Source organism: Microbacterium sp. bgisy189, from assembly GCF_965345345.1.
Lineage (GTDB): Bacteria > Actinomycetota > Actinomycetes > Actinomycetales > Microbacteriaceae > Microbacterium.
Genome location: NZ_CBDRMZ010000003.1, coordinates 168,607 through 225,726, shown reverse-complemented (window position 1 = coordinate 225,726; position 57,120 = coordinate 168,607). Strand labels below are relative to the sequence as shown.

Below are 57,120 nucleotides of genomic sequence, written 5' to 3'. Positions count from 1 at the left end.
CGCGCTCTCGATCGACGCCGTCGGTGTCGCGCGCGATGACGAGGGCGTGCTCGCGCAGCACTCCGTCTACGGTGGCGCGTACAACACGACCAGCGCCCCCACCTTCGGCACGCCCGTCATCACGGTGCGCCAGGGCGCGGTCGATGCCCGCGCCGAGGCGCAGCCGGTCGCAGCCACCGCGCTCGAGGTCGCGGCATCCGGTGCCGCCGCCGCGACGATCGACGCGTTCGAAGCCGCCACGGTCAGCTCGACCCGCCCCGAACTTCGTGGCGCCGCCAAGGTCGTCTCGGGCGGTCGCGGACTCGGGTCCGAAGACAAGTTCGCCCTCGTCGAGCAGCTCGCCGACACCCTCGGTGCTGCGATCGGCGCTTCGCGTGCCGCCGTCGACGCCGGGTACGTGCCGTATTCGTATCAGGTCGGGCAGACCGGTGTCTCGGTCTCGCCGCAGCTGTACGTCGCGCTCGGCATCTCGGGCGCGATCCAGCACAAGGCGGGCATGCAGACGGCCAAGACGATCGTCGCGATCAACAAGGACGGCGACGCGCCGATCTTCGAGATCGCGGACTTCGGCGTCGTGGGCGATCTGTTCACGGTCGTGCCGCAGCTTATCGCCGCGCTCGAGGCGAAGAAGAAGGCCTGATGGCGACGCTTCGTCGTGGACTGCCCCGCACGCCCGGCGGTGACGCCTGGCCTGCGGCCGGCGAGGTCGCCGCGCCCGACGGTGCGGCCGACGTCGTTGATTCGCGCCCAACTGCTGACCCACCGGCGCCCGACGCGCAGTTGGGCGCGAACGAATCGGCAGCGCCCGCTGCGCCTCCCGCGGCCCTCGATACCGGCGAGGTCGTCGAGCCTGCCGCCGCCGCTGCCTCGGCGTCGCCCGCGGGCGTCGCGCTGCGACGCGGCCTGCCCCGTGCGCGGGGCGGCGAGCCCTGGCCGCCCGCCACGGCATCCGGTACCCCCGCCGTTCGTTCGCGCGAAACTGCTGTCTCCGAGGCGCCGAGAGAGCCGTTCGGCGCGAATGAAGCACCCACGCCCACCGTTGGTTCGCGCCGAACTGCTGCCTCAGAGGTGCAGACGGAACACTTCGGCGCGAACGAAGTCCTGGCAAGCCCTGCCGAAGGCGCCGAGCTGCGTCGGGGGCTACCCCGCACGGCCGGGGGCGACGGGTGGCCGCCGGCCGGCACGGTTGCGGCATCCGCCGTGCCAGCCGCCGCTCCTGCCACTCGCGTCACGGAGCCCGCCACTGAACCTGCTGCCGCGCAGGTGGATGCCGCCCCCGCAGCGCCGGCGCCCGCAGCCGCACCTGTTGCTGCACCGGCGGCGGAGGTCGCGAAGGTCGACGGCCCGCGTGCGCCGCTGACCCTGCCGCGCACCGTGTGGCCGGGGCGTGCGGCATCCGTCCGTCCGCAGCAGACCGAGCCGCAGCGCATCGGCCCGTTCACGAAGCTGCAGTGGGCCGGGGTGACCGTCGTCGGCGGCGCCGTGCTGCTGCTGCTCGCGGGCATGGCGGTCGCGGTCGTGCGGGTGGTGCTGAGCCTCGAGTTCATGCAGGACTTCATCGAGACATACCCGGGCGAGTACCACTTGCCCGAGACCGCACCCGTCGGCATTCCGGCGTGGCTGGGCTGGCAGCACTTCTTCAACGTGTTCCTGATGGTGCTCGTCATCAAGACCGGGCTCACGATCCGCGGAGAGAAGCGTCCGACCGCGTTCTGGGCGCCGAAGAACAACCCGCGCGGCAAGACGAGCCTCACGATCTGGACGCATCAGGCGCTCGACATCCTGTGGCTCGTCAACGGCGTCGTCTTCGTCGTGCTGCTGTTCGTCACGGGGCATTGGATGCGGATCGTGCCGACGAGCTGGGAGGTCTTCCCGAACGCGTTGTCGGCGGCCCTGCAGTACGTGTCGCTGGATTGGCCGACGGAGAACGGCTGGGTCAACTACAACTCGCTGCAGCAGCTCGCGTACTTCACGACCGTGTTCATCGCCGCCCCGCTGGCTGCGATCACCGGCTACCGCATGAGCGGGTTCTGGCCGAAGAACAACAAGCAGCTCAGCAAGGCGTACCCGATCGAGTGGGCCCGCAAGGTGCACTTCCCGGTGATGCTGTACTTCGTGGCGTTCATCATCGTGCACGTCGCGCTCGTGTTCGCCACCGGAGCGCTGCGCAACCTCAACCACATGTACGCGAGCCTCGGCTCGGAGGGCGGCATCCAGTACGCAGAGAACTGGACCGGCTTCTGGATCTTCTTCGCGTCGCTCGTCGTCATCGCCGGCGGCGTCGCGGTCGTGCGCCCCATGCTGGTCGCACCGGTCGCGCGCCTGTTCGGCACTGTCAGCGGGCGCTGACCGCAGCGCCTCGACCCACGAGAACGGCGCCGGACCCCATCGGGATCCGGCGCCGTTTCGTCGTCGCGTGCGGTCAGCGCACGAAGCGCACCTCGGTGAGCGTCTCGCCGAGGAACGGTTCGGTGTGCGTCGCCCCGTCGAGTGCGAAGCCGTTGCGCGTGTAGAAGCGGTGCGCGCGGGGGTTGTCTTCGGCGACCCACAGGTACGCGCCTTCGCCCTCTTCGATCGCCGCGTCGAAGAGGCGCTGGCCGATGCCGGTGCCGTGGAACGCGTCGAGCAGGTAGATGAAGTACAGCTCGCGGAAGCGCGGGGCGTCCTTGTCGCGGGCGGGACCCGAGCCGACGAAGCCGACGATCTCGCCGTCGGCGAGGGCGGCGAACATCTTGAAGTCCTCGCCCTGCACGGCCCAGTGGGTCCACAGTTCTGCGAGGCGCTTCGGCGACACGTTCTCGAGGGCGGCCCTGCTGATCAGGTGGTCGTAGGTCTCGTGCCAGCACGTCGCGTGCACGCGCCCGAGGGCCTCGGCATCCACGTCGCGAACGGGACGGACGACGATGTCGGTCTTGAGTTCGGCTTCCATGCGCCGACTCTACGCTCGGCTCGCCGACGCACGAAATCGAGGGAGGCCGTGACAATCCGGCCACCTCGGACTGTCGGCCTTCGACAAACGATTCCGCGAACAGCATGCGGTGATGGCTAGCATCGGCCCTCATGAACGTGTGGTGGCGGACCCTGCTGACGATCATGCGCGCCAAGGTGATGCTGCGCCGGCGCGGACCGATCGCGCCGCGCAGCGTGGGTCGCATCAAACTGCGGACCCTGCCGACCGACATCGACCTGCTGATGCACATGAACAACGGCCGGTACGCGTCGCTGTTCGACCTCGGCCGGTTCGATTTGCTCATCCGCACGGGCATCTGGGATGCCATGGCCGAGCGCGATTGGTACGCCGTCGTCGCGCACGAGACGGTGACGTTCCGCAAGTCGCTGCAGCTGTGGCAGCGGTTCACGGTCGAGTCCCGCCTTATCGGTCACGACGACAGGGCGGTCTACCAGATGCACCGCGCCGTCGTCGACGGCGAGGTCTACTGCGAGATGATCGTGCGGGCACGGTTCCTGCGCAAGGCCGGCGGTGTCGTCAACACCGAGGAGCTGTTCGAAGCGCTCGGTCGCCCCGACGATCTGCCGCCGCTGCCGGACTGGATCCAGACGTGGGTCGCCGGCGCGAGCCTGCCACCCACGAAGGCATCCGCCCCCAGCACCTGGGACTGACCTGCAGGGTGTTCGGGTGCTGATCGCGCTACGGTAGCCCCGTGCTGACCGTCATCGCCCACACTGCGCGCTTGTGGTTGCGGCATTGGCCAGCGTTGATGGCATGGATGCTCGGCGGCACGATCGCCAATTACCTCATCCTGCAGGGAGCGGCCCAAGTTGGCGCGCGCACGGCGCTCGGCGGGATCCTCCTGCTCCCGCTGGCGGCGCTCGCGCTGCTCGTGGCATACGTCGCCATGCTTCTCGTCCTGCGAGAGGGGATGCCGCGACTCGGCGAGCGCGCGCCGCTTCCCGAGACGGCCAAGGAGCGCCGGATCGCGTTCCTCGACGCCGTGCTGGGCGGCATCCTGCCCTTCGTGCTGTTCTATGCCGCCTGGGGGTTCATCGCGGAGGATGTGTCCGCGTATCTGAATCAGGCCTTTGAGCTGCAGTTCTTCTGGGGCATCGAAGCTGCGGTCAGTGGCGCCGAGTACGACACGGCCGGCACGCGAGATGACCTCGGTTTCAATCCGCTGACGGTCGGTGTGCTGGTGACGGCGTACCTCGCGCGCTGGGTGCTGAAGAAGTTCCAGTCGAAGCTGCCGAAGTGGACCGGAATCATCGCCGTCTACCTCGAGGCGCTCTGGGTGTACCTCGCTGCATACCTCGTCGCCGACGCGCTCGCGTTCGTCAACGAATGGGTGCAGTCGCGCGTCGCGATGGTGTGGCTCGCCGACATCCGCGAGAGCCTTGTCGGCGTGCTCGCGCCGTTGGGGTTCCTGTGGGACGGTATCGAATGGCTGCTGGGGGAGGCCGCTGGGATCATCCTCCTGCCGGTCGCGTGGCTGACGATCGCCGGTGTCATTTACGGCCAGGCGGTGAAAGCGGAGGCGCCGGAACTCTCCGGTCGCGTGCCGAAGCGTCTCCGGGGTCGCTACGCCCGTCTGCCGGAGCTGGTTCGCAAGCGGCTGAGCGACTGGGGTGCGAGCATCACCGCCAAGTTCCGCCCAATCGGTGCCGCGCTGCTCCTGATGTGGCGGGCAGGCCCTGTGCTCATCGGCGGGTACATCCTCGCGGTGACAGTGCTCACAGCGGGCGAGGAGTGGTTCATCGCCATCGTCGCGCGCGTCATCGGACCGTACGAGTACCGGATGCAGTTCATCATCGTGGCGGGCCTCGTCGTGGTCGCATCGGTGCTCGTCGAGCCGGTGCGGATCGCCGTCATCTCAGCTGTCTACGATCGCACGCTCGGGCGGCTGTCGTCGTCAGTCGTCGACCCCGAGCCGGATATCGGTGGCGCCATCGACGCCGGTCGTGAAGACGACGGCCTCGAGTCGATCCGCGTCAGCGGGGACGAAGACCATCGAGACGAGATCGACCGGCGCTCGTGACTCAGTCGGGCAGAGCGACGTCTCGCCCTCGCCCGGCATCCACGTGCCCGACGGCGACGAACGATAGGTCTTGCCGGTGTCGGCATCTCGCAGTGTGGGCGCGACGCAGCTGACCTTGTCCTTGCCGGGGTCCAGGCGCACGGAGATGATCATGAGCGTGCGGCCCGGTGGCACGTCGATCTCGTCGTCCTGATACGGGCGCACGGTCGCGGGGCCGAACTCCCAGTCGCCGTATTCGGTGACTTGTCCAGGCGCGACATCCCGTTCACCGTTGCGGACGGCGCCGACCTCGATCGAAGAGAACGATGCGATCGAGAACGGGATGAGCACCGCGAGCACCATGAGCGCCAGAAGGTTCGTCCGCCACCATCCCCGAGCCATCAGCGCACCCACTCCGTCGCGTCGAGCGTGAGGGTTTCGACACGGTCGACCTCGGCCAAGTCGACGGGGATCTCGATGACCGAGTCGCCGAGAAACAGCGTGTCGACGTCTGACGTGCCGTTGAGGCCGAGGCGCAGCGTGCCGCGCGCATCGGCCGCATCGGCTGGGAGCTCGAATGCGATCCTGCCACGTGTCGCCACGTCGATGAGCGGGAACGCTCCAAGCATCGAATCGCCGCGCTCGCTCGCTGTGAAGGTGCGGTCGCCAAGCTGCAACGCTGCGGCGTTGAAGGTCGCGCCGGGCTCGGACTCGATGGCCCAGACGTCGAGGTCGACGACGAGCCACGTCCCCTCCGCGGACCAGATGTCTGCTTCGACCCGCTCGGCCAGTGCGAGTGCATGGACCTCGATCCCCACGTTGCGGCCTTCGGCAGGTTCACCGACAGTGGCCGAAACTGAGAACGGCTCGCTCGCCAGGTCGGCGCCCTCAGGGGTCTGCCCGGATACGAACCAGGCGGCGACGATCATCGCTAGGCCGACCGCCCAAGCCACCGCTGGCTTCACTGGGCATCACCCGCCCCGGCGTCCTCGAGTTCGATCGTCGCGATCGCGGCTGGCACGGGTTGCCCGCGATACTCGCCCGAGAACAGGATCACACCGGTCTCGACTACAGGGTCGAGCAGCGTCACCTCGAGCGTGTCGCCCTCGGCATAGCGATCCGCGGGCACGGTCCACGTGAAGGCGAGCGGCACCGGCACGTCAGGCTGCAACGTCGGAGATGTCGTGAGGTCATCTTCGCGGACGATGGCAGCCGCCGCTCGCTCATCATCGACCAACCGGATGGTGTTCTTGATGTCGGAGACGATGCCCGTGCCGACGGGACGGTCCCACAGGTTCTCGACACGGGTGAGCAGGACGAGGAGGCGTTCGCCTTCCGCCGGCGTCGCGCCGCTGCCTCTGAGCTCGTCGATGAGCACAGCACGGTCTATTTGAAGTGACAGGTATTCGCTGACGTGCGCCTCGCCTGCGCCCACATCGGCGAGCGCGACCACCTCTTCGGGAGCCGATCCCAGTCCGCCGAATGCTGCGGTCGCCGCCAGAAACAACCCGGTTCCGATCGCCGCGAACCACTTCGTGGGGACGCGATCGCTCGCTTTGCGCAACCTGCTGAACCGCGACGTGCGCGCGGCCTTCGCCGCGGTGGCGGATTCGCCGGACGCCGGCTGTGCGGGGTCGGCGGGCGAGGTCACAGCCGCAGTCTAGGAGGATGCCGCGTTCGCCGGTGCGATCGGCAGACGAAACGGCTCGAGACCACCGTCGCTCGGGACACCCGCCGACGTAGTCTGAAGCCATGCCAGCCTCCTCCTCTGCGGCGCCACAAGCGCCCACGGGCGACCTGGGCCGTCGGGCGATCGAGCTCGCGCGCCGCTGGGTCGACGAATCCGCCGACACCGATGTCGATGCCTCCGCCGAACGCCTCGCGGGCGTGCTGAAAGACCCGAACGGGCTGCCGTTCACGATCGGGTTCGTCGACGGGGTGATGCGCCCCGAGAGCGCGGTGGCCGCGGCATCCCGGTTGCAGCGGGTCGCGCCGCTCGTGCCCGACTTTCTGCCCTGGTATCTGCGCGGTGCGGTGCGCGCCGGTGGTGCGATCGCGCCGGTGCTGCCGGTGCCGACGGTGCCGATCGCGCGGCGGGTGCTTCGCGAGATGGTCGGTCACCTGATCGTCGACGCCCGCCCCGACAAGCTCGGCGAGGCGATCGCCCGCATCCGTGCGTCCGGCGCCCGGCTCAACCTGAACCTGCTGGGTGAGGCGGTGCTGGGCGAGACCGAAGCGAAGCGTCGACTCGACGGCATCCACGACCTCGTCCGCCGCGACGACGTCGACTACGTGTCGGTGAAGGTGTCGGCGATCATCAGCCGCATCACGATGTGGGCGTTCGATCAGGTCGTCGACGACGTCGTCGAGCGGCTGCTGCCGCTGTATCTCAGCGCCGCCGAGGACGGCACCTTCATCAACCTCGATATGGAGGAGTACCGCGACCTCGACCTGACGATCGCGGTGTTCACCCGTCTGCTCGAAGACCCGCGCCTGCAGGGCCTCGAAGCCGGCATCGTGCTGCAGGCCTACCTGCCCGACGCTCTGCCCGCATTGCGCGAACTCACCGCCTGGGCGCAGGGTCGTGTCGCCGCCGGCGGCGCGCGCATCAAGGTGCGGCTCGTGAAGGGCGCGAACCTCGCGATGGAACGCGTGGATGCCGTCATGCACGACTGGCCGCTCGCCACCCACGCCAGCAAGCTCGACACCGACGCGAGCTACATCGCGTGCCTGCGCGAAGCGCTGCAGCCCGAGCACACGGCCGCCGTGCGCGTCGGCGTCGCGGGGCACAACCTGTTCGACGTCGCGTACGCCTGGGAGCTCGCGCGCGATCGCGGCGTCACCGACGACATCGAGTTCGAGATGCTGCTGGGCATGGCTCAGGGCCAGGTGCAGGCGGTCGCCCGCGAGGTCGGCCACGTGCTGCTGTATGTGCCGGTCGTTCGCCCCGACGAGTTCGACGTCGCCATCAGCTACCTCGTGCGCCGGCTGGAGGAGAACGCGTCGAGCGAGAACTTCCTCTCCGCCGCGTTCGACCTCGATGAAGATCCCGCCCTGTTCGACCGCGAGCGCGACCGGTTCATCGCATCGCTCGAGCGCGCCGACGATCCGTCGCTGCCGGTCGGCCCGAACCGCACACAGGACCGCACCGCGACCGCGTTCGCACCCGAGCCGGCCTCGCGTCGTCTCACGCGCGACGCCGATGACGACGCCGCGCTCACGCAGGCCGTGCTGGGCATCGCCCGCTCGCAGGCGGTCGATCCCGAAGAGACGCAGCCGCTCGAACCCGCCGCCGAGCAGCTGCTGTTCGGCGGCCAGCCCTACGTCGAGACCGCCGTGTTCGCGCCACGTGAGCGCGACGCGCACGCCAGCGGCGCACCCGGGTTCCGCAATGCCGCAGACTCCGACCCGGCGTTGCCCGCCAACCGCGACTGGGCCCACGGCATCCTCGCCCGCGTCGAGTCGTCGACAGCGGGGGATGCCACGATCGCAGCGGCCCGCATCGACGACGCCGAGGTGCTCGAAGAACGCATCCGCTGCGTGCGCGAAGCCGCCGACGCGTGGGGTTCGACCCCGGCGACCGACCGCGCCGCCGTGCTGATGGCCGCCGCCCGTGCGCTCGAAGCGCGGCGCGGCGAGCTGATCGAGGTCGCCGCGTCCGAGACGGGCAAGGTGTTCGCCGAGGCCGACGTCGAAGTGTCAGAAGCCGTCGACTTCGCCGCCTACTACGCCGCGACAGCGCGCGAACTCGACCGCGTGAGCGGCGCCGTGTTCGTGCCCGCCCGACTCACGCTCGTGACACCGCCGTGGAACTTTCCGGTCGCGATTCCGGCCGGCGGGGTGCTGGCAGCGCTCGCCGCAGGATCGGGCGTCGTCTTCAAGCCGGCCCCGCAAGCGCGCCGGTGCGCCGCCGTGGTGGCCGAGGCGCTGTGGACCGCGTTGGATGCCGCCGGCGTCTCGCGCGACCTGCTGACCCTCGTCGACATCGACGAGGGCGAGCTCGGGCAGCGTCTCGTCTCGCATCCAGACGTGGACCGCGTCATCCTCACCGGCGCGTGGGACACGGCCGCGCTGTTCCGGTCGTGGCGCACCGACCTGCCGCTGCTTGCCGAGACCAGCGGCAAGAACGCCATGATCATCACCCCGTCGGCCGACCTGGATCTCGCCGCGGCAGACCTCGTGCGCAGCGCCTTCGGACATGCGGGGCAGAAGTGCTCGGCGGCATCCATCGCGATCCTCGTCGGTTCGGTGAGCCGTTCGGAGCGGTTCTCGCGGCAGCTGCTCGATGCGGTCTCGTCGCTGCACGTGGGGCTGCCGACCGATCCGCGCACCGAGATGGGGCCGGTCGTCGAGCCGCCGCGCGGCAAGCTCGAGTGGGCACTCACGACCCTCGACGAGGGCGAACGCTGGCTCATCGAACCCCACCGCGTCGAGACGACGCCCGAGTACGAAGGGCGATTGTGGTCGCCCGGTGTGCGTGTGGGCGTGCAGCCGGGGTCGCGCACGCACCTCGAGGAGTTCTTCGGCCCGATGCTCGGCATCTTGCACGCGCCGAACCTGACCCGTGCGATCGAACTGCAGAACGCCGTCGCGTACGGGCTGACCGCGGGGCTCTACACGCAGAACCCCGACGAGCTGGCGCAATGGCTCGACGAGGTGCAGGCGGGCAACCTGTACGTCAATCGCGGCATCACCGGCGCGATCGTGCAGCGCCAGCCGTTCGGCGGCTGGAAGCGCTCGTCGGTCGGCCCCGGCACGAAGGCCGGGGGCCCGAACTACCTCGTCGGGCTCGGCTCGTGGCGGGCGTCGTCGGGTGCCGCGCCCTCGTCGACCCTGCATCTGCGCGGACTCGACACCCGCATCACGACCGTCATCGAGGCGGCGCAGCCGACCCTCGACTACGCCGCGTTCGACTGGCTGCGCCGCGGCGCCCTGTCGGACGCGCTCGTGTGGGATCGCGAGTTCGGCCAGGTGCGCGACGTCTCGCAGCTCGGGGTCGAGCGCAATCTGTTCCGGTACCGCCCGGTGCCCGTCGCGATCCGCGCGACGAAGGATGCCACGTGGCACGGTCTGCTGCGTGTCGTCGTCGCGGGTGTGCGCGCCGGAGCGCGGTTCACCCTCAGCACGCCGGTAGGGCTGCCGGCAGAGGTGCGGCATGCGCTCGGCGAGCTCGACGTGCCGGTGTTCCTCGAGTCCGACGACGAGTGGCTGCAGCGCATCAGTGGGCGCGCCACGCCTGTCGAGGGCGAGACGGCGGAGCCGCGTGCGACCCGCGTGCGGCTGGTCGGCTCGACCGAGTCGGTCGCCGAGACGCGGGCCCGCATCGCCGAGGCGACCTCGGGCGACCCCGACCTCGCCGTCTACGACAACGAGGTGACCACCGCCGGACGCCTCGAACTGCTGCCGTTCCTGCATGAGCAGTCGATCACGATCACCGCGCACCGCTTCGGCAACCGCGACGACTGGAGTGCCGAGGTCATCTGAACCACTCACCGGTGTAAAGAATACTTGACACGCAGCGAGCAGCGCGCGTACGCTCCGATGTAAAGAATCCTTGACATCGGAGGTGGGGCGTGAACATCGGATACGCCGAACGGATCACGTGGTCGCAGCTCATCGCGAGCCCGATCGCGATCACGGTCTACCTCGTGCTCGTGCTGCCGCAGCTCTCGCGCGGCATCGAGCGCGTCGACTGGGTGGCACCCATGCTGTGGGCGATCGGCGTCGGCATCGTCGTCTCGATCGCGCTCAGCATCGCCTGGGGCATCGTCGCCGGCATGCGTGACGCCGGTGAGCAGCACGTGATGGATCAGCGCGACCGTGAGATCGAGCGCTTCGGCGACCGCGTCGGGCAGGCGTTCCTGGTGCTCGGCGGGCTTGCCGGCCTGGCGCTCGCCATGCTCGACGCCGCGTCGTTCTGGATCGGCAACGCACTGTTCGCGGGCTTCTTCGTCTCGGCCTTCGTCGGCACGATCGCACGATTGGTCGCCTACCGCCGAGGGTTCCAGTGATGGTGCGCCCCACTCGCGTCACGAACATCATCCGTGCCCTTCGTGAGGATGCCGGCATGACCCAAGCCGACCTCGCGGGCCGGATCGGGGTCACCCGGCAAACCCTCATCGCACTCGAGCAGGGCAAGTACTCGCCGACGCTCGAACTCGCCTTCCAGATCTCGCACGCGCTCGGGCGCCCGCTCGACGCCGTCTTTCAGTACCCGGAGGAACCATGACCGACACGATGACCGCCTGGACGCAGGACGCCTACGGCGGCCCAGACGTCGTGCAGCCCCGCGAGGTCCCCGTGCCGACGCCGGGGGCCGGAGAGGTGCGTATCGACATCGCCGCGACGGCATTGAACTCGGCCGACGTGCGCATCATGCGCGGCGAGCCCCTGATCGTGCGCGCAGCCTTCGGCCTCACGCGTCCGAAGACCCCCGTCCCAGGTCGCGATGTCGCAGGTCGCGTCGCGGCACTCGGGCCCGACGTCACCGGCTTCCGGGTCGGTGACCGGGTCGTGGGGGAGTTGCCGGGCGGGGGACTGGCGGCATCCGTCGTCGCGCGCGCCGCGTCGCTCGTCGCGATACCCGACGGCGTCTCCGACGAGACGGCGGCCGCGCTCCCGCTCGCGGGCGGCACGGCCTGGCAAGCGCTCGAGAAGGCGGCGGTCGAACGCGGCGACCGGGTGCTCGTGCTCGGCGCGGGCGGCGGTGTCGGTCTCTATGTCGTGCGGCTCGCGGCGCTGCGCGGCGCGCACGTGCACGCGCTCACCCGGCCCGACGCGATGGATGCCGCGGCAGCACAGGGCGCCGCCGAAACCGGTGACCGCGATCAGAACCTCACGAACTGGCCGCGCGACGCGTGGGATGCGATTATCGTGCTCGGCGGTGACGCGCCACTGCCGGTGCTGCAGCGACTGCTCCGCGACGGCGGCACCATCGTCAGCGTCTCGGGTGGCACCGGTCGCGTGCTCGGACCGCTCGGGCGGATGCTGCACGGCGCGATCCGGTCGAACCGTCGCCGACGCATCCGCGCGCTCGCCGCGACCGCGAAACCCGAGGTCACCGAGCGGCTGCTGCACCTCGCAGCCGACGGGCAGCTCCGACCGCACATCTCGGCGACCTGGCCGCGCTCGCGTGCCGGAGCGGCGCTGCGCGCGATGGATGCCGGCGGCGTCACCGGCAAGCTCGTCGTGACGGCGGAGTGAATCGGGTCTCGATACACCGCGCCTGCGGCGCGGCACTCGACCATTGGGTGGCACGACCACCGGGGCCCGAAGAAAAACATCTTATCTTTCTGGCATCCAGGTGCGGCCTGCCGCCACCATGGGAGGGACGCAGGGGAGCGTCACAAGGAATTCAGGCGGGTCGCCGTTCCAGCACTCTCGACCGCCGAGCCTCACCCGAGAACCCGAGCGACATCGCCGCTGGGGTCGGAGACATTCGGCCCCGGGGCGGGTCGTCTAGTCGCGCGGTGCGTCGGGCACCATGAATTCGTTGACGAGTGCGCGCACGCCCAGTGCGAACAGCGTCCAGGTGCCGTCCGGCGCTTCGTCTTCAGCGGTGAACGTGTAGGTGGGATGCTCGATGCCTTCGAGCGCCCGCACCGCGAACCCTTCTCCCAGCGCCGCCATCGCCTCGGTGAAGTCATCGAGGGTGAGCGGCTCGCGCATTCGAAGGCCGTACGACTTCATGAGCAGGCTGTAGAACTCCGCGTAGGCGGCGGTCGACTCGTAATGTCGCTCGCGGCTGGCCTCGGTGAGTTCGGGCCACGTGTGCGCGGTCGTGCGCAACGCCAGCGCGATGAGGAACGCCTGCGAGTCGAGCGGGTTGTCGCCCGCGGCATCCGCACCCGTCGCGCTGCGCACGTGCGATGCGGCGGCGGCGCGGATGACGTCGTCACCGGGTGCGCCCGATTCGATGAGCTCCTTGACGGCCGCCATGACCGCGTCGGCAGGTGATGCGGCACGCAGTTTGACCATCGCGACGGCGAGGTCGCGCTGGTAGTCGGTCTGGTCGGCCCACAGCCGGTAGGCAGCGCCTGTGGTCAGTCCGGCGCGGCGCAGCACGTCTTGCAGACGGATGTGCTGCACGCCCGCGCTGACCCCGCGTTCGAGCAGCATCTGCATGCCGATGCGGATCAGCAGCTCACGCGTCTGGTCGCCGGTGCGTCGCGTCATGCTCTCAGACTGGCAGAATCGGCCGCTTCACGCCCAGGGCTGGGCACGGATGCCGTGACACAATGGTCGAGGCGTGCCCGGACAGTCGGCTCTTCGGCAGCTCCGCCGGGCCCCTGGACAGCGTCCGCCGTCCGCCCCAGATCAGGAGCGAAATGTCCTCGCAGCAGCCCGTCGCGGGCCTCGACGCACCCGAGCGCGTCGCGCACCGACGCCGGTATCTCATGTGCCGGCCCGAGCACTTCACGGTGCGGTATTCGATCAACCCGTGGATGGAGCCTGCTCGCCCCACCGACACCGCAAAGGCCGTCGCGCAGTGGCAGGAACTGTACGACACCTACCTTCGGCTCGGGCACACGGTCGAGCTGATCGACCCGGTGCCGAGGCTGCCCGACATGGTCTACACCGCCAACGGCGGCTTCGTGATCGACGGTGTCGCGCTCGGCGTGCGGTTCCGCGTCGACGAGCGCCGCGGTGAAGAGCAGCCGTTCATGGAGTGGTTCGCAGACCACGGCTTCGACGTCGTGCGCCCGACAGCGGTGCAGGAGGGCGAAGGCGACTTCCTGCTCGTAGGCGACGCGATCCTCGCCGGCACCGGCTTCCGCTCGTCGACGGGCGGCCACGAAGAGGTCGCCGCCGTGTTCGGCCGCGACGTCATCTCGCTCACCCTCGTCGACCCCCGCTTCTACCACCTCGACACCGCGATCGCCGTGCTCGACCCCGTGCAGGGCGTCGGCGGGGTGGATGCCGCGAACATCGCCTACCTGCCCGCCGCATTCGACGAGGCATCGCAGCGGGTGCTCGCGGAGCGGTTCCCCAACGCGATCCGCGTCTCAGACGCCGACGGGGCCGTGTTCGGGTTGAACGCGGCATCCGACGGGCGTCACGTCTTCATCTCGCCGCGCGCGACCGACTTCGCCGAACAGCTGCGCGCCCGCGGCTACGTTCCCGTGCCGATCGACCTGTCCGAGCTGCTGCTCGGCGGCGGCGGCATCAAGTGCTGCACGCTCGAACTGCGTGATCGTCCGGAAGGAATCCGATGACCGTCCACACCCCGCAGCCCGCGACCGCCGCCATCGGCATCATCGCGTCCGAAGCAGACCATGTCGCACGCAACTATTCGCCGCTGCCGGTCGTCCTCAGCCGCGGCGAGGGCGCATGGGTCACCGACGTCGAGGGCAAGCGGTACCTCGATCTCCTGTCGGCGTACTCCGCCGTGAACTTCGGCCACCGGCATCCCGCGCTCATCGCCGTCGCGAACGAGCAGCTCGGCCGCCTCACCCTCACCAGCCGCGCGTTCCACAACGACAAGCTCGGCGCCTTCGCGACGGCGCTCGCAGGGTTGTGTGGAAAGGACCTCGTGCTGCCGATGAACACGGGCGCCGAGGCCGTCGAGACCGGCATCAAGGTGGCGCGGGCGTGGGCGTACCGGGTCAAGGGCGTCACGGACGGTGCCGCGAACATCATCGTCGCCAACGGCAACTTCCACGGACGCACCACCACCATCGTGGGCTTCAGCGACGACCCCGTCGCCCACGACGACTTCGGACCGTACGGGGCCGGGTTCCGCTCGGTGCCGTTCGGTGACGCGGCGGCGCTGGAAGCCGCGATCGACGACGATACCGCCGCCGTGCTGCTCGAGCCGATCCAGGGCGAGGCCGGTGTCGTCATTCCGCCGGAGGGCTACCTGCGTGCCGTGCGCGAGATCTGCGACCGCCGCGGCGTGCTGATGATCGCCGACGAGATCCAGTCGGGACTCGGCCGTGCAGGCACCACGTTCGCGTGCGATCGCGAGGCCGTCGTGCCCGACGTGTACCTGCTCGGCAAGGCGCTCGGCGGCGGCATCGTGCCGCTGTCGGCAGTCGTCGCCGACGAGGCCGTGCTCGGCGTGCTGCGACCGGGCGAGCACGGCTCGACGTTCGGCGGCAACCCGCTGGCCTGTGCGATCGGCACGCAGGTCGTCGAGATGCTCGCTTCGGGTGAGTTCCAGACGCGCGCGCAGGCACTCGGCGAGCACCTCGAGGCGAAGCTCGAGGGACTCATCGGCTCCGGCGTCACCGCCGTGCGTGTCGCCGGGCTCTGGGCCGGCGTCGACATCGACCCTGCCGTCGGCACGGGGCGCGACGTCGCCGAGAAGCTGCTCGGACGCGGCGTGCTCGTGAAGGACACCCACGGGCAGACGGTGCGCATTGCGCCGCCGCTCGTGATCCGTGCGACCGAGATCGATTGGGCCGTCGAGCAGCTGCGCGTCGTGCTCGCCGGCTGAGCCGCCATGCCCGACCTCGGGGTACTGGGGTGGGCGGCGCTCGCCGTCGCCGCCCTCGTCATCGGGATGTCGAAGACGGCGCTGCCGGGGGCCGGAACTGTTGCGGTCGCGCTGTTCGCCGCGGTGCTGCCCGCCAAGCAGTCCACCGGCACGATTCTGCTGCTGCTGATCCTCGCTGACGTGTTCGCCGTCGTCGCCTACCGGCGGCACGCTGACTTCCGCGCGCTGCTGCGCCTCGCACCGGCGGTGATCGTCGGAATGCTGGCCGGCATCGCGTTCCTGGCGGTCTCCGATGACCACCTCGTGCGCATCGTGATCGCCGGCATCCTGCTGTTGGTCATCGCGATCACCCTGTTGCGTCGACACATGCGACGCGTCGTGGAGGGGGAGGGGTCGCACCGCGTCGCGGCCGGCGTCTACGGCACGCTCGGCGGGTTCACGACGATGGTCGCCAACGCGGCAGGGCCGGTCATGTCGATGTACTTCCTCGCGGCGCGGTTCTCGGTGAAGGAGTTCTTGGGGACGGCCGCCTGGTTCTTCGCGATCGTGAACGTCGCGAAGGTGCCGTTCCTCGTCGGCCTCGGCATGATCACCCCGACCGGGCTGCTGATCGACGCCGTGCTCGCACCGCTCGTCATCGTGTCGGCACTCGCTGGTCGGTGGGTCGCCTCGCGTATCGATCAGACGGTGTTCGAGCGGCTCGTCATTGCGCTCACGGTCGCCGGCGCGATCTATCTGCTCGTCGCCTGACCCGGGATTCCGCGATCCCCTCGAGACCTCCGTCTCTCGGATGGTCATGTCGCAGAACAACTTCACGACCTCGACGGCGGTCGGCCTCTCCCACCGTGGGTGGCAATTCGGTCGCGACCGGCATGGCGACGATCGCGCTGGGGCGTTCGCTGGTGGATGCCGGGCTGTCGACGTCGCGTATTCCTGTCGCGTTGTGAGCGGGGCGGGGCGCGCGGGCTGTCGGTGCGATTGCTGGTTGCGTCGTGGGGCGTGGGCGTGTCACGGTGACGTCATGAGCAGTCGTTGCGAGCAGTGTCGGGCGCGGTTGCGAGACGGTGGGCACCGGACGAGCACGCGGGTGCTGTGCGCGGATTGCTATGCGTCGTTCGCCGGGTTGGCTGCGGGGTACATGGCGGGCGGCACGGTCGAGCAGGCGATCGCGACGGAGGGGTGGTTCAAGCGCCTCAGAAGGGCGGGGGATCGGCGCGAGTCGTGATGCCGGTGGGGCTCGTCCAGACCGGGTCGTCGGTTGCGGGATCTCGTGCGAGCCGCCAGAGGGTTTCGTCTTTGATGCGGTGATGCGATTCGCACAGCGGGTCGAGGTTGTGTCGGTCGGTGGCGCCGCCGTGTTCGACTCGCTGGCGATGGTCGATGTCGCAGTCGTGGGCGGAGCGGCCGCAGCCGGGGAAGATGCAGGTGCCGCGGCGGACGGCGAGCCAGCGGCGCAGGCGCTTGGGGATGCGGCGGCTGCGTCGGTCGACGTCGATCGTGCTGCTGGTGATCGGGTCGGTGAGTACCCGAACCCAGTCCTTTGATCCGGCGGCGAGGCGCCGTGCGGTGTCGAGGTCGATCGGGCCGTATCCGTCGAGTGTTGCGGGCTGGTCGTCGTGGCCGAGCAGGGTGAGCGCGGGGATCGTGATGAACACGGTCGCGTTGATGTTGTCCTCACCACCGGTGAGCAGGTCGGCGAAGATATCGGCGCGCAGTTCGGCCAATGATCGCGTTTCGCCGGGTGCGTGCTGGAGTTCGCGGGCGCGAGTGTCGAGCGCACGTTCGATCGCCTTCACCTGTACGGCGGGCAGGAGCGCTGTCACGCTGCCCATGCCGTCGAGTTCGGGGGCGACCCATACGTCGCGATCTGCGGCGGCGCGCGTGTGCCGGGTTTCGAGGGACTCTGCGTACACGCGCTCGCGGGCCGCGCGGGCGCGGGTCTTGAATCGTGCCGGTGTCAACGTGGTGGCTGCGGCGGACACGGCCGCGTCAAATGCGGTCCAGGTGTGCGGCTCGTCGGCGGGAAGTGAATCGGCGAGGGATGCGGCGGTCGTCGCATTCTGTTCCGAGATGTCGCCGGCGAGGTACCCGCGCCACGTCAGCGGGAGGCGAGTCGACAGGACTGCGGCTCGGTGTGCCCGTGAGCGGATCGTGGTCTCTGAGAGCCGAACGCGTGTGGCGAGGTCGGCGGCCGCTGACCGCACCGCGAACTCGCGTCGCTCCCGTCGGACGGCGCCGATCGTTCGCCCACGCGGGTCGGACCAATCCGGGTCACCGGTCGGGTCGGGTCCCACCCAGGCGTCGGGGGAGTCGGCGGCTTCGTCGAGCACCGTGCGGAACAACTGATCCTGCTCGGCGGCGAGGGCGCGGGAGCGGCGTGCCAGGTTCTCGACATGTCGGTCTGTGCGCTGCGGCTCGTCATCGGGAAGCTCGTCGAGGAGCTCGGGAAACTCTCCCGCGAAGACACGCTCAGCCAGCTCCGCGAAGGACAGCTCGACGACGGCGTCCGGCAGATCCAGCTCTGCGCCACTCGTCGAAATCTTCATACTTTGACACTACGCAGGGGTTCCGACATTGGGATATTCGGACGCATCTGTCGGGTTGATACGAGCCCGCGAGCGAGTGTGCGAGTAACCGAGCTGGAGAAGCGCCTCGATCGAGTCGAGAGTGAACTCGCGATTCGTAACATGTCGCGTGGAAAGCATGTATCGATACAATATCGAGCAGGTTCCTGGGCCATGGAAGGACCCGAGACTCTGTCAACGCCGACAGGAGAACAGGCCGCCGCCTGACCGAACCGACCGCACGACCAGACCGAAAGGCCTCACCCACCCATGATCCGCATCGACGCCGCCACGGCGACGCACCAGATCGACCGTCGCATCTACGGCCAGTTCGCCGAGCACCTCGGCCGCTGCGTGTACGAGGGATTGTGGGTGGGTGAGGACTCACCGATCGCCCATCACAACGGCATCCGCACCGACGTGATCGCGGCGCTCCGCCACATCAAGGTGCCGCTCGTGCGTTGGCCCGGCGGCTGCTTCGCCGACGAATACCACTGGCTGAAGGGTGTCGGCGACGACCGGCAGCCGATGGTGAACACCCACTGGGGCGGAGTCGTCGAACCGAATACGTTCGGCACCCACGAGTACTTCGAACTGCTGAACCAGCTCGATGCCGAGGCGTACATCAACGGCAACGTCGGCAGCGGCACGGTCGCCGAGATGCACGACTGGATCGAATACATGACGCTCGACAGCACGGCGCCGATGGCCGAGCTGCGCAAGCGGCACGGGCGTGAACAGCCGTGGAAGGTGGAGTTCTTCGGCGTCGGCAACGAGAGCTGGGGATGCGGTGGCAACATGCTGCCGCTGCACTACGCCAACCAATACCGGCAGTACCAGACGTACGTGCGCAAGTACGGCGCCGAGCCCATCGCGAAGATCGCGTGCGGGGCCAACTCGGACGACTACGAGTGGACCGACGTGCTCATGGCCCGCGCCGCCGACCACATGGACGGCCTCAGCCTGCACTACTACACGCTGCCCACAGGGGAATGGTCGGTGAAGGGCGCGGCGACCGGCTTCGACGACCACGCCTGGCACGAGACACTGCGCCAGACCCGTCGCATGGACGAGCTCATCACGCGGCACAGCGGCATCATGGACCGCTACGACCCGGCAAAGCGCGTCTCGCTCATCGTCGACGAGTGGGGCACTTGGTACGACGTGGAGGAGGGTACGAACCCGGGCTTCTTGTACCAGCAGAACACGCAGCGCGACGCGCTGGTCGCCGCGATCAACCTCAATATCTTCCACCGCCACGGCGACCGGGTCCGCATGGCCAACATCGCGCAGATGGTCAACGTGCTGCAGGCGATGATCCTCACCGACGGTGCCGCCATGGTCACCACGCCGACCTACCACGTGTTCGACCTGTACACCGATCACCAGGACGCGACCTTCATCCCGACCGCGCGCGGCGCCCTCGGGGCCGACGGCGAACTGACGGTGTCGGGCAAGGACGGCGCGATCACCCTCAGCGCCGCCAACACCTCGCTCACGACCGAGATCGAGGCCGAGTTCGAGTTCACCGAGCCGGTCGACGAGGTGCTGCGAGCGCAGCTGCTCGCCCCGGCCGCGCCCGGCGACCACAACACCTTCGAGACACCGGATGCCGTCGCACTCACCGACCTCACCGTCTCGGTCGATGGGCGCCGCGTCTCGTTCACGCTGCCGCCGCACGCTGTCGCGACCGTCCGGGTGCGCCCGCGTGGGTGAACCCGGCCGGGGCGTGTCACGATAGCGAGGCGTGTCACGATAGCGGGGTGAGGGGAGCGACGCCATGACCACGATGCAGGACGTCGCCCGGCACGCCGGCGTCTCGGTCATGACCGTCTCGAACGTCGTCAACCACCACCCTCACGTACGGGATTCGACGCGCGAGAAGGTGCTCGCCTCGATCGCCGCGCTCGGCTATCACGTCAACGCCGCCGCGCGCAGCCTCCGCCAGGGGCGCACCGGTGTCATCGGCCTCGCCGTGCCCGAGGTCGACCGCCCGTACTTCGGCCTGCTCGCGACCCTGCTCATCGAACGCGCCGCCCGCGACGGGTTCGAACTCGTCATCGAACAGACGGGCGCCCGACGCGACCGCGAACTGGATGCCATCACCCGGTCGCGTCTGCGCAGCTACGACGGCCTCGTGCTGCACGCCGCCGAACTGCACGACGACGACGCGACACTGCTGCGCGGCGACTTTCCGATCGTCGTGCTGGGGGAGCGCGGGTACACGTCGCCGCTCGACCACGTCGAGATGGCCAACGCCAAAGGCGCGGCGCTCGCCAGTGAACATCTGGTCTCGCGCGGCTCGCGCCGCATCGCGATGCTCGGCGGACGCGTCGGCGACCCCGACGACATCGACGTCGCCACCCTGCGCACAGGCGGGTACCGTGAGGCGCTCGCCGCCGCCGGCATCCCCTTCGACGCGGCGCTCGTGCGCGCTGCGGCCTACACCTTCGAAGGCGGGCGGGATGCGGCGGGGCTGCTCATCGACGAGATCGCCGACGTCGACGGCATCCTGTGCGCGACGGACGTCGTCGCGATCGGCGCCATGCGCGCCCTGCGCGAACGTGGCCTGCGCGTGCCCGAAGACGTGCGCGTCATCGGGTTCGACGACGTGCCGCTCGACGCATTCCTCACCCCCTCGCTCAGCTCGATCGCACCCGACCACGAAGCCATGGCCGACGCTGCGATCAGCATGCTCACCGAACGCATCTCGGGCACCAGGGCGCCCGGCGAATACCGCTCCTTCGTCGCCGACGTGCGGCTCATGGCGCGCGAATCCACCGCCTGATCGCCGCTGCGCGCGACGCGCGTCGTAACCGACATTCGTCGGGTGCGCAAGGCCCCGAACGGGAAACACCGTCGCAACACCTGGGCCGTTAGGCTCGTCGCATGGGTGACCTGTTCGACGGATACGGATCCACGGCGGCGCCGCGCAAAACCGCTTCAGGTGTGCCGGCGTTCGACGAGATGTTCAGCACGCCCCCGACTTCGCGCGCGGCCTATCGGGAGCTCTACCAGGCGTTGGCGCAGATGACGCAGGAAGAGCTGCGTGGGCGCACCGATTCGCTCGCCAGCTCGTATCTGGCGCAGGGCGTCACGTTCGACTTCGCCGGCGAAGAGCGGCCCTTCCCGCTCGACGCGGTGCCCCGCATCATCCCGTTCGATGAATGGTCGCAGGTCGAGAAGGGCGTGCAGCAGCGCGTGCGGGCGCTCGAGGCGTTCCTCGACGACGCGTACGGGCACCAGCACTGCGTCCGCGACGGCGTGCTGCCCGCGAAGCTCATCGCGTCGTCGCAGTACTTCTACCGGCAGGCCGCCGGCATCCACTCCGCCAACGGCGTGCGCATCCAGGTGTCGGGCATCGACCTGATCCGCGACGAGCACGGCGAGATGCGCGTGCTCGAAGACAACGTGCGCGTGCCCTCGGGCGTCAGTTACGTCATCTCGAACCGTCGTGTCATGGCGCAGACCCTGCCCGAGCTGTTCGTCTCGATGCACGTGCGACCCGTCGGCGACTACCCGAACAAGCTGCTGCAGGCCCTGCGCGCATCGGCCCCGCCCGGCGTCGACGACCCGAACGTCGTCGTACTCACCCCCGGTGTCTACAACTCGGCGTACTTCGAGCACACGCTGCTCGCGCGCCTCATGGGTGTCGAACTCGTCGAGGGCCGCGACCTGCTGTGCCAGGGCGGCAAGGTGTTCATGCGCACCACCCGCGGCCCCCGCCGGGTCGACGTCATCTACCGCCGCGTCGACGACGACTTCCTCGACCCGCTGCAGTTCCGCGCCGACTCGATGCTCGGCGCCCCCGGCCTCATGCTCGCCGCACGCCTCGGCAACGTCACGATCGCCAACGCGGTCGGCAACGGCGTCGCCGACGACAAGCTCCTCTACACGTACGTGCCAGACCTCATCCGGTACTACCTGGCCGAAGAGCCCATTCTCAAGAACGTCGACACGTGGCGGCTCGAAGAGCCCGACGCGCTCGAAGAGGTGCTCGACCGGCTCGACGAACTCGTCGTCAAGCCCGTCGACGGCTCGGGCGGCAAGGGCCTCGTCGTCGGCCCCGACGCGTCGCGCGGTGAGCTCGACGAACTGCGCAAGAAGCTGCTCGCCGACCCGCGCGGCTGGATCGCGCAGCCGGTCGTCATGCTCTCGACCATCCCGACGCTCGTCGAAGACGGCCTGCAGCCCCGCCACGCCGACCTGCGGCCCTTCGCCGTCAACAACGGCGACGAGGTGTGGGTGCTGCCCGGCGGACTCACCCGCGTCGCCCTCCCCGAAGGCCAGCTCGTCGTCAACTCGTCGCAGGGCGGCGGGTCGAAAGACACCTGGATCGTCGGCGGATCGGCGCCCGGTCGCCCCGAGTACGGACAGCGCCAGCAGCCCGACGTCGCCGGCATCGTCGAAGAGCAGGCCGCCGTCACCGAGGCGATCTCGATCATCTACGACCCGCAAGAGCTGCAGGTGCATTCACCGCAGGACCAGCCGGCCGGCCGCTCCGAACAGGAGCAGCAACAACAGCAGGGCCGTGACGAGGGAGGTGCGTCGACATGCTGAGCCGCATCGCCGAATCGCTGTTCTGGATCGGACGCTACATCGAGCGTTCCGACGGCACCGCCCGCATCCTCGACGTGCACCTGCAGCTGCTGCTCGAAGACCCGTGGATCGACGAAGACACCGCATGCCGCTCGCTCATGGGCGTCATGGGCTCCTTCCCGCCGGCCGACACCGAGCGGGTGACGCGCAGCGCCGTGCTCACCCACCTCGCCGTCGACCGCACGAACCCGTCGAGCATCGCCTACGCCGTGCAGGCCGCCCGCGAGAACGCACGCCGCGCCCGCGAGATCGTCTCCACCGAACTGTGGGAGACCCTCAACACCACCTACTCGCGTATGCCCCGTCGCCTCAACGACGAGAAGGTGCACGAGTTCTTCCAGTGGGTGCGTGAGCGTGCCGCGCTCGCCGTCGGCATCACCGACAACTCCACGAGCCGAGACGAGTCGTGGCAGTTCTTCACGCTCGGTCGCGCGATCGAACGCACCGACATGACGGCGCGGATGCTGGCGACCCGGTCGCTCACCGAGGCATCCGGTCCGTCGTGGACGACCATCCTCCGCTCCTGCGGTGCGTACGAGGCGTACCTGCGCACCTACCGCGGCATGCCGAGCGCGTCGAACGCGGCAGAGTTCCTGCTGCTCGACCGGCTGTTCCCGCGGTCGATCATCCACTCGATCCAGATGGCCGAGCAGTGCATGAGCGCGATCGACCCCGTCGCCGACCGCGTCGGACACTCCAACACCGTGCTGCGTGCGCTCGGCCGCATCCGCAACGACCTCGAGTACCGCCCCATCGGCGAGATCATCGACGACCTGCCCGAGCACATGGACCAAGTGCAGAAGGTGACGCGCGAGGCGAGCGAGGCGATCCGCGGAAGATTCTTCCCCACGCACGCCGAGCCGAGCTGGATCGGAGAGACCTCATGAAGCGCCTGCGCATCGAGCACGCCACCGGCTTCACCTACCCGGGTGATGTCGGTGCGAGCTACAACGAAGCCCGCATGACGCCGAACTCAACCGACAGCCAGTTCGTGCTGAGCGCGCAGCTCGATCTCGAACCGTCGACCGGTGTCAATTACTTCACCGACTACTTCGGCACCCGCGTCGCCTCGTTCGACGTGCTCGCCGCCCACTCCGCGCTCATGATCACGGCGCGATCACTCGTCGAGGTGCGTCCGCGGCCCGTCGAGCACGCCGAGGTCACCTGGGACGAGCTGGCGGAAGACGCCGTCGGCTCGGTCGCGACCGTCGAGATGATGGGCCAGACCGCTCGCACCGCGCCGCACGCAGAGGTCGCCGAGCTCGCCACGCGCATCGCCGCCGAGCACGCGAACCCGTCCGAAGCGGCACTCGCGATCGCCCGCGCAGTGGGCGATGCCGTCGACTACATGCCCGGCGTCACCGGCGTGCACTCGACCGCGGCCGAAGCATGGACCGAACGCAAGGGTGTGTGTCAGGACATCGCGCACATCACGCTCGGCGCACTGCGAGCCGTCGGCATCCCCGCCCGCTACGTGTCGGGCTACCTGCATCCCAACCCGGATGCCGAGGTGGGCGTCGCCGTCACCGGTGAGTCGCACGCGTGGATCGAGTGGTACGACGGTTCGTGGCAGGGCTTCGACCCGACGAACAACGTCGAGATCGGCGACCGCCACGTGCTCGTCGGCCGAGGCCGCGACTACAACGACGTGCCCCCGCTGCGCGGCGTGTACGCCGGCGGCCACAAGGGTGAGCTGCTCGTGAAGGTGACCATCACTCGCGAGGCGTGAGCGGGGCCGGCGTGGGTTCGGAGCCTCTCGCGCGCGACCGATGGCGAACCGCCGCGTGGGTGCTGTTCGCGCTCGCGTGCGCCGCGAACCTGTACGGTCTGTTCGCGCCGTCGCAGCCGGGGCCGGGGCTGCCGGGCGGTCTCGACAAGGTCGCGCATGCGGCGAGCTTCGCGTCGATCATGATCACGGGCATGTTCGCCGGCATCCGGGCGGTGCCGCTCGCCATCGTGCTCACGGTGCACGCGATCGGGTCGGAGCTGCTGCAGGGCTGGCTGCTCGCCGATCGCGCCGCCGACCCGTGGGATGTCGTCGCCGACCTCATCGGGGTGGGGCTGGGCTGGGCCGCGATCTGGCTCTCGGCGCGAGGTGCGGCGCGGCGACGCGCGGGCGGGTAGCCGCGCTGGTCGCGTTCGCAGCGCAGGAGAAATCACCAGGACAGGATGATCCGGCGCGAAACGTCCTGTTGCGGTGATTTCTCCTGTTGCGGTGCGGGATGCCGGGGCGTCAGGCCCGGGGCAGCCCGGCGGCGAGTTCGGCGAACACCTCGGCCGCCGTGTCGAGGCGGGCGAGCGGGGCGGACTGGCCCGACCACAGCGACTGCAGGTCGCCTTCGCCGACACGGTTCGCCTCTGTCCGCAGGGCCCCGACCACCCACGCCTGCGCCGGGAACGGCGCGATCGGGCCGGACTCGACCGTCTCGATGAGGGTGTTGCGGATGCCGCGGGCCAGCCGCCCCGTCGCCGCCCGGGTGAGGACCGTGCCGGCGTCGGTGACGGCATCCAGTGCGGCGCGGTGCGCGGCGCTCGCCGCCGACTCGCGGGTGCGCAGGAACCCGGTGCCGACCTGCACCGCGTCGGCGCCGAGCGCGAACGCGGCGGCGACCCGCGCCGGTCCGCGATGCCGCCCGCCGCGATCACCGGGATGTCGACGGCGTCGACGACCTGCGGCACCAGCGAGAACAGGCCGACGAGCGACCGCTCCGCCGGTTGCAGAAAGCTCACCCGATGCCCGCCGGCCTCGAAGCCGCTCGCGACGACGGCATCCGCCCCGGCCGCCTCGACCTCGCGTGCCTCGGCGACCGTCGTCGCCGCACCGACGACCCGGGTGCCGCGCTCGTGCGCCGCGTCCACCCACGCGCGCGGCGGCATGCCGAACACGAAACTCGTGACCGCAGGGGCGGCCTCGAGCACCGCATCCAGTTGCGCGTCGACGTCGGGCGCCGACGGGATGCCGGAGGGGAGAGGGATGCCGAGCCGTTCGTACAGCGGCGCGACCGTGCGCAGCGGCTCGGTGAGGTCGACCTGGTCGGCGGGGACTTCGTCGCCGGCGGGCACCCAGAGGTTCACGGCGAACGGGCGGTCGGTTGCCGCGCGCAGGGCGGCCACCGTCTCGTGGATGCGCTCGGGGGAGTAGCCGTACAGCCCGAACGACCCGAGCCCGCCCGCCTCGCTCACCGCCGCGGTCAGCGCGACCGACGACATGCCGCCGAACGGGCCGAGGACGATCGGGCGGTCGAGTTCGAAGAGCGTCATGCCTCCAGCATGCCGCGCTGGGAGCTTCCGCGGGGGGGGGGGGGGGGGGCGTCGCGCCCTCAGCGTGCCGCGGCGCCGAACGGGCAGGCGGGTGGTTCCGCCATGCCGAGCCAGTGCGTTCCGGCCGCGTCGACGGCACCACGGAATCCGCCGACGCCGATCGGTTCCCGCAGTTCTTCAGCGAACGCCTGGCCAGACGACTCGGGATCGTCGGGCGCTGCGTGCGGCGGGAACGTGAACCGCCCGCCGAGGATGAGCTCGGGATCGATCGTGCGCCGGTATACGACGCAGATCGACGTGTCGGATTCGACCCATGCCCCTAAGACCTCGACATCGTCTCGGAAGTACCGCAACACGTCGAGAAGCGTCGCATCGAGTACACGTTGCGCGTCGGATCGTCCCATGCCCCGATTCTCGCAGGCCACGCGCCGGTCGTTGAGCGAGCGCAGCGAGACGAAACGTGTCAGCTACGCGGTTCGAAGCGCTGCAGGTCGACCGACGCCCGCACCGCGGCACGCAGGGTCTCGAGCGTCGCGTGCTCGCCGAACCAGCCGTGGGCGCGGGCCTGCACGAGCACATTGCCGAGGGCAGTCGCCTCGACCGGGCCGGCGAGCACCGGCAGACCGGTGCGGTCGGCGGTCGACTGGCACAGCAGCCGGTTCAGCGACCCGCCGCCGACGACGTGGACGACTTCGAGCGTGCGTTCACTGAGGGATGCGGCGGTGGCCACGGCATCCGCGAACGCCGCCGCGATCGACTCGACGATCACCCGGGCGAACCCGGCGCGCGTCTCGGGCACCGGTTTGCCATCCCGCCGCAGCAGCGCGGCGATGCGTGCGGGCATGTCGCCCGGCGCCGACAGCGACTCGTCGTTCGCGTCGAACACGGCAATGTCGCCCTCGACGGCAGCGGCTTCGGCGAGCAGCGCGGGCAGGTCGATCGTCTCGCCGGACTCGGCCTCCCACGCGCGCACCGACTCACTCAGCAGCCACAGTCCCGTGACGTTGTGGAGGAACCGGATGCGGCCGTCCACGCCGCCCTCGTTCGTGAAGTTCGCTTCGCGGGCGGCGTCGGTGACGACCGGCTCGTCGAGCTCGACCCCTACGAGCCCCCACGTGCCGCATGAGATGTACGCGGCGGTCGCGGCATCCGACATCGGCACCGCGACGACCGCCGACGCCGTGTCGTGCGACCCGACCGCGATGACCGGCACCTCGGCGCCGACACCGTCGTGGCCATCGGTCCGGGTCGTGCCGAGCGCGGCGCCGGGGTCGACGAGCGGGGGCAGCAGGTCGGTGCGGATGCCGAGGCGCTGCGCCAGGTCGGCATCCCACGCGCCTGTCGACACGTCGAGCAGGCCGGTCGTCGACGCGTTCGTGCGCTCGGCGGCGACCGCGCCGGTGAGCAGCCAGGCGACGAGATCCGGGATCAGCAACACGCCGTCCGCGGTGTCGAGGCCGCGCTCGACAGCGAGCTGGTACAGCGTGTTGAACGGCAGGAACTGCAGGCCATTGCGGCGATACAGCTCGTCGAACGGCACCTGCGCGTGCACCGCCTCGACCCCTGCCGTGGTGCGCTCGTCGCGGTAGTGGAACGGCTCGCCGCGCAGCTCGCCGCCCTCGATGACGCCGTAGTCGACGGCCCACGAGTCGATGCCGATCGACGCGATGCCCGGCTCACGGCGCAGCGCCTCGCGCAGCCCCGCGACGATGTGCCCGCGGAGCGCCGAGAAGTCCCAGTGCAGCGAGCCGTCGGCATCCGCGACCGGCCCGTTCGGGAACCGCGCCACCTGCTCAAGCTCGAGCACGCCATCGCCGACCCGCCCGATCATGACCCTCCCACTCGTCGCGCCGAGGTCGACGGCCGCGACGACGCCGCCGGTCATGAGGTCGCTCCTCGCCACGTTTCGTCTCGCTGCGCTCGCTCAACGACCGGTTGGGACATCTCGGTCGCCCCGCGAGGAGCGAAGCGACGAGACGAAACGCGCAACGCCGCGACGCTGTTCATCGCAGGAACGCGGCGGCGACACCGGAGTCGACGGGGATGTGCAGTCCCGTGGTGCGGCTCAGCTCGGGGCCGGTCAGCACGAACACGGCGTCGGCGACGTTCTCGGGCACGACCTCGCGCTTGAGGATGGTGCGGTTGGCGTAGAACTGGCCCAAGTCCTCCTCGGCGACCCCGTAGGTCGCGGCGCGGTTGGCGCCCCAGCCCGACGCGAAGATGCCGGAGCCGCGGACGACGCCGTCGGGGTTGATGCCGTTGACGCGGATGCCGAACTCGCCGAGTTCGACGGCCAGCAGCCGCACCTGGTGGGCCTGGTCGGCTTTGGCCGCCGAGTACGCGATGTTGTTGGGGCCGGCGAACACCGAGTTCTTCGACGAGATGTAGATGATGTCGCCGCCGAGCTGCTGGTCGATGAGGATCTTCGCGGCCGCCTTCGACACCAGGAACGAGCCCTTCGCCATCACGTCGTGCTGCAGGTCCCAGTCCTTCTCGGTCGTCTCCAGCAGCGGCTTGCTCAGCGACAGGCCCGCGTTGTTGATCACGAGGTCGACGCCGCCGAAGGCGAGGACCGCGGCATCCAGCGCCGCCTGGATCGCGTCGGCATCTGCGACGTTCGCCGCGACGCCGATCGCGACATCCGTGCCGCCGAGGTCGGCAGCGGCGGCCTGCGCCTTCTCGAGGTCGAGGTCGGCGATGACGACGCACGCGCCCTCTGCCGCCAGGCGCACCGCGATGGCCTTGCCGATGCCCCCGGCGGCGCCGGTGACGAACGCGACGCGGCCCTGGTGGGTCTTCGGCTTCGGCATGCGCTGCAGCTTCGCCTCTTCGAGCGCCCAGTACTCGATGCGGAACTTCTCGGCATCCGAAATGGGCGTGTACGTCGACAGCGCCTCGGCGCCGCGCATCACATTGATCGCGTTGACGTAGAACTCACCCGCGACGCGCGCGGTCTGCTTGTTCGCGCCGTAGCTGAACATGCCGACCCCGGGCACGAGCACGATGAGCGGGTCGGCGCCGCGGATCGCGGGGGACTCGGCGGTCGCGTGGGCGTCGTAGTACGCCTGGTAGTCCTCGCGGTACGCGGCGTGCAGTTCGTGCAGGCGGGCGATCTGGTCCTCCACCGATGCCGTGGCCGGCAGGTCGAGGATGAGCGGCTTCACCTTCGTGCGCAAGAAGTGATCGGGGCAGCTCGTGCCGAGCGCCGCGAGGGCGGGCGCCTGCTCGGATGCCAGGAACTCGAGCACCGCATCGCTGTCGGTGTAGTGGCCCAGCATCGGCTTGTCGGTCGACGCGATCCCGCGGATTGTCGGCGCGAGTGCCGCAGCACGGGCGTGGCGCTCGGCCTCGGGCAGCGCCTCGAAGCCGGCACGCACGCCGCCGAACGGGTCGGCCTTGCCGTGCTCTGCGATGTAGGCCGCGGCCGTGTCGATGATCCACAGCGAGTTGGCCTCCGACTCTTCGCTCGTGTCACCCCACGCGGTGATGCCGTGGCCACCCAGGATGCACCCGATCGCCGCGGGGTTCTGCGCCTTGATCTCGGCGATGTCGAGCCCGAGCTGGAAGCCGGGGCGGCGCCACGGCACCCACACCACCTTGTCGCCGAAGATCTTGGCGGTGAGCTCCTCGCCGTCGGCGGCGGTCGCGATGGCGATGCCCGAGTCGGGGTGCAGGTGGTCGACGTGCGCGGCATCCACCAGTCCGTGCATGGCGGTGTCGATCGACGGGGCGGCGCCTCCCTTGCCGTGCAGGCAGTAGTCGAACGCGGCGACCATCTCGTCCTCACGGTCGACACCCGGGTAGACGTCGACCAGCGCGCGCATGCGGTCGAGGCGCAGCACCGCGAGCCCCTCGGGCTTGAGCGTGCCGAGGTCGCCGCCCGAGCCCTTGACCCACAGCAGCTCGACGGGCTCGCCGGTGACCGGATCGGTCTCGGTGCCCTTGGCCGACGTGTTGCCGCCGGCGTAGTTCGTGTTCTTGGGGTCGGCGCCCAGGCGGTTGCTTCGCGCGATCAGCTCAGCGGCGGTGGGGTTCGTCATGGTGGGTTCCTTCAGGGGGTGGTCTGTGTCGGCTGCTCGCCTGTCACGATCCGTGGATCGAGGGCGACGATTGCGACAGGTGAGCGGCGGGGGTGGGGGTGAGGGTCGTGTCGGCCAGCGTTGCGAGGCGGGCGCGGATGCGCGTGATGGATGCCGCGAACGCGGGAGCTTCGGGACGGTTCAGGTGCCCGTGCTGGGTACCGGGCTCGAGTTCGACCTCGACGTCGACACCTGCTGCGGCCAGCGACGCGGCGAACGCCTCGCCCGAGACGCGCAGCTCGTCGACGTCGCCGTTGATGACGTACGTGCGGGGGAACCCTTCGAGCTCGGCCGTCGAGGCGAGCCCGGGGATGGCGTAGACGTCGGCGCCGACCACCGGTCCGCCGAGGTAGTTCTCGTACATGCCGAGCACCGCCGCCGGGCCGAATCGATCGGCTTCGGGGTCGGCATCCAGCGCCGCGCGCAGGTCGGGCGACGGGGTCGCCTGCACCGCGTGCAACGTCGGGTAGGCGAGGATCACGAGGTCGGGGAGCGTTTCGGTCCCACCGTTGCGAGCACCGTGCAGCAGGCACAGCGCGGCACCGGCGGCGAGGTTACCACCGGCCGACGTGCCGCCCAGGGCGAGCGAGCGGATGCCGAGGTCATCCGCGTTCGCGACCGTCCACTGCCACGCCGCGACGAGGTCGTCGGACGCCGCCGGGTAGTGCACGCCGTCGTGCTGCGGCACGCCTGCAGCCGCCGCCCACGCGGCCGGGGTCGGTGCGAGCCGGTAGTCGACGCTCACGACGGTCGTGCCCGATGCCGCGAGCGCGCGGGCCACGGCATCCGATTCGGCCATGTCGAGGTCGCCGCCGGCGAACCCGCCGCCGTGCGCCCATACGAGCCCCGTGCCGTCCGGTTCGCCCGCCGGGTACACGCGCACGAGCCCGTCGGCCGCGGCATACGGCTGCGCGACGGACGTCATTTCAGGCGCCCCAGCCGGCCTGGGTGCCGCCCACGCGGTCGGCTTCGAGCTGCTGTTGGTGGCCCGATGCCGCGTAGGCGGCCATCGGGTCTTCGGGCAGGCCGCGCGAGGCGCGCCACTCGGCAAGGGCGGGGCGCACGTCGGTGTAGAAGGCATCCATGAACACGGCCTGCGCGCCGAGCACGTCGTTCGCCGACTGCGCGGCGGCGAGGGCGTCACGGTCGACGAGCAGAGCGCGTGCCGTCATCTCCTGCACGTTGAGCACCGAGCGGATCTGGCCCGGGATCTTCGCCTCGATGTTGTGGCACTGGTCGAGCATGAACGCCACGTCGGGGTTGTTCAGTCCGCCGCCGCGGACGACCTCGAACAGGATGCGGAACAGCTGGAACGGGTCGGCGGCGCCCACGATCAAGTCGTCGTCGGCGTAGAAGCGCGAGTTGAAGTCGAACGATCCGAGCTTTCCGAGGCGCAGCAGCTGCATCACGATGAACTCGATGTTCGTGCCGGGGGCGTGGTGCCCGGTGTCGAGGCACACCATCGCGCGGTCGCCGAGGGTCGCCACCTGTGCGTACGAGGTGCCCCAGTCGGGAACGTCGGTGTGGTAGAACGACGGCTCGAAGAACTTGTACTCGAGCACGAGGCGCTGGTCGCCGGTCAGACGCGCGTAGATCTCGCGGAGCGAGTCGTTGAGGCGGTCCTGACGGGCGCGCATGTCGGTCTGGCCCGGGTAGTTCGATCCCTCGGCGAGCCAGATCTTCAGGTCGCGGGAGCCCGTGGCATCCATCACGTCGACGCACTCGAGGTGGTGGTCGATGGCCTTGCGGCGGATGCGGTCGTCTTCGTGCGTGAGGGCGCCGAACTTGTAGTCCTCGTCCTGGAAGGTGTTCGAGTTGATCGTGCCGAGCTTCACGCCGAGGTCTTCGGCGTGACGGCGCAGGTCGTCGTACGAGTCGACCTTGTCCCACGGAATGTGCAGCGCCACCGACGGGGCGAGACCGGTCAGCTCGTGGACCTTCGCGGCATCGGCGATCTTCTCGAACGGGTCGCGCGGGGTGCCCTCGGTCGTCCACACGCGGAAGCGCGTGCCCGAGTTGCCGAAAGCCCAACTGGGCAGCTCGATGCCCTGCCCGGCGAGCTGGTCTTGGATCTGGGGGGAGAGGATGCTCACGATGCGTCGCTTTCAGGGGTGGTGGTCGGGCCGGCGGCGCTGGATGCCGCCAGTTGGTCGTACAGGTTGAAGACTTCGGTGAGGGGGGTGGCGGCCTGGTCGGGGCGGCCTTCGAGGCCGACGAAGAAGCGGGCCATCTCGGCCTCCCAGCGGGCGGCGACGTCGGACGCGGCCAGGTAGCGCTGGGCGGCCTCGTCGTCGTCGGTCTCGTAGTAGCCGATGAGCCGGCCGCCGTCGCCGAGGAACAGCGAGTAGTTGCGACGCCCGGCCGCGGCGATCTCGGCGAGCATCTCGGGCCAGACCGGGGAGTGACGGGCGATGTACTCGTCGAGCAGGTCGGGGTGGATCTGCAGCTGGAAGCAGACGCGGGTGGTCATGTCGCACTCCTTCGTGGGACCGATCGCGGGTTCGAGGGGATCGTTCAAGGGGCCATCTGTTCAACGATTCAATGAATCGTTTCAAACTTTAGACCCTCCGATAGGCTCGCGTCAACAACCAACAAGGGGGACCGATGGCGGTCAGCGTTCGAGACGTCGCACAGGCGGCATCCGTCTCGGTGGGCACGGTCTCGAACGTGCTCAACCACCCCGACAAGGTCGCCCCGGCCACCGTCGAGCGCGTGCAGGCGGCGATCGCCGAACTCGGTTTCGTGCGCAACGACGCCGCCCGTCAACTGCGCGCCGGACGCAGCCGCAGCCTCGGACTGGTCGTGCTCGACGTCGGCAACCCGTTCTTCGCCGAGGTCGCCCGCGGTGCCGAAGAACGCGCGGCCGCGCAGGGCATCTCGGTGCTGCTCGGCAACAGCGACCAGGACGCCGATCGCGAGCAGGCCTACCTCGACCTGTTCCGCGAGCAGCGCGTCAATGGCGTGCTCCTCACGCCCAACCAGCTCGACCCCGACCGCATCCAGCGACTCCGCGCCGCCGGCGTGCCCGTCGTGCTCGTCGACGCCGAAGACGGGCAGACCCCGTCGGTGTCGGTCGACGACGTCGAGGGCGGCTATCTTGCCGTCTCGCACCTGCTCTCCCTCGGGCGGCGGCGCATCGCTTACGTCGCGGGCCCGCTGTCGATCCGGCAGGTCGCCGACCGTCTGGATGGTGCCCGCCGCGCCGTCTCAGAATTCTCAGACGCGACGCTCGAAGTGCTCGAATCGACGGCGCTCGACGTGCTGCAGGGGCGCGAAGCCGGCGAAGCGCTCGCACGACGGGATGCCGCAGACCGACCCGACGGCGTCTTCTGCGCCAACGATCTGCTCGCCGTCGGTGCGCTGCAGGGCCTGTCGATCCTGTCGAGTGTGCGCGTGCCCGACGACATCGCGCTCATCGGTTACGACGACATCGCGTTCGCCGCCGCCACCGTCGTGCCGCTCAGCTCGATCCGCCAGCCCGCGCGCGAGATCGGCTCGACCGCCGTCGAACTGCTCTTCGAGACCCTCGACGCCCCGGATGCTCCCGCCCGGCAGGTGCACTTCCGTCCCGAGCTCGTCGTCCGCGCCAGCACCGCGGGCTGACGCGAGCAGGTCTGGCTAGGACGCCGCGCACGGCTCCCCGGCAACGTGGTCGATCGAGTACTCGGTGATGATGTAACTCTCGCCATCCCAGTCGATGACGAATTGGCCGAGCTGTACGCCGTCGTCGCTCACGGCGGGCACGACCACGAGGCTGGTCGGGGATGCGTTCGCCTCTACCCGGGGCAGCGAGTTCAAGGCGGCTTCGATCGTCAGGATCACATCTTCCGGCGTTGAGCGCTCGTCGGCAGGTCCGGGCGATTCGCGGAGACGCTCGTGTCCGCGAAGCATTCCCTCCAGCACCTCACGCCGTGACGCTTCACCGCCACCAGGTTCCCACGTCATGAACGCGAACGTGCCGCATTCGGCTGCATCGGATGTGCTGCCTGTCGGGGTCGCCGGAGAGGAGGGAGATGCGCAACCCGTCAGAGCGGCGACCACCAGCGTGGCGGCGAGGGTGAGCCGAACTGCTTGTCGATCACCCATCACAGCAGGGTACGACGCCGAGTCGAGCAGGAACAGTCGGGTTCAGTACGATGCGGGCATGACGAACAGTGTGCAGGTGGATGCCGACCTCAAGCCGATCCGGACCCTGCGGAAGCTGACGATCGCCGCCTGGATCATCGAGGGACTGTGCGTGCTCGGGGCCGTCCTCATCATGCTGATGAACGGGCACATCGGGGGTCTGGCCGTCGCGGGAACCTTCCTGCCCGTCGCGTTCATCGTCACAGCGATCAACGAGCACGCGAAGGTGAATGCCGCGATCGCCGGCCGGACGCGAGTGGTGGAGCCGCAGCTCGACGAGCGGTAGGTGGCGCCGCCTGTCGAGCAGGGCGCCCCCTTGCGCGCGCGGTGAACACGTGATTACCGTGGTGAACATGAGTTCACCATGGGGAGGGACGCGGCGACACCGGGCGACCGAGGCCGATCTGACGACGCGGGCGCGCATCCGGCGAGCGGCGATCGCGCGGTTCGGGCGCGACGGGTTCGACGCGAACCTGCGGGCGATCGCGGCGGATGCCGGGGTGACCGCGCCCGCGATCATCAAGATCTTCGGATCCAAGGACGGCCTGCACGCCGCGTGCGACGCGCACGTGTTCGAGATCATCCGCGAGAACAAGAGCGCCGTCGTCGGCGGCGCCAATCCGCCCGGCGCGCTGCTCACACAGATGGCCCGCGCCGCCGAGTACCGGCCCATGATCCTGTACGTGCTGCGCTCGTTCCAGGCCGGCGGCGACACCGCCCGCGCGTTCGTCGACCACATGACCGACGACGCCCTGGCCTATATGGCCGAAGGCGTCGCATCCGGCCTGATCGTCCCCAGTCGCGACGAACGGAACCGCATCCGGTTCCTCGTCGGTGCGACGCTCGGCAACCTGCTGCTCGAAGTGCTCTACGCTCCCGACTCCGACGCCGTCGACAGCGAAGCGTTCTGGGATGCCGCGCTGCAGCGCCTCGGCCTCGCGGGCCTCGAGCTGTACACCGAGGGTCTGCTCACCGACCACTCGATGCTCGACAAGTACCTGCAGTACATCTCCGATCCGCCGATGGATGCCGCCGCCACCGCATCCACCACCGACTGAAGGAGAACACCATGTCCACCGCACCCACCACCCGCCGCGCCGCTCGCACCGGCACCGATGCGCCCGCCATCGAGATCGCAGGGCTCCGCAAACACTTCGGCTCCGTCGTCGCGCTCGACGGCCTCGACCTCGTCGTCGACCGCGGCGAAGTCCACGGCTTCCTCGGCCCGAACGGCGCCGGCAAGTCCACCACGATCCGCATCCTGCTCGGCCTGCTGCGCGCCGACGGCGGCACCGTCCGCATCTTCGGCGACGACCCGTGGACCGACGCCGTGGCGCTGCACCGGCGCCTCGCCTACGTGCCCGGCGACGTCGAACTGTGGCCGAACCTCACCGGCGGCGAGGCGATCGACCTGCTCGGTCGGCTGCGCGGCGGCATCGACCGCGCCCGCCGCGACGAGCTCGTCGACCGGTTCGACCTCGATCCGCGCAAGAAGGGCCGCACCTACTCGAAGGGCAACCGGCAGAAGGTCGCGCTCATCGCCGCGCTCGCCAGCGACGTCGACCTGCTGCTGCTCGACGAGCCGACCGCCGGGCTCGACCCGCTCATGGAGGCCGTGTTCCAGGCCTGCATCCGCGAAGCGGTGGATGCCGGGCGCACCGTGCTGCTGTCGAGCCACATCCTCGCGCAGGTCGAGGTGCTCGCCGACCGCATCTCGATCATCCGGCAGGGCGTCGTGGTCGAAACCGGGAGTCTGCGGGAGATGCGTCACCTCACCCGCACGAGCTTCACGGTGCTCACCGACCGTCCCGCCGACGCGCTGGCGAACCTGCCGGGCGTGCACGACGTGCGCAGCGAGGGCGACCAGGTGCGGTTCGAGGTCGACGGCGAGGCGCTGCCCGCCGTCGTGCGCGACCTCGCAGCGCTCGGCGTCTCAGGCCTGACGGCGACCCCGCCGACCCTCGAGCAGCTGCTGCTGCGCCACTACGGCGATGAGCTCGCCGAGCACCGCGCCAGTGCGGCGTTGGACGGTGCGGCGCTGGACGGTGCGCGATGACCGCCGTCGACACCCGGGTACGGCGGAGCGCTCAGCCCGCGGCATCCCGCCCCGGCGGTGCACTCACCGGCTACGGCAACATGCTGCGGTTCATGCTGCGGCGCGACCGCATCCGGTTCCCGTCGTGGACGCTCGGCCTCACGATGCTGCTGGCGTACTTCTCCACCGTGCTGCCGATCGTCTTTCCCGAGGCCTCCGACCTCGAGGCGTTCGCGGTGCTCAGCAGCAACCCGGCCGCGGCGCTGCTCATGGGTCCCGGCTTCGCGGGCTACGACCTGTCGCTCGGGCTGTTCTTGGCGGGCACCTACGGCCTGTACCTCATGATCGGCGCCGCGATCATGAGCATCCTCACGATCGCCCGTCACACCCGCGTCGAAGAGCAGTCGGGCCGCGCCGAACTCGTGCGGGCGAGCGTCGTCGGCCGCCACGCGCCCCTGAGCGCCGCGCTCACCGTCGCCGCACTCATGAACATCGTCATCGCGGTGCTCATGGGGGCGATGCTGGTCGGTCTCGGCTTCGACCCGGCAGGGTCGTTCGCGCTCGGCGCCGCCGTGGGCGCTGCGGGGCTCGCGTTCGCCGGCATCACCGCGGCCTGCGTGCAGCTCACGGCGTTCTCGCGCACCGCATCGAGCATCGCGGGTGTGGTGCTCGGCGCTGCATTCGTCGTCCGCGGGCTCGGCGACATGGCGCAGGCGCAAGACACCGACGCCGCATGGCTGTCGTGGCTGAGCCCGCTCGGCTGGTCGCAGAAGGTCGTGCCGTTCGGCGCGGACGACTGGATGCCGCTGCTGCTGTCGATCGCGTGCTTCGTCGTGTTCGCGGTCATCGGCTTCGCGCTCGCGGACCGCCGGGACCTGGCCGCCGGGCTCGTGCCGCCGCGCCGCGGGTCGCCGCATGCAGCTGCCTGGTTGGCATCTTCGTTTGCGCTCGCGTTCCGGTTGCAGCGCGCCGCGATCATCGGGTGGACGGCATCCATGCTCGCGATGGGGCTCGTGTACGGGTCGTTCACGCAGGCGATGATCGACGGGTTCTCCGACGCGCCACCAGCCGTGCTCGCGCTGTTCGGCGGCGAGGACGACATGCTCACCGGCTACCTCGGCATGATGGGGCTGCTGATCGGCATGATCACGGCGATCTTCGCGATCCTGTCGGTGCAAGGTCTGCGCTCGGAGGAGGACGACGGCCGCAGCGAACCCGTGCTCGCCGCGGCCGTGTCGCGGCCGGGGTGGCTCGGATCGTGGCTCGGCGTCGCAGCCCTCGGCATCGTCGTCCTGCTGCTGGCGGGCGGCTTTGGTGAGGCGCTCGGCGTGGTGCTGTCGACCGGCAGCGGCGACCTGTTCTGGCAGGTGGTGTGGGGGCACACGGTGCACGCGCCCGCGGCGTGGGTGGTGCTCGCCGTCGCAGGTCTGCTCTACGGCGCCGCGCCGCGCTGGCTCGGGCTCGCGTGGATCCTGTTCGGGTTCTCGTTCTTCATGGGCTTCTTCGGGCAGATGCTCGACGTGCCCGAGTGGGTCGAGAACCTGTCGCCGTTCGCGCACATCGGCCGGTACCCCGGAGGGGAGGTGTCGGCTGTCGCGATCGTCGTGCTCACCGGCATCGCCGCGGTCATCGCCGCCCTCGCCCTCGTCGCGTACCGGCGCCGCGACCTGCGCGGCGGGGCCTGAGTCAGCGCGTGGCGCGGGGAGTGTCCGGCAGCCGGATCGGCGTGGTCTGCGCGATCTGGTCGCTGAACTCTTCGGGTGCCGCCACCGCGATCGGCCGCGTCTCGTCGAGCGAGAGGCGGAACCGGCGCGACTGGTGGCGGTGCAGCCGCCCCGACACGATGAGCCACGTGAGGCCGACCGCGAAGGCCAGGAACGCCGAGCCCGCGCCGAGCAGGATCGCCGCGCGCGGCCCGAAGGCATCCGCGACCCAGCCGACGATCGGTGCGCCGATCGGCGTGCCGCCCAGCAGGATCGCCATGTACAGCGCGAGCACGCGACCGCGCAGCGGCGGGTCGGTCGTCGTCTGCACGTAGCCGTTGGCGGTCGTGAGCGTTGTGACCACCGCGAAGCCCGTGAACATGAGCGTGAGCGCGTACAGCCAGTAGCTCGGCATGAACGCCGAGACGAGGGCCGCGGCGCCGAACATGCCGGTGCCCACGATCACCATGCGGATGCGGGCGCGATCGCGGCGGGCGGCCATCAGGGCGCCGGCGAGCGAACCGACCGCGAGGATCGAGCTCAGCAGGCCGTAGCCGTCGGCCTCCTGGCCGAACTCCAGCGCCATCGTCGAGGCGAAGATCGGAAAGTTCATGCCGAAGGCGCCGAGGAGGAACACCATGACGAAGGTCACGACGAGGTCGGAGCGGCCGGCGACGTAGCGGAAGCCGTCGGCCAGGCGTGATGCGCCCGTTGCCTTCGCGCGGGGGATGAGCTCGTCGGTGCGGATGAGCCCGAGCGCCACGATCATCGCGAGGAAGGTGATCGCGTTCAGCAGGAACACCCAACCCGTGCCGACCGCGACGATCACGAGGCCCGCGACGGCGGGGCCGATCATGCGGGCGCCGTTGAACGACGCGGCGTTGAGCGCGACGGCGTTCGACGCGAAGTCACGCGCGACGAGGTCGCTGACGAAGGCCTGCCGGGCCGGATTGTCGAACGCGGCGATCACGCCGAGTACGAGCGCGAACGTGTACATGAGCGGCAGCGTCATGACGCCCGCGAGCAGCAGCACCCCGATCGCGGCGCCCAGCAGCAGCAGCGCCGACTGGGTCACCATGAGCAGCTTGCGTCGTTCGAAACGGTCGGCGACCCAGCCCGTGACGCCGACGAGCAGCAGCGGCGGCGCGAACTGCAGCGCCATCGTGATGCCCATCGCGCCCGCGTCGTTGTCGGTCAGCTCGGTCAGCACCACCCAGCTGAGCGCGGTCGCCTGCATCCAGGCACCGACGTTGGAGACGAGCGCGCCGATGAACCAGACGCGGTAGTTGAACGACGCGAACGAGCGGAACATGTTCTTCATCGGGCGGCCACCCCCGTCATGATCTCGGCGGCGGATGCCAAGGTCGCCCGCTGCTCGTCGGTGAGTTCTGCCAGCGCGTGTTCGAGCCAGGAGTCCCGGCGGCGCACCGTTTCTTCGACGACGTCGCGGCCGGCATCCGTGAGGTCGATGTTGACCTTGCGGCGGTCGTCTTCGTCGGGGGTGCGAGAGAGGTAGCCGCTCTCTTCGAGGCAGTTGACCGTGCGGTTCATCGACGGCGCGGAGACGCGCTCCCGATCGGCGAGTTCGCCCAGGGTGTGGGGGCCGTGGATCTTGAGCGCGGCGAGCACGGCGAACTGGCCGTCGCTCATCGTGTCGACCGCGCGCTGCGAGCGCAGGCGGCGGGCCAGGCGGAAGGTGGCCATGCGCAGGTCGGCGGCAGCGCGCGCGTCGTCGGTGGGGGAGAGCGGTGTTGCGGGGGAGGATGCGGCGGTCTTCATGCGAATACTTAGCATAGCTCATTAGTCATGCTAAAGAAAGCGGCGGCCTTAGACTCAGCGCATGCCCTCGACCCCCGACAGCGCAGTCACCGCCGGCGAGCACAGCTACATCGACGCCCACGGCATCGAGATCGTCTACGACGTCTACCCCGCGCAGGGCACCCCGCGCGGCGCGGTGCAGCTGCTGCACGGCGTCGGCGAGCACGCCGGCCGCTACGCCGCCCTCGGCGAGGCCCTCAGCGCCGCCGGATTCCACGTCTACGCCGACGACCACCGCGGCCACGGCCGCACCGGCATGGGACAGCACGACGACGACGCCACCCGACTCGGACGACTCGGGCCCGGCGGCATCCCCGCCACCCTCGAGGCCTGCTGGCAGTTCACGCGGCTCATCAGGCAGCAGCATCCAGACCTTCCGCTCGTGCTCATCGGGCACTCGTGGGGATCCTTCCTGTCGCAGATGCTGCTCAACGACCACCCCGACGCCTACGACGCCGTCGTGCTCTCCGGCTCTGCGCTGCGCTGGCCCGGGTCTCTCAACGCAGGCGACCTCAACGCCCGTTGGAAGGCACCCGACGCCATGGGCACCGAATGGCTGGCGAGCGACCTCGAGGTCGGGCGCGCGTTCCTCGACGACCCGCTCACGACCTCGACCCCGCTGCTGCAGCTGTTCGGGCCGATCGACGCCGCGCGCCTCTACGGCCGCCCGCGCAAAGACCTCGGCCGCGACGTGCCGGTGCTGCTCATGGTCGGCCGCGACGACTCCGTCGGCGGACCCCGCAGCGTACACAAGCTCGCCGCCGCCTACCGCGACCGCTCGCGGCTGACCGATGTGACCACGTACGTCTACCCCGACATCCGCCACGAGATCTTCAACGACGTCTCGCAGGCCGAAGTGCGGGCAGACCTGCTCGCGTGGCTCGATGCCCGCATCCCCTCACGCCCCTGAAGCCTAGGCTGGAACCATGCACGGTGAGTACAAGGTTCCGGGCGGAAAGCTCGTCGTTGTCGACCTCGAAGAACGCGACGGCAAGATCGCCGAATTCCACCTCGCGGGTGACTTCTTTCTCGAGCCCGACGACGCCCTCCTCGACATCGACGCCGCCGTCAACGGGATGCCGGTGACCTCCGACGTCGCCGCGATCGCCGCAGCCGTCCGCGGCGCGCTGCCCGAAGGCGCACAACTGCTCGGCTTCACGCCCGAGTCGGTCGGCACCGCCGTGCGCCGCGCACTCGTCACCGCCCCCGGCTGGAGCGACTTCGAGTGGGAGGTGCTGCACGAGAAGGCCGTCTCGCCGCGCATGAACCTCGCGCTCGACGAAGTGCTCACCACCCGCGTCGGCGACGGCCGCCGCAAGCCGACACTGCGCATCTGGGAATGGGACGAGTCCGCCGTCGTCATCGGCTCGTTCCAGTCGTATCGCAACGAGGTCGACCCCGACGGTGCCGCCCGGCATGGCTTCGACGTCGTGCGCCGCATTTCGGGCGGCGGCGCCATGCTCATGGCCGCCGGCTCGATCGTCACCTACTCGCTCTACGTGCCGGGCTCACTGGTCGCCGGCATGACCTTCGCGGACTCGTACGCGTTCCTCGATGACTGGGTGCTGCAGGCGCTGCGCTCGCTCGGCATCGACGCCGTCTACCAGCCGCTCAACGACATCGCCTCCGCCCACGGCAAGATCGGCGGCGCCGCACAGAAGCGGCTCGCGAACGGCGGCATCCTGCATCACGCCACCCTCAGCTACGACATGGACGGTCAGGTCATGACCGAGGTGCTGCGCATCGGCCGCGAGAAGCTCAGCGACAAGGGCACCACCTCTGCCGCAAAGCGGGTCGACCCACTGCGCAGTCAGACGGGCCTGCCCCGCGAGCAGATCATCGAACGGTTCATCGAGACCTTCTCGACCCTCTACGGCGCTGAACCCGGCACCATCAGCGACGACGAGTACGCCGAGGCCCAGGCCCTCGTCGACGCGAAGTTCTCCACCGACGCGTGGCTGCACCGGGTTCCGTGACCGGGCAGGTTTCGCCCGTCCCGCCCGCGCCGGCGAGTGTTGAGATCCACCAGGGCGACAACCTCGAGATCGCCCGCACGCTGCCCGCCGGCTGCGCGACCCTCGTCTACCTCGACCCGCCGTTCAACACCGGTCGCCCGCAGGGTCGTGCCATCGAGTCCGCCGTCCGAACTCCTGAGTTTCTGTCACGGGAGGCGTCCGAAGCGGCGGTTTCGGGTGGTCCGGTGCAAGAACTCAGGAGTTCGGCACCGTCGGATCGGGCGCGCCCCGTGAAGGGCGGGTTCCGCGGCACGGCGTACGCCCGCACGCGCGGTGCGCTGCGCACCTACGACGACCGGTTCGACGACTACTGGGACTTCCTCGAGCCGCGGCTGCGCGAGGCGTGGCGGCTGCTCGCCGACGACGGCACGCTGTACCTGCACCTCGACTACCGAGAGGCGCACTACGCGAAGGTGATGCTGGATGCCGTGTTCGGCCGCGACTGCTTTCTCAACGAACTGATCTGGGCGTACGACTACGGCGCCAAATCACGCAGCCGCTGGCCCACGAAGCACGACACGATCCTCGTGTACGTGAAAGATCCCAAGGGGTATTGGTTCGACAGCGACGCCGTCGACCGCGAGCCGTACATGGCGCCCGGTCTCGTGACGCCCGAGAAGGCGGCGCGCGGCAAGCTGCCGACCGACGTGTGGTGGCACACGATCGTGCCGACCTCGGGGCGCGAGAAGACCGGCTACCCGACCCAGAAACCCGAGGGCATCCTGCGGCGCATCGTGCAGGCATCCTCGCGCCCGGGTGACCTCGTCGTCGATCTGTTCGCCGGCAGCGGCACCACCGGCGCGGTGGCCTCGGCGCTCGGGCGTCGCAGCATCCTCGTCGACCACAGCTCCGAGGCGATCGCGGTCATGCGGCAGCGGATGCCGCACGCGACGCCGGCGTGACTGCGCGCGCCGCATCGCGCCGATCCGCGACGCGGCGGGCGAGCAGGTTGTAGACCGTCAGCACCGGCCGGAACGGCCCGAGTTCGAGCGGGCGGAAGTCGGCCGTCGGCGCGAGCCGCGCCCACAGGTGCGGTTCCGACGCCCGCAAGTACCCGCGTGCGCGGCGCGCGTGGTGGGTGTCGGAGGCGATGCGGATGCTGCGGGCGTCGCGCAGCCACGGCATTGACAGCGCGAGGTTCTCGCGCGTGGTCGTGGCGCGGGTCTCGCGGGCGATGCGGTCGGGGGTGAGTCCCAGCCGTTCACCGTACGCGGCCATGACGACCGCCTCGGGAATCTCGCCGCGCACGGCGCCCCCGGTGAAGACGTAGAGCGGATCGGCCGGTGCCGAGCGGCGGGCGATGCGGGTGCGCCACCGCTGCAGCAGCCCCGCCCGGCCGTCGCGGCGCGACGGGTACCCGAGCACGAGCACGACGTCGTCGCCGGGCCCGTCCACCCGCTGCGCCGGATAGTCGGCGCGCGCCGTGCACCACGCATCCACCTCCGCCCACACGACGACCGCCGCAACCAGCCCCGCCAGCACGCGAAACTTCACAAATGTCACGGTTTCGCGCCCAGAACGTGACATTCGTGACGTCTCGCGGCGACCGCTCACGAGCGCAGGAAGGCGAGGAGTGCTTCGTTGACCTCGGCGGCGTGGGTCCACAGCAGGCCGTGCGGGGCGCCTTCGATCTCGACGTAGACGGCGTCGGGGAGGAGGTCTTTGAACTTTCGCGCCGTCTTGTCGATCGGCAGGATGTTGTCGGCCGTGCCGTGCACGATGAGCGCCGGCACGGTGATCTCGGGGATGTCGGCGCGGAAGTCGGTCGGCCAGGTGAGCGGCGCCGCTGCGATCGCGATGTTGCCGGCGTGGTTCGCGACGGCGACGCTCGCGTCGACCGCCTCCTGCGAGATGCGCTCGCCGAGCAGGTCGTCGAGGTTGTAGAAGTCGCGGAAGAAGCCCGTCAAGAACGCGTAGCGGTCATCGCGGACGGCGGCGGCGGTGCCGTCGAAGAAGGCCTGGTCGCCCGCGCCGTCAGGGTTGTCGTCGGTGATGAGCAGGAACGGCTCGAGCGAGCCGAGGAACGCGGCCTTCGCGATGCGCGCCGAGCCGTACCGGGAGAGGTAGCGGGCGATCTCGCCGGTGCCCATCGAGAAGCCGACGAGCACCGCGTCGGTCACATCGAGCTCTTCGAGCAGTGCGTGCAGGTCGGCTGCGAACGTGTCGTAGTCGTACCCCGACCCGGCCTTCGTCGAGGCCCCGAACCCGCGGCGGTCGTACGCGATGACGCGATAGCCGGCATCCAGCAGGGCCGCCTGCTGCTTGCCCCACGACTCGCCGTTCAGCGGGAACCCGTGGATGAGCACGACCGGCTGCCCCGATCCCTGATCGGTGTAGAAGAGGTCGATGTCGACCGAGTTCTCGGTCGCGACGGTCACGTATGCCACGGGATGCTCCTTTCGGGCGCACGGCCGGTTTGCCGGTGCCGCACTCGACGTTACGGCGACGGCGCGGCCGCTTCCAGGACTTGACAGTGCCGTCATCGGATGTTCACGCCGGCACGCGGCGCAAACGGAGCTCCGCCGGCGCTCTCAGTCGCGGCCGGCGCCCGCCGACGGGGCGACGGTGAACAGGTGCGGGGCGGAGTAACCGGCCTCGTCGAACGCGTTCTCGACGGCGACCGAGACCTCGGTCACGGCGTCGCGCTCGACGAGCGCGATCGCCGCGCCGCCGAACCCGCCGCCGGTCATGCGGGCGCCGATCGCACCCGCGGCGCGCGCAGTCTCAACGGCGAGGTCGAGTTCGGGCACCGAGATCTCGAAGTCGTCGCGCATCGAGGTGTGCGAGGCATCCAGCAGGCCGCCGATCGCCCGCGGGCCTTGCTCGCGCAGCGTGCGCACGGCATCGAGCACGCGCTGGTTCTCGGTGACGACGTGCTTGACGCGGCGGAAGGTGACGTCGTCCATCAGCTCGGCGGCGCGCGCCAGGTCATCGACCGAGAGATCGCGCAGCGCGGGCACGCCCATGAGCTCGGCGCCCCGCTCGCACGCGGCACGGCGCTCGCCGTAGCCGCCGGTGGCGTGCGAGTGCTTGACGCGCGTGTCCATGACCAGCAGCTCGAGTCCCGCGGCGGCGAAGCCGAGGTCTGTGACGACGGCATCCAACGATCGGCAGTCGAGGAAGATGCCGGCATCCGCACGGCCGAGCATCGACGCCATCTGGTCCATGATTCCGGTCGGGGCGCCCACGGCCTCGTTCTCGGCGCGGCGCCCGGCCTGCGCGAGCGCGACGCGGTCGAGCTCAAGCCCCCACGTGTCGTTCAGCGCCGACGCGGTCGCGCCCTCGATCGCCGCCGACGACGACAGCCCCGCGCCCACCGGCACGTCGGAGGCGAACGCGAGGTCGACGCCCGTGACGGATGCCGGATCGGTGCCGGTCGCCTGCAGCAGCGCCCACGCGACACCCAGCGGATAGCGGGCCCACTCGACGATCTCGTCGCGGCGGGCCGGGAACAGCGCGTCGAGGTCGGCGAGGGCGACCTCGACCGGCTCGACGTCGAACGTCGAGACGACGCGGATGCGGCCGTCCTCACGTTCGCCGAGCGCGACGTGCGTGCGGTGCGGCGTCGCGAACGGGAACACGAACCCGTCGTTGTAATCGGTGTGCTCGCCGATGAGGTTCACGCGCCCCGGCGCCGACCAGGCGCCCGCGGCTGCGGCACCGGTGAGCGAGACGAACAGATCGGATGCGGCGGATGCTGCACTCACAGCGTGACTCCTTCGATGGCTGCGCGGATCCGCTCAGCGGCGGTCTCGGGCGGAACGTCGCCGATCCAGGCGCCCATGGCCGCCTCGGATCCGGCGAGGAACTTCAGCTTGTCGGCCGCGCGGCGCGGGCTCGTCAGCTGCAGATTCAGACGCACACTGTCGCGGCCGACGTGCACGGGTGCCTGATGCCACGCGGCGATGTACGGCGTGGGGGTGTCGTAGAGGGCATCCACGCCGCGCAGCAGCCGCAGGTAGAGGGGCGCGAGCTCGTCGCGCTCGGCATCCGTCAGCCCCGCGAAATCGGGCACGTGGCGGTGGGGGAGCAGGTGCACCTCGATCGGCCAGCGAGCGGCGAACGGCACGAACGCGGTCCAGTGCTCGCCCTGGAGCACGACACGGGGGCCGTTCTGCTCGAACTCGAGGATGCGCTGGAACAGGTCGGGGCCCGTGCGGTCGACCGAGTCGAGCAGTCGCTGCGTGCGCGGCGTGACGTAGGGGTAGGCGTAGATCTGCCCGTGCGGGTGGTGCAGGGTCACGCCGATCGCCTCGCCGCGGTTCTCGAACGGAAACACCTGCTCGATCCCGGGCAGTGCCGACAGCGCCGCGGTGCGGTCGGCCCACGCCTCGATGACGGTGCGGGCACGCGTGACCGACTGGGTGCCGAAGGAGCCGGCGTGCTCGGGTGAGAAGCACACGACCTCGCAGCGGCCGACGCTCGTGCGGGTGCGTCCGAGGCCGAGGTGCGCGAGGTCGTCGAGGCCGCGCGGCGCGTCGCTCGCGGCGGGGTGGATGCCGTCGGCTTCGGCGAGGGCCGGGCCGAACGACGGCGACTTGTTCTCGAAGACCGCGACGTCGTACAGCGACGGGATCTCGGACGGGTTCGTCGGGGTCTGCGGGGCGAGCGGGTCGAGCTCGGCAGGCGGCAGGAACGCGCGGTTCTGCCGCGCCGCGGCGACCGAGACCCAGTCGCCGGTGAGCACGTCCTGCCGCATCGTCGCGGTGGCGGGGCGGGGGTCGAGCGTGCGGGCATCGACGCCGCGCTCGGCACCGAGCGTCGTGTTCGGGTCGTCGAAGTAGATGAGCTCGCGGCCGTCGGCCAGCCGCGTGGGGCGCTTGACGACGCCGGCGCCGAGGGTGACGGCCGTTGGGGCTGCGGCATCCGTCGCGGGCGTCGCTTCGGGTGCGTTCTCCGGAATGTTCACGTCAACACGGTACTCGCAGACCGTGTTATCGTCAACACGTACGGATTCTCAGGAGTTCGGAGCCGCGCCGACCGACGCGGTGGACGCTCAGGGAGGTGCGGGATGCAGAAGCGCGTGTCGATGGCGGACGTCGCCGCCGCCGCCGGGGTGTCGGGCCAGACCGTCAGCCGCGTCGTCAACGAATCGCCCCGCGTCGACCCCGAGACCCGGCGTCGCGTCGAGCAGGCCATGACCGACCTCGGCTACCGGCCGCACCGCGCTGCCCGGGCCCTGCGCACCGGCCGCACCCAGGCCATCGGCCTCGTCGTGTCGACGCTGGCATCCGTCGGCAATTCGCGCATGCTGCAGGCGATCGCCGATGCCGCCGCGACCCGCGGCTACACCCTGACCGTCGTCACGTCCGCGGCCGGGGACGACATCGCCGACGCGTTCGAACGGCTGCATGACCAGGGCGTCGACGGCGCGATCGTGCTGAACGAGGCCACCGCCCGTGCCCGCGGTGCGTCGGTGCCGGCGGGGCTCGCGGTCGTCGTCGTCGATTCGCCTGCCGACTCGCGGTTCTCGGTCGTGCAGACCGACCACGCCGGCGGGGCCCGTGCCGCCACGGCGCACCTGCTCGAACTCGGACACCCGACCGTGCACCACCTCGCCGGTCCGGCCGGATCGTTCGCCGCCGATGAGCGCGCGCGCGGCTGGCGCGAGGCGCTGCACGCGGCCGGTGCCCCCGAACCCGAGGTGCTTCGGGGCGAGTGGACCGCGGCATCCGGTTACGCCGCCGCAGCGGGCCTCGACCCGGCCGCGACCGCCCTGTTCTCGGCCAACGACCAGATGGCGCTCGGTGCGCTGCGGGCCCTCGCCGACGCCGGCCGCGACGTGCCGGGTGCGGTCAGTGTCGTCGGGTTCGACGACGTCGCGGATGCCGCCGACTACCGCCCGCCGCTGACCACCGTCCGCCAGGACTTCGACGCACTCGGCGCCGCTGCCGTCACCGCCCTCGTCGCCGCCATCGACGGCGAGGGGAGCAGCGTCGAGACGTTGCCGGCGACCCTCGTCGTGCGCGCGAGCACCGCCCGGCGCTGAGCGTCGCCGTTCACGGAGCCCGGCGGTTCGTCGTGCCCGCCATGCACGGTGCACCGCCGTTCGCGGAGCGTCGCCGTTCGCGGAGCGTCGCCGTTCGATATTCAGTCTTTGCGGCCACGTCGGCGCTGCCGCCCCGCGGAATCTCGCGGCGCGTGACGGGTGGCACGGGCTACGGGACTGAATGTTGAACCGGCTCCGCGCGAACCGTGGCCGCAAATGGCCGAAGGCGGCGAGCCCGAGTACTGAACGGGGACGGGCCGTCAGAGGGCGGCGCGGCGGGCCTCCCAGCCGGTGCGGACCATCTCGTCGACGGTGTAGCGGTTCTGCCAGTCGAGGTCGCGGGCGGCGAGTTCGCCGGTGGCGACGATGCGGTCGGGGTCGCCGGGACGGCGCGGCCCGATCTCGGGGGTGAAGTCGATGCCGGTGACCCGGGCCATGGCGTCCATGATCTGCTTCACCGACAGGCCGTTCTGCGACCCGAGGTTGTACGCGGCCTCGACGGGCTCGCCGCCGGCGAGGCGCTGGGCGGCCACGACGTGGGCGGCCGCGATGTCGCCGACGTGCACGTAGTCGCGCACATTGGTGCCGTCGGGGGTGTCGTAGTCGTCGCCGTTGATGCGCGGCGTCTCGCCCGCGATGAGCTTTTCGAACACGATCGGAAAGAGGTTGTGCGGGCTCGTGTCGTAGACGGCCTTGTCGGACGAGCCGACGACATTGAAGTACCGCAGCGACGTGTGCCGCAGGGGCGCGTCGGATGCCGAGGTCGCGACGGCCTGGTCGCGGATGAGCCATTCGCCGATGAGCTTCGACTCGCCGTACGGGGAGGCGGGGCGCTTGGGCAGGTCTTCGGTCACGAGCGGGACGTCGGGCGTGCCGTAGACGGCCGCGCTGGAGGAGAACACGAGGTTCGTGACACCGGCATCCGCCATCGACTGCAGCACGATACGCGTGGCGTCGACGTTCTGCTCGTAGGTGTGGAGGGGGCGCTGCACCGAGACGCCGGCGTACTTGAACCCGGCGACGTGGATGACGCCGGTCACGCCGTGGTCGCGAAGCGTCGAGGTGACCAGGTCGCGGTCGAGGATCGTCCCCTGCACGAACGGCACGCCCTCCGGCACGAACGCCGCGTGGCCGCTGGAGAGGTCGTCGATGACGACGGGGCTCATGCCCGCATCTCGCAGTGCGCGGACGATGTGTGCGCCGATGTATCCGGCGCCTCCCGTGACGAGCCAGCTCATGTCGTTCCTTCGTTCGCGATCGCGCGGTGTGTTGACGTAAACATGCTATCAGTTCGATGCGAACCGGCGGCAACACACTCCCACCTCCCACCACTCAACAGGGGAACCGCGCCGAGGCGCAAACGGCGCTCGTCATCTTCGCGACCGCGTCGAGCCACGTCAGCGTTCCGACGACCGGTACACGACCGACGGCCAGTACACGACAGAAGCCCGCCGGAAGCAGGAGCTTCCGACGGGCTTCGTCTCGGGAATCGTCAGCGCACGGTGACCGTGACCGGCTTCGAGCTGGTCTCGCCCGCGGCGTTGGCGAACACGGCGACGTACTCGTACGTGCCTGCCGCGCGGCCGGTGACCGCGGTCTTGGCCTGCTGCGCGCTCGGTGAGGCGGCGACGAGCTGCTGCTCGTCGATCAGCGTGCTGTTCTCGTAGAGGCGGTACGAGGTGGCGTTCGTGCCCCACCACAGGTTCGACGTCAGGGTGTAGGCCCCGTCCCGGTCCCAATTGTCGTGCGAGAGCACGGGGGTGGCCGGTGCGGCATCCTTCACCTTCACCGTCACGGAGGTCGTCTTGGTGACGCCCACTGCGTTGATGAGCTCGCCCGTGTAGACGTACGTGCCGTTGGAGCGGCCCGCGACGTCGACGGTCTTGACCTGCGCGTTGGGTGAGTTCGCATCGAGCAGCTGCGTCGAGATCAGCTCACCGTTCTCGTACAGGCGGAACACCGAACCGTTGACACCCCACCAGAGGTTCATCGACACCGTGAACGAGCCGTCGGGCAGACCGTCGTGGCCGCTGTCGGTCGACAGGGTGCCGCGGGCGGGTGCCTTCGTCGCCCCCTCGTCCTCGAACACCGTCAGCTGTGCGGAGGCCTGGGCCACGACACCGTCGTGGTTGACCGCCGTCACCGAGACGGTGTGGATGCCGGCGACGAGATCGATCTGCTGACCGGGCGCCACCGCCTCACCGTCGAACGCGATGTCGAGGTTTCGCACACCCGACTCCGGGTCTTCCGCCGTCACCGCGACCGTGTAGGTCGCCGAGTCGGGCAGGAGGGTGCCGTCTGCCGGGAGTCCCGAGATGACCGGGGCGGTCGTGTCGCCCTCGCCCGCTGCGCCGGTGACGGCGATGGACGGCAGCGGGGCTGCATCCATGCCTTCGCCGATGAAGAACGACGGGTGCGGAGGCTGGTTGTATCCGGTGTTCTGCCAGGCCACCGCGACGCGGTACTGCATGTCGTGCATGAGCGTCGGGATGCGGTACTCGGTGACGTCGGTCGTCGAGTAGATGCGCAGCTCGGACGAGTCCGCCGAGCGCCACGCGATCTCTTCACGCCAGTCGCCGAACAGGTCGGCCTGCAGGTTGGGTGTGCCCTTCGTGCCGTTGTTCGACCGGGCGCCCTCGTCGGCCAAGATGACCTCTTCGGTCTGGGTCTCCCAGTTCCACTTCGACACCGTCGGCGATCCCCAGTACTCCTCCTGGTTGAAGGAGTGGTCGACGATTTCGCGCAGCGGGTCGCCGTCGAACCAGGCGAGGAAGTTCGCCGCCGGGATGACGTCGCCGATGCGCTCACCGGACGCCGACATGAGGGAGCCCTCGCGGGAGTTCCAGGCGGCGTCGCCACCAACGGCCCAGCCCTCGGCGCCCTCGTAGCGCGGGTCGATGTCGCCTGCGGCGGCACGACCCGTGTCGACGGTCGCGGGGATCTCCCACAGGATCTCGCCGGTGCGGGCGTCGCGGAACGTGGCGCCGCGGTTGCCCGAAGCCGACATGTTCTCGTGGGCCGAGAAGATCTCCAGACCGGGGCGCGACGGGTCGAGGTCCGACACGTGCTGCGCGTCGCCGTGGCCGAGGCCCGTGGCGTAGAGCAGCTCGCCGTCGTCGTCGATCGTCGCCGATCCGAAGATCACCTCGTCCTTGCTGTCGCCGTCGACGTCGGCCACCGACATCGAGTGGTAGCCCTCGCCGTACAGGCCGGCGGCATCCGCTTCGTTCGAGTCGATCACCCAACGGCTGCTCAGCTCGGAACCGTCGAAGTCGTATGCGGCGACGACAGCGCGCGTGTAGTAGCCGCGGCTGAAGATCGCGCTCGGGTGCTCACCGTCGAGGTAGGCGACCGACGCGAGGAACCGGTCGACACGGTTGCCGTAGGTGTCACCCCACGCGCCCACATCGCCGCGCGGCGGGATGTAGTCGACCGTGTCGATCGCGGCACCCGACTGCCCGTCGAAGACCGTCAGGAACTCCGGTCCCTGCAGCACGTAGCCCGAGCTGTTGCGGTGGTCGGCGCTGGCGTTGCCGATGGGCTGCCCGACACCGTCGATCGTGCCGTCGGCGGTGCGGGTGATGAGCTCTGCCCGCCCGTCACCGTCGAAGTCGTAGACCATCAGGTCGCTGTAGTGGGCGCCGGCACGGATGTTGACACCCAGGTCGATGCGCCACAGCTTCGTGCCGTCGAGGCGGTAGGCGTCGACGTAGACGTTGCCCGTGTAGCCGGCCTGCGAGTTGTCCTTCGCGTTCGACGGGTACCACTTGACGATCAGTTCGTACTGCCCGTCACCGTCGACATCGCCCACGGAGGTGTCGTTGGCCGAGTACGAATACGGCTGGCCGTCCTTCGTGTAGGCGTCGGCCGGCTTGTCGAGCGGCACCGACAGGTAGGCGGCGGTCCGCACCCCGAACGGGTCGGTCTCGGTCGTCTCGACGTCTCCCAGCACCTTCGTGACGAAGTACTCGCTGTTCTCGGTGCCGTCGGCGTCGAGCAGGTTCGTCGAGTCGGTGATCGGCTCGTCGGTGATGCGCTCGCCGTCACGGTAGACATGGAAGGCCACGGATGCCGGGTCGGTGCCGAGCAGTCGCCAGGTCACCAGCACACCGTCGTCGGTCTGCACGGCAGACGGGGCGCGATCGAGGTACTCGGCCTGCCGCTGCAGCACCGTGACCGCCTCGGTCGCGAGCTGGTCGGATGCCGGGCCCGTGCCGCCGGCGTTGACGGCGACGACCGAGTAGAAATACGGGATCGTCGTCAGCACGCCGGTGTCGGTGTAGCGGCCCGTCGGCGCGATGCCCACCAGCTCGCCCTGCTCACCTGCCACCTCGGAGCGGAACACCAAGAAGTACTCCGCGCCCAGGGGGCTTGCCCACGAGATCTCGACCTCGCGCGCCTCGATGCGTTCGACCGTCAGGTCTTGCGCCGCGGTGGGCTCGTCGACGTCGGGGTCGACGAGCGACACCTCGACCGTCTCGGACGGCACCGACTCGAGGTCGGTCTGATCGACTGCGGTCACGTGGTAGCTGTAGTCGAGCCCGACGCGCGCGCCGGTGTCGACGTAGGCCGGCTCATCGGTCGTGCCGACCAGCTGCGGTGCCGCGTCGAATGGTGACTGGCGGTACACGTTCCAGGTGAGACCCGACTCGGCATCCCACGCCAACGAGACGGCGGGAGCGGAGGGATCGGCATCCACCGACGTCACCTCGAGTCCGGTCGGGCCGAGGAGGATCGGCGTGACCTCGAGACCGTTGAAGCGGCTGCCTGCGGCATTGCCGTAGGCCTCGACGTTCAACTGCCCGTCGGTGACGAGGAACGGACCGCGCAGGGTCGCGTTGACGCTGCCGCGCCCCGCGTTGCCCGAACCGGCAGCCAGCCCCTCGATGCGGAAGCTGGTCGAGCTGGTGCCGATCCAGTCGCCCGAGTACGTCTTCACCGAGTAGGTGCCGTTGGGCACGTCGAGCGAGAACGTCGACGACGAACCAGGCAGCATGAAGTCGCGCACCAGGTCGTTCGCGGCGCCGTCGGCAGCGCCGCGGTCGCGGCCGGCGTTCGCCGCCAGCGGCACCTCGAACCCGAAGCCGCGCTCGGCGGTGTAGCCCATGTCGGGGGTCACCTCGGTGTACCCGGCCATGAGCGGGTTGCCCGACAGCTGGAAGTCGAACTTGTACAACGCCTGCTTCGTCGTGAAGGTGACGACGCTGCTCGGCTCGGACTCGCCGCGACCGTTGACGGCCGTGACCTGGTAGCGGTACCCGGTGCCCTCGAGCAGTCCCTGCACGATCGAGCTGGTCTGGGTGACCATGCCCACGAGTGTCCACTCCGGCTCGGGGTCGGCGACCGCCTGCCGGTAGATCTTGTAGATGTCGGCCGTCGGCGACGCATCCCACTGCAGTGTCGCGCCACCGTTGCTGATGGCACCCGCCACCAGGTTCTGCGGGGCGACCGGCACCTCGGCGGGCGGCTCGATGTCGGCCACCTCGGCGGCCAGCGGGTCGTCGAGCTCTGCGACGTCCTGCGCGATCAGGCGGGCCATCTGAATGGCGCCGTACTCCTGGAAGTGCGTGTCGTCGACGGTGCCGGCGGGGCGGTTCGGGAACACACCCGGATCGACGTGCAAGAACACGGCCTTGGCCGCCTCCGGCCCGATCTCGTTCAGGTAGGCGCGGCTGGATGCCGACAGGTCGACCAGCAGCACGTCCTCTTCCACGGCGAGCTCGGTCATCTTCGCGACGTACTCGGGGAAGCTCACGTTGAACTGACCCGTCTCGGCGTTGAAGCTGCGGCGGCTCACCGGGGTCACGAGAATCGGGGTCGCGCCGCGCTGACGCGTGCCCTCGACGTAGGTGCGCAGATACTCCTTGTAGTCCTCGGGGCTCGCATACCGGTCATCCACGCCCTGTGTGGCGTCGTTGTGGCCGAACTGGATGAGGTGGTAATCGCCGGGGCGGATCGCGCGCAGGATCTCATCGAGACGCCCCTGCGTGATGAAGTTCTTCGACGAGCGGCCGCCGATCGCGTGGTTGGCGAAGGCGATGTCGTCGGCGAAGAACCGGTCGATCATCTGGCCCCAGCCGGCCTGCGGCGCGTAGGCGATCGGGTCGTAGGTCTGCACCGTCGAGTCGCCCGAGATGTAGGCGGTCGTGATCGCGCCGGCGACGCGGTCGGGCAGACGGGTGATCGTCAGGGCGTTGAGGGCCGCGGCATCCCCACCGACCTGCAGCGTCAGCACCCCGTCGACGAGGGCGATCGGGAACGCCATATCGAGGTATGCGCCGGCGGCCTGCGGGTTGGCGAGCACCTTCGCGATCCCCTCCGCTGTCACGGTCGTCGTGGTGGCGTTCTCGGCGTCGCCCGAGACCAGCTGCACGGCGTAGTCGCCCGCGCCGAGATCGATCTCGAACGTGCCGCCTGCTGCCGCGACGAAGTCGCCGCGCAGGGCGTCGCCGCCGCGGTCGACGTCGGCATCGGTGGCGGTCGGTGCGGTCGAGAATCCGTAGCCCCACGCGTCGTCGAGCGCCGTGGCGCTCGTGACCGGGAGCGCGCCGTCGGCGACGGCACCGGGGCCGAAGTCGAAGGTGACGACATCGCCGTCCGGCAGGGGAGCGGGGGCGACGTAGGCCGCCGCATCCACGGTGGCCGGGTCGGAGGTGCCCGCCTGGTTGCGCGCGGTGACGCGGTAGGTCCACGCGGTCGAGGTGTCGACGGAATCGACGTGGCCGGGAGCGTCGACGACGGCGATCTCGGCGAAGTCGGTGCCGCCTGCGGTCGCGCGCTCGACGAGGTAGTCGGCGGCGTTGGGTACCGCCGACCAGCCGAGGGTCACGTTCGCGGCGCTGACGGTCGCCGCGAGGTCGGCGGGGGATGCCGGGGCGGCGAGCTCGGGGATCTCGCCGCTCGTGACCTCGGCCGACGGGTCGGAGTCGCGGTCGTACGAGCTGACGCCGACGACCCGGTACGCGTAGGAGCCGCCCACCTCGACGGCGCTGTCGCTGTAGGCGGGGTTGGTGAGACCCTCGGCCACGGTCGCGAACGTGCCGGTGGCGCCATCGGTCACGTCGGCGCGCTCGACGCGGTAGGTCGCGGCGCCGTCGGCGGCATCCCACGCGAGGTCCACGGCATCCCACGCGACGCGGGTGACGGCGAGGTTCTCGGGAGCGGTCGGGACGACGGGGGTGACGACGAGGCCGTTGACGTAGGCGCCGAGGCCGCTGCCGGTGAACCCGACGGTGAGCTGCCCGTCGCTGACGGTCGTGCGGAACGTCTCGGTTGTGGTGGCGCCGCGCGCCGTCGTCAGGCGGGTCTGCGCCTCGCCTTCGAGCGTCATCGTGGCGTTCGTGCTCGAGGTGCCCACGAGCGCGTCGCCGATGCTGAGGGTGACGTCGTACTCGCCCTCGGGCACATCGTCGAGCTGGAAGCCCCAGTTCGTGCCGGCGACGAAGTCTTCGGCGAGCGGGTCGGCCGGCGTGCGGTTGCCGGTGCGGTCGCGGTCGAACAGCGACGCGCCGTCGGGAAGGGTGATGCCCCACCCTTCGGTCTCGTCGTACAGCGAGGTGGTGAGCACCTGCTGGTGGTCATCGGCGACGGGGCTCGTCGCCGTGCCGAAGTCGAAGCGCCAGATGCCGTCGGCATCCGGTGCGAGCGCTGCCGACGCGGGGGCGGCGATCAGCAGCGCGCCGACGACGGCGCAGCTGGCGCCGGTCGCGACGATGGTGCGCGCGCGGCGTGGGGAGGGTTGGGTGGGCACGGTTTCTCCTCGGACATCACTGGCGAAGGGCGCGCGAGACCCCTGCAGCAGTGCAGAGGTGTCGTGCGTGTGTGCCGGACGTACGGACTCGCCGCGGCCGAACGGATGGGTGGTCTCCGGTGCAGATGCGGCTGTGGGGACAGCCACATCGGTTCCTACGCCGGAAAGCGCATTCCGTTCGTGTGCCGTCGATCCTGACACGGCTCCGCACCATTGCGCAAGAGGAGATTTGCACGTTTCAGTTTTTGCTTGTGCTCGGCGCGCGCAGCCGATACGGTGGCCCGGAAAAACGTTTTCGGATCCGTCGGCGCCACGTCGCGTCGACGGCGTCGAGAGCGCCCACAGACCCTCGCCGTCGGCGCGTCATACGGACCGCGCCGGCGGCGAGCTCCATGTCCGGGTGGTTCGGGGTTGGGTGCTCGTCGTCGGGGTCGCGGCATCCGGTGTTCGGTCGCGAGCGCTCCGCAGGAGTTTTCGTGACGGATGTGGCGGCCGACCCGTCTTCAGTCACACCCGTCACAGGATCTCCTGCAGACGGTACGGGCGTGCCGGGGTCAGCGCGCGGCGATGATGGCGTTGTCGAGTTCGTCGGCGTCGATGCCGTCGCGCATCGCGCGGGCCGTCAGCAGCACCCAGGCGATGCCGGCGGTCGGGTGCACCCAGAACTCCGTGCCCGCCCAGCCGCCGTGCCCGTACACGTCACGGTCGATGAGGCCGGGGGCGCGGGTGCGCAGGTTCCAGGTGAAGCCCCAGTCCTGGCCGCGCTCGGCCGGGTACGGTTCGAGCCGGGGGATGCCGCCGGTCAACGGACGCAGCATCATCTCCAGCGTCGCGGGCTGGACGATGCCGCCGGTCTTGCCGCCCCCGATCTGCAGCAGTTCCGTACCGAGGCGCAGCAGATCGTCGGCGCGACCGGCGAGCCCGGCGCCGGGGTTGCGCGCCGCGGCGAAGCGTTCCATGTCGACGCCGGCTGCAGCCGCGTCGACGACCGGATGCGCCGACGCGAGATCGAGGTGCAGCCCGTCGGCGCCGAGCTCGTTCGCGATGCCTGCGACCGCGGCATCCCATGTCTGCCCCGTCGCGTGCTCGATGAGCGCACCGATGCCCTCGAACGCGAGCGTCGAATACCTCGACGCGGTGCCGGCGGCGAAGTCGCGCCCGCGGGCGACCAGTTCCTGCGAGAGCGGCACGGTCGGGTCGAGGGGCGGTTCGCTGATGCCGCTCGTGTGGCTCGCGAGATGCCGCAGCCGCACGATGTCGTCGCGCCCTGCCCCGAAGCCCGGCACCGCGTCGGTCAACGGCGTCATCGGGGTGAGCAGGCCGCGCTCGATCGCGCGGGCGGCCGCGAGGCCGACGATCGGCTTCGTGATCGAGAACAGCGGGTACCGGTCGTCGGTGCGCGTCGGCCCGAACGCCTCGAGCAGCGCCGTACCCTCGCTCGTCGCGATGCCGAGCACCGCGTGCGGCAAGCGCCCATCATCGACACGGCGGCGGACCCAACTGACGGCAGCGTCGAAACTCATGCGCCCATCCTTGCGTGCGCTGCCGAGATTGCGCGAACTGAGCCCTTTTGGCGCATTTGGCGACAGTTCGCGCAATCTCGGCAGGCTCGGGTCAGGGCACGCGCAGGGTGCCGTTGCGACGGTGGGGGAGGGATGCCAGGGACTCGTCGCGCAGTGGCGCGGGGAGGAGGTGCGCGGGGGCGTCCTGGAAGGTCACGGGGCGCAGGAACCGGCGGATGGCGGAGGCGCCGACCGACGTGTGCAGCGACGTC

The 57,120-nt window shown here is 70.1% G+C and carries 48 protein-coding genes and 1 pseudogene (2 of these 49 cut by a window edge); 26 read left to right on the top strand and 23 right to left on the bottom strand.

The genetic code is table 11. From position 1 onward, the window contains the following. Both ACSF8R_RS06350 and ACSF8R_RS06345 read left to right on the top strand, forming a co-directional pair. Positions 1-640, top strand: the 3' portion of a protein-coding gene (locus ACSF8R_RS06350; RefSeq protein ID WP_434811018.1) for an electron transfer flavoprotein subunit alpha/FixB family protein. The gene continues 350 nt to the left of window position 1, outside the view; 640 of the gene's 990 nt are visible here — the last part of the coding sequence; its start codon lies beyond the left edge, outside the window; its stop codon occupies positions 638-640. Further along, positions 640-2,349, top strand: a complete 1,710-nt coding sequence (locus ACSF8R_RS06345) for a cytochrome b/b6 domain-containing protein (protein WP_434811016.1) — start codon at positions 640-642, stop codon at positions 2,347-2,349. Before ACSF8R_RS06350 ends, ACSF8R_RS06345 begins: the two co-directional genes overlap by 1 nt. 73 nt (positions 2,350-2,422) lie before the next feature. Here the strand turns inward: ACSF8R_RS06345 and ACSF8R_RS06340 are convergent, their stop codons facing one another. Further along, complete coding sequence (locus ACSF8R_RS06340) at positions 2,423-2,929, bottom strand: GNAT family N-acetyltransferase (protein WP_434811015.1); 507 nt, start codon at positions 2,927-2,929, stop codon at positions 2,423-2,425. Positions 2,930-3,060: 131 nt separating this feature from the next. Between ACSF8R_RS06340 and ACSF8R_RS06335 the strand changes: the two genes are divergently transcribed. After that, positions 3,061-3,621, top strand: a complete 561-nt coding sequence (locus ACSF8R_RS06335) for an acyl-CoA thioesterase (RefSeq protein WP_434811014.1) — start codon at positions 3,061-3,063, stop codon at positions 3,619-3,621. 41 nt (positions 3,622-3,662) lie between these two features. Beyond that, complete coding sequence (locus ACSF8R_RS06330; RefSeq protein ID WP_434811013.1) at positions 3,663-4,991, top strand: hypothetical protein; 1,329 nt, start codon at positions 3,663-3,665, stop codon at positions 4,989-4,991. Positions 4,992-5,371: 380 nt separating this feature from the next. On the opposite strand, the gene ACSF8R_RS06325 is transcribed toward ACSF8R_RS06330, so the two are convergent. Together ACSF8R_RS06325 and ACSF8R_RS06320 are read right to left on the bottom strand one after the other, a co-directional pair. Next, complete coding sequence (locus ACSF8R_RS06325) at positions 5,372-5,923, bottom strand: hypothetical protein (RefSeq protein WP_434811012.1); 552 nt, start codon at positions 5,921-5,923, stop codon at positions 5,372-5,374. A gap of 8 nt (positions 5,924-5,931) precedes the next feature. Further along, entirely contained in the window at positions 5,932-6,621 is a 690-nt protein-coding gene (locus tag ACSF8R_RS06320) for a hypothetical protein (RefSeq protein ID WP_434811010.1), read from the bottom strand. 101 nt (positions 6,622-6,722) lie between these two features. Here ACSF8R_RS06320 and ACSF8R_RS06315 point away from each other — a divergent pair, with 101 nt between their 5' ends. The 4 genes from ACSF8R_RS06315 (at position 6,723) to ACSF8R_RS06300 (ending at position 12,173) form a co-directional block, all read left to right on the top strand. Then, on the top strand, positions 6,723-10,454 hold the full coding sequence (locus tag ACSF8R_RS06315) for a proline dehydrogenase family protein (protein ID WP_434811009.1): 3,732 nt from the start codon (positions 6,723-6,725) through the stop codon (positions 10,452-10,454). An 89-nt stretch (positions 10,455-10,543) separates the two neighbouring features. Then, complete coding sequence (locus ACSF8R_RS06310; protein ID WP_434811007.1) at positions 10,544-10,981, top strand: hypothetical protein; 438 nt, start codon at positions 10,544-10,546, stop codon at positions 10,979-10,981. Beyond that, complete coding sequence (locus tag ACSF8R_RS06305) at positions 10,981-11,199, top strand: helix-turn-helix transcriptional regulator (protein WP_434811006.1); 219 nt, start codon at positions 10,981-10,983, stop codon at positions 11,197-11,199. Before ACSF8R_RS06310 ends, ACSF8R_RS06305 begins: the two co-directional genes overlap by 1 nt. Then, the gene (locus tag ACSF8R_RS06300; RefSeq protein WP_434811004.1) at positions 11,196-12,173 is read left to right on the top strand and encodes a quinone oxidoreductase family protein; all 978 of its coding nucleotides are present in this window, start codon (positions 11,196-11,198) and stop codon (positions 12,171-12,173) included. The genes ACSF8R_RS06305 and ACSF8R_RS06300 overlap by 4 nt, the downstream gene beginning before the upstream one ends. 255 nt (positions 12,174-12,428) lie before the next feature. Here the strand turns inward: ACSF8R_RS06300 and ACSF8R_RS06295 are convergent, their stop codons facing one another. Beyond that, entirely contained in the window at positions 12,429-13,145 is a 717-nt protein-coding gene (locus ACSF8R_RS06295) for a hypothetical protein (protein ID WP_434811003.1), read from the bottom strand. Positions 13,146-13,297: 152 nt separating this feature from the next. On the opposite strand from ACSF8R_RS06295, the gene ddaH reads away from it, so the two are divergent. The 3 genes from ddaH to ACSF8R_RS06280 are packed head-to-tail and all read left to right on the top strand — an operon-like array spanning position 13,298 to position 16,158. Continuing rightward, positions 13,298-14,185: a dimethylargininase gene (gene ddaH / locus ACSF8R_RS06290; RefSeq protein ID WP_434811002.1), complete on the top strand. Its 888-nt coding sequence runs from the start codon at positions 13,298-13,300 to the stop codon at positions 14,183-14,185. Further along, the gene (gene rocD, locus ACSF8R_RS06285) at positions 14,182-15,408 is read left to right on the top strand and encodes an ornithine--oxo-acid transaminase (protein ID WP_434811001.1); all 1,227 of its coding nucleotides are present in this window, start codon (positions 14,182-14,184) and stop codon (positions 15,406-15,408) included. Before ddaH ends, rocD begins: the two co-directional genes overlap by 4 nt. Positions 15,409-15,414: 6 nt before the next feature. Further along, the gene (locus tag ACSF8R_RS06280) at positions 15,415-16,158 is read left to right on the top strand and encodes a sulfite exporter TauE/SafE family protein (RefSeq protein ID WP_434811000.1); all 744 of its coding nucleotides are present in this window, start codon (positions 15,415-15,417) and stop codon (positions 16,156-16,158) included. 443 nt (positions 16,159-16,601) lie between these two features. On the opposite strand, the gene ACSF8R_RS06275 is transcribed toward ACSF8R_RS06280, so the two are convergent. Further along, on the bottom strand, positions 16,602-17,954 hold the full coding sequence (locus tag ACSF8R_RS06275) for a DUF222 domain-containing protein (protein ID WP_434810998.1): 1,353 nt from the start codon (positions 17,952-17,954) through the stop codon (positions 16,602-16,604). A gap of 288 nt (positions 17,955-18,242) precedes the next feature. Here ACSF8R_RS06275 and ACSF8R_RS06270 point away from each other — a divergent pair, with 288 nt between their 5' ends. The 6 genes from ACSF8R_RS06270 to ACSF8R_RS06245 all read left to right on the top strand — a co-directional run bounded on the left by ACSF8R_RS06270 (position 18,243) and on the right by ACSF8R_RS06245 (position 24,695). After that, entirely contained in the window at positions 18,243-19,688 is a 1,446-nt protein-coding gene (locus ACSF8R_RS06270; protein WP_434810997.1) for an alpha-N-arabinofuranosidase, read from the top strand. A 64-nt stretch (positions 19,689-19,752) separates the two neighbouring features. Further along, the gene (locus tag ACSF8R_RS06265) at positions 19,753-20,760 is read left to right on the top strand and encodes a LacI family DNA-binding transcriptional regulator (protein WP_434810996.1); all 1,008 of its coding nucleotides are present in this window, start codon (positions 19,753-19,755) and stop codon (positions 20,758-20,760) included. Positions 20,761-20,861: 101 nt separating this feature from the next. Beyond that, on the top strand, positions 20,862-22,532 hold the full coding sequence (locus ACSF8R_RS06260) for a circularly permuted type 2 ATP-grasp protein (RefSeq protein ID WP_434810995.1): 1,671 nt from the start codon (positions 20,862-20,864) through the stop codon (positions 22,530-22,532). Then, positions 22,526-23,458 (top strand): alpha-E domain-containing protein, encoded by a 933-nt coding sequence (locus tag ACSF8R_RS06255; RefSeq protein ID WP_434810994.1) that lies wholly within the window; start codon positions 22,526-22,528, stop codon positions 23,456-23,458. Before ACSF8R_RS06260 ends, ACSF8R_RS06255 begins: the two co-directional genes overlap by 7 nt. Next, positions 23,455-24,300 carry a transglutaminase family protein gene (locus ACSF8R_RS06250; protein WP_434810993.1) on the top strand — a complete coding sequence of 282 codons (846 nt, stop codon included), beginning with the start codon at positions 23,455-23,457 and terminating at the stop codon, positions 24,298-24,300. The genes ACSF8R_RS06255 and ACSF8R_RS06250 overlap by 4 nt, the downstream gene beginning before the upstream one ends. Before the next feature lie 11 nt (positions 24,301-24,311). Continuing rightward, entirely contained in the window at positions 24,312-24,695 is a 384-nt protein-coding gene (locus ACSF8R_RS06245; RefSeq protein WP_434810991.1) for a VanZ family protein, read from the top strand. 109 nt (positions 24,696-24,804) lie between these two features. Here ACSF8R_RS06245 and ACSF8R_RS06240 read toward each other — a convergent pair. The 7 genes and pseudogenes from ACSF8R_RS06240 to ACSF8R_RS06210 all read right to left on the bottom strand — a co-directional run bounded on the left by ACSF8R_RS06240 (position 24,805) and on the right by ACSF8R_RS06210 (position 32,381). Then, positions 24,805-25,781 (bottom strand): annotated as a pseudogene (locus ACSF8R_RS06240) (NAD(P)H-dependent flavin oxidoreductase). A 110-nt stretch (positions 25,782-25,891) separates the two neighbouring features. Further along, the gene (locus ACSF8R_RS06235) at positions 25,892-26,236 is read right to left on the bottom strand and encodes a hypothetical protein (protein ID WP_434810990.1); all 345 of its coding nucleotides are present in this window, start codon (positions 26,234-26,236) and stop codon (positions 25,892-25,894) included. A 59-nt stretch (positions 26,237-26,295) separates the two neighbouring features. After that, positions 26,296-27,717 (bottom strand): rhamnulokinase, encoded by a 1,422-nt coding sequence (locus tag ACSF8R_RS06230; RefSeq protein ID WP_434810989.1) that lies wholly within the window; start codon positions 27,715-27,717, stop codon positions 26,296-26,298. Positions 27,718-27,835: 118 nt separating this feature from the next. Beyond that, complete coding sequence (locus tag ACSF8R_RS06225; RefSeq protein WP_434810988.1) at positions 27,836-29,872, bottom strand: bifunctional aldolase/short-chain dehydrogenase; 2,037 nt, start codon at positions 29,870-29,872, stop codon at positions 27,836-27,838. A gap of 43 nt (positions 29,873-29,915) precedes the next feature. Beyond that, positions 29,916-30,836: an alpha/beta hydrolase fold domain-containing protein gene (locus tag ACSF8R_RS06220; protein ID WP_434810987.1), complete on the bottom strand. Its 921-nt coding sequence runs from the start codon at positions 30,834-30,836 to the stop codon at positions 29,916-29,918. Between the two features lies 1 nt (position 30,837). Further along, positions 30,838-32,004, bottom strand: coding sequence for an L-rhamnose isomerase (gene rhaI, locus ACSF8R_RS06215; protein WP_434810986.1), 1,167 nt, complete (start codon positions 32,002-32,004; stop codon positions 30,838-30,840). Beyond that, on the bottom strand, positions 32,001-32,381 hold the full coding sequence (locus ACSF8R_RS06210; protein WP_434810985.1) for an L-rhamnose mutarotase: 381 nt from the start codon (positions 32,379-32,381) through the stop codon (positions 32,001-32,003). Before ACSF8R_RS06210 ends, rhaI begins: the two co-directional genes overlap by 4 nt. Before the next feature lie 134 nt (positions 32,382-32,515). On the opposite strand from ACSF8R_RS06210, the gene ACSF8R_RS06205 reads away from it, so the two are divergent. Then, entirely contained in the window at positions 32,516-33,514 is a 999-nt protein-coding gene (locus ACSF8R_RS06205; RefSeq protein WP_434810984.1) for a LacI family DNA-binding transcriptional regulator, read from the top strand. A gap of 15 nt (positions 33,515-33,529) precedes the next feature. Here ACSF8R_RS06205 and ACSF8R_RS06200 read toward each other — a convergent pair whose 3' ends face one another. Further along, positions 33,530-33,856 carry a hypothetical protein gene (locus tag ACSF8R_RS06200; protein ID WP_434810983.1) on the bottom strand — a complete coding sequence of 109 codons (327 nt, stop codon included), beginning with the start codon at positions 33,854-33,856 and terminating at the stop codon, positions 33,530-33,532. A 199-nt stretch (positions 33,857-34,055) separates the two neighbouring features. Between ACSF8R_RS06200 and ACSF8R_RS06195 the strand changes: the two genes are divergently transcribed. The 4 genes from ACSF8R_RS06195 to ACSF8R_RS06180 all read left to right on the top strand — a co-directional run bounded on the left by ACSF8R_RS06195 (position 34,056) and on the right by ACSF8R_RS06180 (position 37,756). Then, a complete protein-coding gene (locus ACSF8R_RS06195; protein WP_434810982.1) occupies positions 34,056-34,322 on the top strand; it encodes a hypothetical protein in 267 nt (88 codons plus the stop codon). 67 nt (positions 34,323-34,389) lie between these two features. Then, positions 34,390-35,094 (top strand): TetR family transcriptional regulator, encoded by a 705-nt coding sequence (locus ACSF8R_RS06190; RefSeq protein ID WP_434810981.1) that lies wholly within the window; start codon positions 34,390-34,392, stop codon positions 35,092-35,094. A gap of 11 nt (positions 35,095-35,105) precedes the next feature. Further along, entirely contained in the window at positions 35,106-36,092 is a 987-nt protein-coding gene (locus ACSF8R_RS06185; protein WP_434810980.1) for an ATP-binding cassette domain-containing protein, read from the top strand. Further along, positions 36,089-37,756 carry an ABC transporter permease gene (locus tag ACSF8R_RS06180; RefSeq protein ID WP_434810979.1) on the top strand — a complete coding sequence of 556 codons (1,668 nt, stop codon included), beginning with the start codon at positions 36,089-36,091 and terminating at the stop codon, positions 37,754-37,756. The genes ACSF8R_RS06185 and ACSF8R_RS06180 overlap by 4 nt, the downstream gene beginning before the upstream one ends. Position 37,757: 1 nt before the next feature. Here the strand turns inward: ACSF8R_RS06180 and ACSF8R_RS06175 are convergent, their stop codons facing one another. Together ACSF8R_RS06175 and ACSF8R_RS06170 are read right to left on the bottom strand one after the other, a co-directional pair. Further along, positions 37,758-39,086: an MFS transporter gene (locus ACSF8R_RS06175; protein WP_434811144.1), complete on the bottom strand. Its 1,329-nt coding sequence runs from the start codon at positions 39,084-39,086 to the stop codon at positions 37,758-37,760. 5 nt (positions 39,087-39,091) lie between these two features. Beyond that, the gene (locus ACSF8R_RS06170) at positions 39,092-39,553 is read right to left on the bottom strand and encodes a MarR family winged helix-turn-helix transcriptional regulator (RefSeq protein WP_434810978.1); all 462 of its coding nucleotides are present in this window, start codon (positions 39,551-39,553) and stop codon (positions 39,092-39,094) included. Between the two features lie 61 nt (positions 39,554-39,614). On the opposite strand from ACSF8R_RS06170, the gene ACSF8R_RS06165 reads away from it, so the two are divergent. The 3 genes from ACSF8R_RS06165 to ACSF8R_RS06155 are packed head-to-tail and all read left to right on the top strand — an operon-like array spanning position 39,615 to position 42,509. Beyond that, a complete protein-coding gene (locus ACSF8R_RS06165) occupies positions 39,615-40,502 on the top strand; it encodes an alpha/beta hydrolase (RefSeq protein WP_434810977.1) in 888 nt (295 codons plus the stop codon). 16 nt (positions 40,503-40,518) lie between these two features. Continuing rightward, a complete protein-coding gene (locus ACSF8R_RS06160) occupies positions 40,519-41,568 on the top strand; it encodes a lipoate--protein ligase family protein (protein ID WP_434810976.1) in 1,050 nt (349 codons plus the stop codon). Beyond that, entirely contained in the window at positions 41,565-42,509 is a 945-nt protein-coding gene (locus tag ACSF8R_RS06155) for a DNA-methyltransferase (protein ID WP_434810975.1), read from the top strand. Before ACSF8R_RS06160 ends, ACSF8R_RS06155 begins: the two co-directional genes overlap by 4 nt. Here the strand turns inward: ACSF8R_RS06155 and ACSF8R_RS06150 are convergent. The 4 genes from ACSF8R_RS06150 to galT all read right to left on the bottom strand — a co-directional run bounded on the left by ACSF8R_RS06150 (position 42,472) and on the right by galT (position 46,414). Next, on the bottom strand, positions 42,472-43,110 hold the full coding sequence (locus ACSF8R_RS06150) for a YdcF family protein (protein ID WP_434810974.1): 639 nt from the start codon (positions 43,108-43,110) through the stop codon (positions 42,472-42,474). The genes ACSF8R_RS06155 and ACSF8R_RS06150 overlap by 38 nt on opposite strands. A 47-nt stretch (positions 43,111-43,157) precedes the next feature. After that, positions 43,158-43,994, bottom strand: a complete 837-nt coding sequence (locus ACSF8R_RS06145) for an alpha/beta fold hydrolase (RefSeq protein ID WP_434810973.1) — start codon at positions 43,992-43,994, stop codon at positions 43,158-43,160. Between the two features lie 144 nt (positions 43,995-44,138). Continuing rightward, complete coding sequence (galK, locus tag ACSF8R_RS06140; protein ID WP_434810971.1) at positions 44,139-45,314, bottom strand: galactokinase; 1,176 nt, start codon at positions 45,312-45,314, stop codon at positions 44,139-44,141. After that, on the bottom strand, positions 45,311-46,414 hold the full coding sequence (gene galT, locus ACSF8R_RS06135) for a galactose-1-phosphate uridylyltransferase (protein ID WP_434811143.1): 1,104 nt from the start codon (positions 46,412-46,414) through the stop codon (positions 45,311-45,313). Before galT ends, galK begins: the two co-directional genes overlap by 4 nt. A gap of 222 nt (positions 46,415-46,636) precedes the next feature. On the opposite strand from galT, the gene ACSF8R_RS06130 reads away from it, so the two are divergent. Then, on the top strand, positions 46,637-47,596 hold the full coding sequence (locus ACSF8R_RS06130) for a LacI family DNA-binding transcriptional regulator (RefSeq protein WP_434811142.1): 960 nt from the start codon (positions 46,637-46,639) through the stop codon (positions 47,594-47,596). Positions 47,597-47,856: 260 nt separating this feature from the next. On the opposite strand, the gene galE is transcribed toward ACSF8R_RS06130, so the two are convergent. The 4 genes from galE to ACSF8R_RS06110 all read right to left on the bottom strand — a co-directional run. Continuing rightward, positions 47,857-48,834, bottom strand: coding sequence for a UDP-glucose 4-epimerase GalE (gene galE, locus ACSF8R_RS06125; protein WP_434810970.1), 978 nt, complete (start codon positions 48,832-48,834; stop codon positions 47,857-47,859). 254 nt (positions 48,835-49,088) lie between these two features. Further along, positions 49,089-55,346: a fibronectin type III domain-containing protein gene (locus ACSF8R_RS06120; protein WP_434810969.1), complete on the bottom strand. Its 6,258-nt coding sequence runs from the start codon at positions 55,344-55,346 to the stop codon at positions 49,089-49,091. Positions 55,347-55,900: 554 nt separating this feature from the next. Beyond that, positions 55,901-56,869: a serine hydrolase domain-containing protein gene (locus ACSF8R_RS06115; RefSeq protein ID WP_434810968.1), complete on the bottom strand. Its 969-nt coding sequence runs from the start codon at positions 56,867-56,869 to the stop codon at positions 55,901-55,903. Positions 56,870-56,960: 91 nt separating this feature from the next. Continuing rightward, positions 56,961-57,120: the 3' end of an aldehyde dehydrogenase (NADP(+)) gene (locus tag ACSF8R_RS06110; protein ID WP_434810967.1), read on the bottom strand. 1,283 nt of this gene lie beyond the right edge of the window; 160 of the gene's 1,443 nt are visible here — the last part of the coding sequence; the start codon falls outside the window, past its right edge — the gene reads right to left on this strand; its stop codon occupies positions 56,961-56,963.

Bases quoted from the DNA above. Each gene is read 5' to 3' on its own strand.
- ACSF8R_RS06345 (WP_434811016.1), top strand. From the start codon at position 640: ATGGCGACGCTTCGTCGTGGACTGCCCCGCACGCCCGGCGGTGACGCC.
- ACSF8R_RS06340 (WP_434811015.1), bottom strand. From the start codon at position 2,929: ATGGAAGCCGAACTCAAGACCGACATCGTCGTCCGTCCCGTTCGCGAC.
- ACSF8R_RS06335 (WP_434811014.1), top strand. From the start codon at position 3,061: ATGAACGTGTGGTGGCGGACCCTGCTGACGATCATGCGCGCCAAGGTG.
- ACSF8R_RS06315 (WP_434811009.1), top strand. From the start codon at position 6,723: ATGCCAGCCTCCTCCTCTGCGGCGCCACAAGCGCCCACGGGCGACCTG.
- ACSF8R_RS06305 (WP_434811006.1), top strand. From the start codon at position 10,981: ATGGTGCGCCCCACTCGCGTCACGAACATCATCCGTGCCCTTCGTGAG.
- ACSF8R_RS06300 (WP_434811004.1), top strand. From the start codon at position 11,196: ATGACCGACACGATGACCGCCTGGACGCAGGACGCCTACGGCGGCCCA.
- ACSF8R_RS06295 (WP_434811003.1), bottom strand. From the start codon at position 13,145: ATGACGCGACGCACCGGCGACCAGACGCGTGAGCTGCTGATCCGCATC.
- ddaH (WP_434811002.1), top strand. From the start codon at position 13,298: ATGTCCTCGCAGCAGCCCGTCGCGGGCCTCGACGCACCCGAGCGCGTC.
- rocD (WP_434811001.1), top strand. From the start codon at position 14,182: ATGACCGTCCACACCCCGCAGCCCGCGACCGCCGCCATCGGCATCATC.
- ACSF8R_RS06280 (WP_434811000.1), top strand. From the start codon at position 15,415: ATGCCCGACCTCGGGGTACTGGGGTGGGCGGCGCTCGCCGTCGCCGCC.
- ACSF8R_RS06275 (WP_434810998.1), bottom strand. From the start codon at position 17,954: ATGAAGATTTCGACGAGTGGCGCAGAGCTGGATCTGCCGGACGCCGTC.
- ACSF8R_RS06270 (WP_434810997.1), top strand. From the start codon at position 18,243: ATGATCCGCATCGACGCCGCCACGGCGACGCACCAGATCGACCGTCGC.
- ACSF8R_RS06265 (WP_434810996.1), top strand. From the start codon at position 19,753: ATGACCACGATGCAGGACGTCGCCCGGCACGCCGGCGTCTCGGTCATG.
- ACSF8R_RS06260 (WP_434810995.1), top strand. From the start codon at position 20,862: ATGGGTGACCTGTTCGACGGATACGGATCCACGGCGGCGCCGCGCAAA.
- ACSF8R_RS06255 (WP_434810994.1), top strand. From the start codon at position 22,526: ATGCTGAGCCGCATCGCCGAATCGCTGTTCTGGATCGGACGCTACATC.
- ACSF8R_RS06250 (WP_434810993.1), top strand. From the start codon at position 23,455: ATGAAGCGCCTGCGCATCGAGCACGCCACCGGCTTCACCTACCCGGGT.
- ACSF8R_RS06235 (WP_434810990.1), bottom strand. From the start codon at position 26,236: ATGGGACGATCCGACGCGCAACGTGTACTCGATGCGACGCTTCTCGAC.
- ACSF8R_RS06230 (WP_434810989.1), bottom strand. From the start codon at position 27,717: ATGACCGGCGGCGTCGTCGCGGCCGTCGACCTCGGCGCGACGAGTGGG.
- ACSF8R_RS06225 (WP_434810988.1), bottom strand. From the start codon at position 29,872: ATGACGAACCCCACCGCCGCTGAGCTGATCGCGCGAAGCAACCGCCTG.
- ACSF8R_RS06220 (WP_434810987.1), bottom strand. From the start codon at position 30,836: ATGACGTCCGTCGCGCAGCCGTATGCCGCGGCCGACGGGCTCGTGCGC.
- ACSF8R_RS06210 (WP_434810985.1), bottom strand. From the start codon at position 32,381: ATGACCACCCGCGTCTGCTTCCAGCTGCAGATCCACCCCGACCTGCTC.
- ACSF8R_RS06205 (WP_434810984.1), top strand. From the start codon at position 32,516: ATGGCGGTCAGCGTTCGAGACGTCGCACAGGCGGCATCCGTCTCGGTG.
- ACSF8R_RS06200 (WP_434810983.1), bottom strand. From the start codon at position 33,856: ATGACGTGGGAACCTGGTGGCGGTGAAGCGTCACGGCGTGAGGTGCTG.
- ACSF8R_RS06195 (WP_434810982.1), top strand. From the start codon at position 34,056: ATGACGAACAGTGTGCAGGTGGATGCCGACCTCAAGCCGATCCGGACC.
- ACSF8R_RS06190 (WP_434810981.1), top strand. From the start codon at position 34,390: ATGAGTTCACCATGGGGAGGGACGCGGCGACACCGGGCGACCGAGGCC.
- ACSF8R_RS06185 (WP_434810980.1), top strand. From the start codon at position 35,106: ATGTCCACCGCACCCACCACCCGCCGCGCCGCTCGCACCGGCACCGAT.
- ACSF8R_RS06180 (WP_434810979.1), top strand. From the start codon at position 36,089: ATGACCGCCGTCGACACCCGGGTACGGCGGAGCGCTCAGCCCGCGGCA.
- ACSF8R_RS06175 (WP_434811144.1), bottom strand. From the start codon at position 39,086: ATGTTCCGCTCGTTCGCGTCGTTCAACTACCGCGTCTGGTTCATCGGC.
- ACSF8R_RS06170 (WP_434810978.1), bottom strand. From the start codon at position 39,553: ATGAAGACCGCCGCATCCTCCCCCGCAACACCGCTCTCCCCCACCGAC.
- ACSF8R_RS06165 (WP_434810977.1), top strand. From the start codon at position 39,615: ATGCCCTCGACCCCCGACAGCGCAGTCACCGCCGGCGAGCACAGCTAC.
- ACSF8R_RS06160 (WP_434810976.1), top strand. From the start codon at position 40,519: ATGCACGGTGAGTACAAGGTTCCGGGCGGAAAGCTCGTCGTTGTCGAC.
- ACSF8R_RS06130 (WP_434811142.1), top strand. From the start codon at position 46,637: ATGGCGGACGTCGCCGCCGCCGCCGGGGTGTCGGGCCAGACCGTCAGC.
- galE (WP_434810970.1), bottom strand. From the start codon at position 48,834: ATGAGCTGGCTCGTCACGGGAGGCGCCGGATACATCGGCGCACACATC.
- ACSF8R_RS06115 (WP_434810968.1), bottom strand. From the start codon at position 56,869: ATGAGTTTCGACGCTGCCGTCAGTTGGGTCCGCCGCCGTGTCGATGAT.